Origin of the sequence: Pseudoxanthomonas sp. SE1 (assembly GCF_029542205.1) — a bacterium.
In the GTDB taxonomy this organism is placed as follows: Bacteria; Pseudomonadota; Gammaproteobacteria; order Xanthomonadales; family Xanthomonadaceae; genus Pseudoxanthomonas_A.
The window spans coordinates 56,382-112,151 of the sequence record NZ_CP113783.1 but is presented as its reverse complement, the minus strand read 5'-3'; the positions used below and the strand labels follow the sequence as shown (position 1 = coordinate 112,151).

Here is a 55,770-nt window from a genome sequence, read left to right as displayed (position 1 = left end):
TATCGAACCTCATGTCCTGGGCTAGATGCGCAAACTCGTTCCGGATCTTTGCCACAAGCGCCAAACGCTTTCTCTCAGAGTCGTCGATTAAGCCGAGAAGGAAGGCCATTTTTACGCGGCTCATGAATGAGCCCAGCTCTTGTCCTGGGGCGAACGGATCCAGTCCGGAGGGCCGCTCCGGCACGAGCGCCGCCTCTAAAAGCTGTCGCAGTGTGTCATCCAGGACTGCTGCAGCCACAATCGATGCAGCCCTGTCGCTGGCGCCTGCAAATTCTGCATCAAGGACTTCAAGTGGGCTCATAGTTGGACGTGCGGGTTAGCGCATGAATTAAGCCGACCCGCGAAGCGGGTTAGGCTTGAATGAATTGTTGGGTCGCGCCTTCATGTATCGAATCCCAGGCCTTTGCTTTGGCCGTCAATGAAGTCGACGACCCAGAAGCGATCATGTTGGCCGAAACCGAGCTGGCAACTGACTCGTTTGGTAGAGTTGTGCATTGAGTAGCGCAACGACTCAATCTTTAAGGTAGCCAATTCGTGTTGATACTGCGGCCACTTGCGCAGGTATTCCGATTTTGCATCTTCAACGGCTCTCAGCAACCAGCTGTCGTCAATGAGGGTGGATTGGCAATAAGCGACCAGTTCCACCGCGGGCTCTGGCGACGCACGTTCATATGCTAGGTAGAACTTCAGGTCGCCGTATTTTCCACACCAAGACTCATCATCTTCTGACCAGCACGCGAGGCCAAGCGCGCCGAGATCGACTTCCTGCACAGGTTCAGCGCCGGTGCTCCTGAAAAAATCGAAGATGCCCATGTGCCACCTAACGCCCAGTAGACCCCAATTACCGGGGCGGTAGCTCGGATGTTCACGGCCTACAGCGGAGGCGTCAAGGTAGGGGATGCATAACCGCACAAACACATATCGGATGCAGGCCAGAATGCATAGTGCGCAAGCATCTCGTGCATGCTTCGCACTTGGTTCATCAACCCAACTTGGGATGATGGCTGAGGTCAATCCCCCACCACAATCTCCACCGCCGTCCCACTCACCCGCACTCCCTCGCTTACATCCACCGGCACCTCCACCCGCAACACACTCGGGCGTCCGAGATCATGCCCCTGGTGAATGGTGAACCTGCGATCGTTGGGCAACCGCTCCTGTGACGCCAGATACGCACCCAGCGCGGCGGCGGCCGCGCCGGTGGCCGGATCTTCCACCACGCCGCCCGGCGGGAAGGGATTGCGCGCATCCAGCGTGTGCACGTTCTCGCGCCACACCAGATTGATGGTGGTCCAGCCGCGTGCTGCCATCAACGCGGCGAGGGCATCGAAGTCGTAATGCAGCTCGGCCAGGCGCGCGCGCGATGCGGCGGCGATCACCGGATGCCATGCACCCGCATACGCCAGCCCGGGCGGCAAAGCGGAATCGAGTTCGTCGTGGCGCCAACCCAGCGCCGCAAGCAACGCGTCCAGATCGGCGGACGACAACGCATCGATGCGCGGCGCGACGCTGGTCAGCGTGGCGACGAATCCGGCATCGACCATCACCCGCACGCGTCCCGCCTGCGTGTGCAGCACGACATCGCCGGGACCGTGTGCGTGCGCCTGCGCGACCATCGCCGCGATGGTGGCGTGCCCGCAGAAGCTCACTTCGGCCAGCGGACTGAAGTAGCGCACATCGAGATCCCCGTCCGCGCGCGGCAGCAGGAACGCAGTTTCCGAATAGCCCACCTCGGCGGCGATGCGCTGCATGGCGGCAGCGTCGAGGCCACGCGCGTCCAGCACCACGCCGGCGGGATTGCCGCCCTGCGGATCGGTGGTGAAGGCGCTGTAGCGCAGCACGGTGGACGTCATGGTGTTTCCTCGCCGAGCGCGACCGCCTTCGGCGCCTCCAGCGGCACCACCAGGTAGCGCAGGAAGAACTGGGTCAGCGGGCCCACGCCGAACGCGAACAGCACGGTGCCGACACCGGCGACGCCACCGAGCAACATGCCGATGACCAGCACGGTGACTTCGATCAGCGTGCGGATACTGCGGATCGACCAGCCGGTACGGCGCGCGAGTCCCGTCATCAATCCGTCGCGCGGACCCGGCCCCAACTGCGCGCCGATGTACATCGCGGTGGCGAGGGCGCACAGCACCACGCCGGCCAGCAGGTAGGCGCAGCGCAGGGGCAGGCCTTCCGGCGTGCCGAGCAAGGCGAGGTTGAGGTCCGCGAACGGACCCAGCAGCAGGGTATTGGCGACCGTGCCCAGCCCGGGCATCTGGCGCAGGGGAACCCAGGCCAGCAACACGGCGACGGCGGTCACCACCATCACCATGCCGAAGGACAGCGGCACGTGCTGCGATACGCCCAGATGGAAGACATCCCAGGGCGAGGCGCCGACGGCCCCTTCGATCATCAGCGCGATGGCCAGGCCATACAGCCACAGGCCCACGCCCAGCCGCAGCAGGCGTTCGGGCAGGCGGCCGGCTTTCAGTTGCGCGAGCGGTCCGAGATTGGCGAGTCCGGGGGGAGAGGTGAGCGGTTTCATGAGGCCACCATCGTTGCAATTGGCTCTTTCTGATAGAGCCAATCCTGCGATAGTGGCCCCATGGACAGATCACTGGCACCCGACCACCTCGCCACCCTCGTGGGTGACTTCCCCCGTACCCCGGCCTACCGGGGCCTGCGCAAGGCGCTGGAGGAACTGATCGGCGATGGCCGCATCCCGCTGGGCACCCGCCTGCCCAGCGAACGCGCCGTCACCCAGGCGCTGGGCGTGTCCCGCAATACCGTCACCCGGGCCTACGCGGACCTGGTCGCGGCCGGGTTCGCCACCGCCCGCCAAGGGGCCGGCACGTATGCGACCGTGCCGCTCGACCGCCGGCGCGCGCACGACCATGCCCTGCACGCCCTCGGTACGGCGGCGTCGACGGAAGGGGTGATCGATCTCAACTGCGCCGCCGGTGCGGCCACGCCCGGCGTCGCCGCGGCGTACGAGCGCGCCATGGCCGCACTGCCGGCCTACCTGGCCAGCGACGGCTACCTGCCCTCGGGCCTGCCGGTGCTGCGCGCGCTCATCGCGGCATCGTACGTGCGGCGCGGACTGCCCACCGCGCCGGAGCAGATCGTGATCACCTCGGGGGCGCTGTCGGCCATCGCCATCATCGCGCGCGCACTGTCGCGACCCGGCGACCGCATCATGATCGAGTCGCCGGTGTACTCGAACGCGATCGAAGCGCTGCGCCTGGGCGGTGCCCGGCTGGTGAGTGCCCCGATGGCCGATCCGCTCGGCGAGGAAGGCTGGGACCTGGCGGCCATCGAGGCCACGCTCAGGCAGACATCGCCACGCGCGGCCTACCTGATTCCGGATTTCCAGAACCCCACCGGCTTCCTGATGCGCGACGGCCAGCGTGCCCGCTACGCCGCCGCGCTGCAGGCGACGCGGACCACCGCGATCATCGACGAGACGCTGCAATCGACCTGCCTGTCGGACGATCCCATGCCCGCTCCGTTCGCCGCGCACGCGACGGATGCCTTCACCATCGGCAGCGCATCGAAGCTGTGCTGGGGCGGCCTGCGCGTGGGCTGGATCCGCGCGCCACGGCCGGCGGTCGACCGCATCATCGCCGCACGCGTGCAGATGGACTTGGGCAGTTCCCTGTTCGACCAGTTGGTGGTCGCGGAAATGCTGGAGGCGGACGGCGCGCTCGCCACGCGGCGTACGCAGCTGCGGCAACGGCGCGACGCGCTGGCGCAGGCACTGCATGAGCACCTGCCGGGCTGGTGTTTCCGCCTGCCCGACGGCGGCCTGACGTTATGGGTGAAGATGCCGCATGGCAGCGCCACGCAGCTGGCCGCCGACGTGGAGCGCAAGGGCGTCTATCTGGCGCCGGGCCCGGTCTTCAGCGTGGAAGGTGGCGCCGACACCTGGTTGCGGATTCCGTACGCCAAGCCGGAAGCGCAGCTGGTGCAGGCGGTCCGGATCATCGCCGATGCGTGGTCGGAGAGCGCCCGCGATACCGGGCACCGCCGCAACGCCACGCGGCGCCTGATCGCGTGAAGAGCGCGGCTGCATTGCCGGGCAGGATTCGCGATTTCTGATCGCTAGCCTGCGTCGTCGTGGCGCGTCATGCGACGCTCCAGCCACGCGAGCACCGACAGCACCGCAAGGGTGAGCAGCGTGGCCAGCAGGGCCAGCCAACCATGGCCGAAGCCGACCGCCACGCCGATCACGGCCACCATCAACAGCGATGCCGCCGTGGTGATGCCGGCGACCACGCGACCGCGATGCGCGATCATGGTGCCGGCGCCGATGAAGGCGACACCGGCGATCACCGCTTCCACCAGCCGGAACGGATCGATCTGCACGCGACCGTCATGGTCGTGCTGCGCCTGCGCCAGCATCATGTCGCCCATGCCGGTGAGCATGGCCGCCGCACCGGCCACCAGCGTGTGCGTGCGGAAGCCGGCCGGCCGGTCCTTCATCTCGCGCTCCAGGCCGATGACACCGCCCAGCAGCATCGCGAACGCGATGCGGGCGACCACCGCTGCCTGCGCCTCCCATCCGTCGAACATGGCGTGATCCTCCAGCGGCGATGCTTGCATCGGTGCGGTCAACGCGGTGCGAAGGCTTAGTGGGTGGCAGGGATCGGCGCGCCCGTCAGGAGCTCGCGCCAGCCTTGGTGAGCGGGCAACCATCCCGAAGGCGGCTCAGCGGCGATCCCGTTGATCTGCATCAGTCGACGCAGCGTCGCGAACTCGCCTTCTCGGAACAGATGGTCGATGTAGTCCTCGGGCATCTTCTGTTCCGGTACGGAAGGATCGCTCAGACGACGCAGGCTCTCGTAGACCCATGCAAAACGCCGCAGGCGCTCGCGGGCGGCAGCACGCTCTGCATCGGTATCCGCCCACTCGACCAGGCGCGGCAGACCGAGCATCTGCGAGATCAGGATCGTCTCATCGTCGGCTAGCAACGTGTAGACACGCCGGCATGCCGAACGCGCGGCGGACGGAAGAGAGCCCACCTGGGCGGTGCAGCGATCCCGTATGGGGACGAGCGTCGGCACCGCGATGGCGGCGATACGCGCCATCACCACGAAGTCCGCCATGTCGCGTGGCGTGGCATCGCGACCGAGGTGGGCATCCTCGCCGATCGCGGCGGCGAGCGTGGGATCGAGGACGGGCGCCGGCACCCTTCGCAGTTCGGACATCATCAGCGTGCCCAGCTCGTTTATGCGCGAGTGGTAGCGCGTACCTGCAGACGCAGCTTGCCAGTAGCGTTCGGCCGCCACCGTGTCGTTCCGCCCGATAGCATCCTGGTAGGCGGTGAGCAGGATCTCGGCATTGCCGGGATCGGCCACCATCAGGCGCCGCAGCAGCATGATCCGGTCGCAGTCGGCTCCGGTCACCGGGCAAGCATTCAACAGCGCCCAATCCACCAGCACATCGTCGCCGCGCGAGCCATCGTAGGCCGCTTGTATCCAGGCACGTGCTTGTGGACCGAAGAAAGCAGCGTCCGTCGGGATGCGTTCTGCACGCTCTTCGTCGGGCCACAGCCAGCCCGCCACCAACAGATCGCGCGGCACCCCCCGCGCGGCGACGGCTCTAAGATGGGCTTCGACGTTCGTTCGCCACGCTGCGTGCCAAGCCTTGCTGGTCGCCGCCAGACGTGGATCCGACTCGACGCGGCTGGACACCTCGGTGGGCGCGCCTTCCTGCGCCATTACCAGCGAGGGCATCCACGACGCCACCACCAGCACCCACCATAAGCCCGCGTGCACTGCCTTGCGCATGATCCACCCCTGCCGGGAACCGACAGCGACGTTCGCACGCGAGTGCCTCGCGCATCAAGCGTGGCGACTAGGACACCAGCAGGTGCGCAATCCACGCCCACATCGGCAGCGTCACCAGCGACAGCAGGATGCCGTAGCCCACCAGTGCGGCGGCCAGGCGCGGGGCCAGCTGGTGCGAGATCGCGAGTGCGGCAGCGGTGATCATGGTGGGCATGGCCGACTCCAGCACGTTGGCCTGCAGCATCTCGCCGGTCATGCCGAAGGCGAGCGACAACGGCAGCGCGAGCGCCGGCATGACGATGAGCCGCAGCAGCAGGCCCACCGCCAGCGGCTTCACTTCATCGCGCGGCAGCTTCAGCTGGATGGTCAGGCCGACCGCCAGCATCACCAGCGGCAATAGCGCGTCGGCGAGCTTCTGCAATGCGGATGCGATCCAGGCCGGCGGCTGTTCCGGCATCAGGGTCAGGCCGAACAGCAGCGCCCACACCGGCGGAAACTTCACGATGCGCAGGCCGATCTCGCGTGCGGTCGGTGGCGCATCGCCGCCGTAGCGCGCCAGCACGTACAGGCCGAAGGTGGACAGAAGGACGAAGGTGCCGAACTGGTCGTAGACCACCGCGTAAGGCAGCGCGTGCTCGCCCAGCAGCGCACGCACCATCGGATAGCCGATGAAGCTGCTGTTGCACAGCGCCACGCACAGCAGCAGCACGGCGTGCTCGTCGCGGCGGAACCTGAAGATGCGCGTCGCCAGCGCCACCAGCGCCACGGTGGCGACGGTCAGCACCCACGGCGTGGCGATCACGCCCAGCAACGACACGTCCACGTGCAGGCGCGGCACATAGGTCAGCACGGCGGCAGGCAGGCAGACGTACAGCACCACGCGGTTGAGCACGTCGGCGGCGTTGTCGGGAAATACGCGCAGGCGCGCGAACACCATGCCGAGCGCCAGCATGGTGAGGATCAGGGCGAAGGCATCGAATGCCATGGACATCGGAGCAGTGCGTGGGGATGGCAGGATCGCACAGGCGCTTGCCGGCGCGCCTGCGCCTTTCGTCGATGCCCATGCATTCCGCAGGCGCCGCATCGCCGCGGGCCGCGCCTGACCGCGATGCGGGCAACCATCACGCTTCCCTCCCGGATGGAAGCAAGTCCATGGCACGCACGATCCCGGTTCCCGTCGGTTCGAACATGGTCAACCCGTTCCTGATCACCGATCGCGCCAGCGACCTGATCGCGTTTCTTGTCGATGTCTTTGGCGCGGAAGAAGTCCCCGAAGCGCGCACGCTGGATGCCGACGGCCTGATCCTGCACGCCGAACTGCGCATCGGCGACGCGTTACTGACCCTTGCCGACCGCAAGCCGGACTGGCCGTTCACGCCGGCGCTGACACGCGTCTACGTGGCGGATGCGGCCGCGACCCTGGTGCATGCCGTGCAACGCGGTGCGCAGGTGGTGACGCGACCGACGCCGTTCTTCGGCGACACCCTGGCGCGCTTCCAGGATCCTTCCGGCAACCTGTGGTGGGTCCAGCAGCACGACCCGCTCGCGGTCGCCTCGTGGGACGACGGAGCGGGCCCGCTGGAAGATGCGCACGACCAAGGGTGGGCCTGTTCGAATCCGGATCTGGACGAGATCCACGCCACCCTGATGGTCGCCATGGCCGGCCTGCGCGATCCGCGTACCGCGCCGGGCTGATCCCGCCGCGACATGCCGGCACGCGCCGTCCGCAGCCCTGCGTGGCTCTGGGCTTATCATGTCGGCATGAACGCACCCGCATTCCCCACCGCGTCCGGCCCGATCACGCTGGCAGGCCCCGAGGGCCCGCTGGAAGCCCATGTCGACTGGCCCGAGGACGGCGAACCGGTGAAGCCGGTCACCGCCGTGATCTGTCATCCGCTGCCCACCGAGGGCGGCACGATGCACAACAAGGTCGTGGTGATGACGGCACGCAGCCTGCGCGAACTCGGCGCGGTGACGGTGCGTTTCAACTTCCGCGGCACCGGCGCATCCGCCGGCTTGTTCGACCACGGCGATGGCGAAGTGGATGACCTGCGCGCCGTCGTGCAGTGGATACGCGAGCAGCGGCCCGGCACGCAGCTGTGGCTGGCCGGTTTCAGCTTCGGTGCCTATGTCTCGCTGCGTGCCACCGACGCACTGCAGCCCGATGCGCTGGTGTCGATCGCGCCGCCCGCCGGCCGCTGGGATTTCAAGGCGATCACGCCGCCGGCCTGCCCGTGGCTGGTGATCCAGGGTGAAGAGGACGAAGTCGTCGAACCGCAGGCGGTGTACGACTGGATCGATTCGCTGAAGCAGCCGCCGGAACTGATCCGCATGCCGGAAACCAGCCACTTCTTCCACCGCAAGCTGATGGACCTGCGCGGCGCCATCAAGCACGCCATGAAAGCCTACGTGCCGGCGTGATGGCGGACGACGTACGGGACACGGCGCCCACGCCGTCGCAGGTCTACGCGCGCGGCGCCTCGGAAGGCCAATGGCAGGACGATCCGGCGCAGCATCCGGCGCTGGCCGAACTCGACCGCATCCATGCGGCGTTGCTGGCGGAGCCGGCATCGTCCGGTCTGTTCGGCAGGCTGTTCGGCAAGCCACCGGAAACCGTCAAGGGGCTGTACTACTGGGGCGAAGTCGGTCGCGGCAAGACCTTCCTGGTGGACCTGTTCTACGACAACCTGCCGCTGCCCACCTATTCGGTCTCGCAGAACAAGGCGCACGGGGAAGGCGGGGGCAAGTACCGCACCCACTTCCACCGCTTCATGCGCGGCGTGCACGAGCGCCTGCGCCTGCATGCCGGCGAAAGCGACCCGCTGGCGAAGATCGTGCGCGAGGTGCGCGGCAAGCTGCGCGTGCTGGTGCTGGACGAGTTCTTCGTCACCGACATCGGCGACGCGATGCTGCTGGCGCGGCTGCTGGAACGCATGTTCGCCGAAGGCATCGCGCTGGTGACCACGTCCAACACCGCACCGCAGAACCTGTACCGGGACGGGCTGCAGCGCGCGGGCTTCCTGCCGGCCATCGACCTGCTGCAGCAGCACTGCGTGGTGCTGCGTTCCGACGGCCAGGAAGACTACCGTCTGCGCGCGCTGACGCGTTCGCCGGTATATCGCACGCCGCTGGATGGCGCGGCCGACGACTGGCTGGCGATGCGCTGGCGCGAACTGAGCGGCGGCGAAGCGGCGCACGGAGGCAACATCGAGATCGACAGCCGCAAGATCCCGGTGCGCGGGCGCGGCAAGAGCATCGCCTGGTTCGACTTCGTCGCGCTGTGCGAAGGTCCGCGCGGCACCACGGACTACATCGAGATCGCGCACGAGTTCAATACGCTGCTGCTCGGCGACATCCCGCGCTTCGACGCGCTGAATGAAGATGCCGCGCGCCGCTTCGTCAACCTGGTCGACGAGCTGTACGACCGCCACGTCAACCTGGTCTGCACCGCGGCGCAAGCGCCCACGGCGTTGTACACCGGCACGCGGCTGCAGGGCGCGTTCGAGCGCACCGCTTCGCGCCTGATCGAGATGCAGAGCGCCGAATACCTGGCCACCCCGCACAAGGCCTGAACACATGGACGCCGTGCCCGCTGCGATCGACGACGTGCTGCGCCGGACGATCGACGGCGGCGGCCACGTCTGCGTGCTGACCGGCGCCGGCATGTCGGCCGAGAGCGGCATCCCCACCTTCCGCGGCACGCACGACAGCCTGTGGTCGCGGTTCGATCCGATGCGGCTGGCGACTGTCGAGGCGTGGCGCGAGGATCCTGCGCTGGTCTGGGGCTGGTACCGCTGGCGGATGCACTTGGTCCGCGAGGCGGAGCCGAATGCCGGTCATCGCGCCCTGGCGGAACTGGCGCAACGCTTGTCGCTATCGCTGGTCACCCAGAACGTGGATGACCTGCACGAGCGCGCCGGCAGCATCGTCGACGCGCATGTGCATGGCAGCCTGTTCGCGTTGCGCTGCTTCGCCTGCGAACGCCTGCATGATGGTGCGCTGGACGACTACGTGGACGACGCGCAGCGTGTCGAACCGATGCGGTGCATGGCCTGCGGCGGGCACATCCGCCCGGGCGTGGTGTGGTTCGGCGAAGCGCTTCCGCATGACGCCTGGGCGACGGCGGTCGATGCGGCTACACGTTGTGCGCTGATGCTGGTCGTGGGTACATCGGGTCTGGTGTACCCGGCCGCCGGACTGCCCGCGTTGGCTCGCCGCCATGGCGCGACTGTGGTGGAGATCAATCCGGAACCGACGGCTTTGTCGGCGGAGGCGGACCACGTCTGGCGGGCGACCGCAGCGCAGGCGTTGCCGTTGCTGGTGCGCTAGGCATTGCCCCTTTCCTTCTCCCCGCTAGCGGGAGAAGGTGCCCGGAGAGCCTGCCCCGTACTGGATACGGGGGCGGATGCGGAGTGCTTTTGGCGCAGATGCTTCCGCCAAGTCGTACCCCCCTGTTGATCGAACGCGGAGTGATGTGGGGAACTGCAGGGCCGCGACTCCGTTTGCCCCTCACCCGCCTTCGGCACCCTCTCCCCGTTTCACGGGGCGAGGGAACTTTCTCTCAGGACTCCTACAGCCGTTTGCGCACGAACGTGTCCACGGCCTCCGTGTAAGCCGACGGCGCACCCAGCAGGTGATTCACCTCGCCATGCGAGAGGTCTTCGGGCAGCACCTCCATCGCGACCCCCAGCGTCCTCGCCTTCTCCACCATCGCGCGGCCCTGCGGACAGGCGTCCTTGCGGCGCGAGGAACAGACGAACAGCATCGGCACCGCGTCTCGGGTGAGCTGGTGCCAGGGCGACGCGGCGATCCACTCATCGCGATCCTTGCCGAACGCGCGGTCGTAGATGCCGGGCAGCGGCGGTTTCTGCATGGTCAACGGCACATCCAGCGCGCCACTGTCCAGCGACACCACGCCACGCGGCCTCGCTGCGCCAGCCTCGCGCCAGAGCGTGGACGAGGCGCCGACCAGCGCGGCCAGATGCGCGCCGGCGGAATGCCCCATCAACAGCACGCGCGAGGGATCGGCGTTCCAGTCCGGCGCATGTTCCTGCACGACCGCCAGTGCGCGTGCCACGTCGCGCGCCTGCTCCAGCGGCGCGGTGTCCGGCCGCATGCGGTAGTTGGTGGATACGAGGATGTACCCCTTCGGCAACCAGTAGGCCGCCTTGTTCTCCACCACGCCGGGATTGTCCTTGTTGCCGTTCTCCCATCCGCCGCCATGCACGAACAGGATCACCGGCGCGTTGCGCGTTTGCGCAGGCAGGTAGACATCGAAGCGCTGGCGCGGATCCGCGCCATAGGCGATATCGCGCAGCGCGCGCGCTCCTTCCGGGAGCGAGGGCACACGCGCGGCAGGCTGGCGCGAGGCTTCACGCGCCTGTTGCAGGCGTTCGCGGAAGGTCTGCGCCGCAAGCGGCGGCAGCGCAGCGAACAGGACGCATCCCAACAGGCCCGCGCGGAACAGCATCGTCTTCATGGCATCACCTCGATGGGGAGATCAGCCCGCGCGCAACCACAATTGCGCGCGCAGGCCGTGGGGCGTGTTCGACAGCAACCGCAGTTCGCCGCCGTGCTGGCGGGCCACGCGGTCGACGATGGGCAGGCCCAGCCCGCTGCCGCCCTGCGCCTGGTCGTGGACGAAGGGCTGCCGCGCGCGCTCGGCCGCGTCGGCGGAGAGACCGGGGCCGCCGTCGGCGACCTCGACCACCCATGCCGCGCCTTCGGCCCACAGCTGCAACGACAATGGCAACGCGCCATGCCGCTCGGCGTTGACCAGCAGGTTCTCCACCGCGCGCAACAGCGCCATCGGCTTGCCGGACAGCAACGCATGGTCCGGCAGGTCGACACGCCATCCTTTCGATGCCGCGGCGACCGCGTGGCGGCAGATCGCGGCCAGGTCGACGGTCTCGCTGCCTTCGTCGCGGCCATCGCGTGCGAAAGCGATGAACTGGCCGAGGATGGCATCCATCTCGGCGATGTCGCGATGCATGCTGCGGGTCAGGTCCGGATCGGTGTCGGGCACCATCTCAAGTGCGAACTGCAGGCGGGTGAGTGGTGTGCGCAGGTCGTGCGAGATGCCGGCGAGCAACAGTGCGCGTTCTTCCGCCGCCGCACGGACGTCCCGGCTGGCATCGCCCAGCGCCTGCGCCAGGTCCGCCACCTCGCGCGGGCCACGCGCATGCACCGGCGGTGGCGCATCGCCTCGCACGATGGCCGGCGCCGCGGCCGCGAGCTGGCGCAGCGGCTGCACCAGCCGGCGCGCGAAATGCGCGGCGGCCAGCCAGACCAGCGCCACACATCCCACCAGCATGAACACCGAGAAGCGGCGCATGCCGGTGCCGGGTCGGTCGTAGGCGAACGACACCCACAGCGGCTCGCGCGTGGCCGGCTTCAGCCAGATCACCCGCAGCCCGCGCCCGGCATCCATCCGCAGTTCGCGGCCGGCGCCCAGCGTGCCTGCCGCCTGCGCGCGCAGTTCGCGCAGCAACGGGGCGAAGCGCGGTCTTGCGTCGGCGGGCGGCGTGCTGCGCACCTCCAGCCCGGCATCGCGCAGCTGCTGCACGGTGCGCGCATGCGGCTGGTGCTGATCAAGCGCTTCCACCACTTCAGCGAAGCCCTGCATCGCGCGCAGCAACTGGTCGGCCGCCGGCCGCGTGGCCAGTTCGCGCCCAAGCAGGAGCGCCAGCACGCCCGCGCCGACCAGCACCAGGGCGATGACCAGCGCCAGTTGGCCGAATACGCTGCGCGGCAGCGGCGACTTCATGGCGTCGCTTCCGGCGGTACGAACACATAGCCCACGCCCCACACCGTCTGGATCAGGCGCGGCTGGCGCGGGTCGTCTTCCAGCAGCCGGCGCAGGCGCGCGATGGTCACGTCCATGCTGCGCTCGAAGGCCTCATGCTCGCGGCCGCGCGCCAGGCTCATCAGGCGGTCGCGGCTGAGCGGCTGGCGCGGATGCCGCAGCAGCACCGACAGCACGGCGAACTCGCCGCTGGTGAGCCGCAGCAATGCGCCACCGCGGGTCAGCTCGCGACGGCCCAGGTCGAGTCGGAACGGCCCGAAGACCATGTCGCCACCCTCGGGCTGCGGTGCACCCGGCGTCGGGCGCGTACGCCGCAGCACCGACCGGATGCGGGCCAGCAGCTCGCGCGGATTCACCGGCTTGGGCACGTAATCGTCGGCGCCGATCTCCAGGCCGACGATGCGGTCGATCTCGTCGCCCTTGGCCGTCAGCATGACGATGGGCGTGACGTCGCCCTGCCCGCGCAGGCGGCGACAGATCTCCAGGCCATTCTCGCCGGGCAGCATCAGGTCCAGCACGATCAGGTCGAAGTGGCCACGATCCAGCGCCTGCCGCATCTGTGCGCCATCGCCCACGCCACGCACGTCGAAGCCCTGCGACTCCAGGTAGCGCACCAGCAGCTCGCGCAGCCGCACGTCGTCGTCCACCAGCAGGATGCGCGCTGAAGTTTCGTCCATGCGGCCACTATCGCCCGCCGCCGCGATGCCCGGCAAACCCTGCCGGCAGCCCGTTTGTAAGCAGATGTTTCCAGCGCCGCCGGCAGACACATCTGCTGTCAACCACGACACACCTGCCGCCGTTGCCCGCCCTACCGTGGTCCTGCCGCCGCTTCCCTGCGCGGCCCCACCCCCCGACGAGGATTCCGCCATGAGCAAGACCCCGTTCCTGATCGCCACTGCCTTCGCCCTGTGTGCCACCACCCTGTTCGTCGACCATGCCGAAGCCCGCGAGCGCAGCCGCGCCGTGCAGCGCACCGCCCAGGGCGGCAGTGTTGCCACGGAGCGCAGCAACGCGCGCTTCGACAGCCAGCGCCAGCGTTCCTGGCAGGCCGATGGCCAGGGCAACGGCTCTGCCGCGCGCAGCGGCAGCGTGGCCGGGGCCAACGGCGGCAGCGCCGGTTACGACCGCAGCGCCTACCGCAATGCCAATGGCAGCGCGGGCCGCCAGGGCAGCGCCTATGCCAACGGTCCGAACGGCGGCACCGCCAGCACCAGCGGCGGCATCAGCCGCGACGCGGACGGCAACGTCAGCGGTGCGCGCAGCACCACCGCCACCGGCGCGAACGGCAACAGTTACAACGGCAGCACGACCGTGTCCGGCGGCACGGTGACGCACACCGGCACCTGCACCAACGCCAGCGGCGAGACCATCGCCTGCCCGCGCGGCAACTGATCGGCCGGCTGCACCCGCTTTCCCGCAGGCGCGGCGGCATGGCACTCCCCCCTGCCGCACGGATGCATTCCCGCACCGCCGCGCCTGCACCTTTTCCTTACTTCACCCGGAGATTCCCGATGTCCCGTTCCATCCTGCTCCCCCTCGCCACCACGTTGTCCATCTTTGCGCTGGTGGCTGCCCCGGCCGGCGCACAGCAGCGCACGCTGACCGAAGAACAGAAAGCCACGCTGCAGGAACGGTTGAAAGCCGCCGATGCCAATGGCGATGGCCTGATCGACAAGGCGGAAGCCGAGGCGAAACTGCCGCGGATCGCCAAACGTTTCGACACCCTCGACGCCAACAACGACGGCAAGCTCTCGCCCGATGAAATGCGCGCCGCCGGCCAGAAGATGGCCGGGCGTCGCGCACGCTGAGGCCGCGTGATGGACGGCACGCGCGTGTTCGCAGGCCTGCCTCTGCTGGTGCTGGTCGCCGTCGCCGCCGTGGAAGCCGCATGGCTGGTGCGGCGCGGCGTGCGCTACGACTGGAAAGGCTATTGGGCTTCGCTCGGCGATGCCGCCGGCCGCGCGCTGCTCGGCCTGGTGGTCCAGGGTGGCGTGGTGGCGGTGTTGCTGTTCGCGATCTGGGAGCTCCGCCTGACCACGATCGCGATGGACCGGCCCTGGCACTGGGTGGCGCTCTTCGTCGGCCAGGAGTTCTGCTACTACTGGATGCACCGCGCCGACCACCGCGTGCGCTGGTTCTGGCTGAACCATTCGGTCCACCACTCGGCCACGCAGTACAACCTCTCCACCGCCTACCGGTTGGGCTGGACCGGCAAGCTGACCGGTGCCGCGGTGTTCTTCGGGCCACTGGTGTGGCTGGGCTTCCCGGTGCCCTATGTGATCGGTGCGCTGGCGGTGAACCTGCTGTACCAGTACTGGCTGCATACCGAGCTGGTGCCGCGGCTGGCGCGCCCCATCGAGTTCGTCTTCAACACGCCCGCGCACCACCGCGTGCACCACGCCAGCAATCCCGAGTACCTGGACTGCAACTACGGTGGCGTGCTGATCGTGTTCGACCGCCTGTTCGGCACCTGCCGCGAGGAAATGCCCGGCGTGCCGATCCGTTACGGGCTGGTGGACCCGGTGCACAGCTACAACCCGGTGAAGATCGCCCTCCACGCGTGGATGAAGCTGGGCCGCGACCTGCGCCGGGCGCGCGGTCTGCGGCAGGTGGGCATGACCCTGTTCGGCCCGCCCGGGTATGTCCCCGGCGGCGCGGACGAAGGCCGCCCGCGCCGCTGAGAGTGGCCCGCGCCGACGCGGCCGGCGACAATACGCGCCCCCGGCGGCCCCACGCCGCCCGCACGCCGAGCCCCATGACCGCCTTCGTTTCGCCCGACCGCATCCGCGGCCTGTTCGCCCAGGCCATGTCCGACATGTACCGCACCGAGGTGCCGCTGTACGGCGACCTGATCGAACTGGTCGGCGAGATCAACGCCGAGACGCTGCACCGCGATCCCGCACTGGCCAACCGGCTGCAACGCACGGGCGAAACCGACCGCCTGGACTTGGAGCGCCATGGCGCGATCCGGGTCGGCACGCCGGCGGAACTGGCGATGCTCGGCCGCGTGTTCGCGCTGATGGGCATGCACCCGGTGGGCTACTACGACCTGACCGTGGCCGGCGTGCCGGTGCACGCCACCGCGTTCCGCCCCCTGACCGAAGAAGCACTGGCCGCGAATCCGTTCCGCATCTTCACCTCGCTGCTGCGGCTGGAATTGATCGCGGACGCCGCATTGCGTGCCGAGGCGGAAGCGATCCTGGCGCGACGCGACATTTTCACCGCCAACGCACGCGCTTTCGTGGCGCAGGCCGAACGCGACGGCGGGCTGGACGACGCTGATGCGCAGCGCTTCGTTGCCGAAGTGCTGGAGACCTTCCGCTGGCATGGCGACGCCACCGTCTCGTTGCAGACCTACCAGGCCCTGCACGGCCTGCACCGGCTGGTCGCCGACGTGGTCAGTTTCCGCGGCCCGCACATCAACCACCTCACCCCCCGCACGCTGGACATCGACGCGGCGCAGATGGCCATGTTGGAGCGCGGCATCCAGGCGAAGGCGTTGATCGAGGGTCCGCCCCGCCGCGCCGTGCCCATCCTGTTGCGGCAGACCAGTTTCAAGGCGCTGGAAGAAGAAGTCGCCTTCCCCGACGCCTCCGGCACGCTGGTGCCCGGCAGCCACAGCGCGCGCTTCGGCGAGATCGAACAGCGCGGCCTGGCGCTGACGCCGGCCGGGCGCGAACTCTACGACCGACTGCTGGCGCAGGTGCGCCAGGCCGGTGGCGCTGGCAACACGTCGGCGGACTATCCGCAGCGGCTGGCGGCGGCATTCGCGGAATTTCCGGACGACGAAGACGCGCTGCGTCGCAATGGCCTGGGCTATTTCCGTTACCGCCTGACCGATAGTGGCGCCGCGCTACCGGCATCCGAGCGCGCAGCGATGACGCCCGATGCGCTGGTCGATGCCGGTCATGCCGTCGTCGATCCCATCGTCTACGAGGATTTCCTGCCGGTCAGCGCAGCGGGCATCTTCCAGTCCAACCTCGGCGGCGGCGAACAGCGCGCGTATGACGCGCACGCCAACCAGGAGGCCTTCGAAGCGGCGCTGGGCAAGACGATCCACGACCCGTTCGCGCTGTATGCACAGGCGCAGGACGCGTCGATCACAGCGCTGCACGCGTGACATAGGGCGGGCCAAGGCCCGCCATTGCCACCCGGACCTCGCGCCGCGGATGAGCGGCGATGCCGTCGGGTTTCCACGGCGCCCGACGCATGCGACGGTGGGCCAAGGCCCACCCTACGAGCTGACGCATGTTTCCCCGCTCCCCGTGGAACGGGGAGAGGGTGCCGAAGGCGGGTGAGGGGCGAGCGGAGTCCGGGCACCCAATGCGCCAGATCGGGACAGCAGTCTTGATGCCCAGGAGCTTCACGCACGAGTTATCACCGCGCCTGCCCCTCATCCGCCCTCCGGGCTCCTTCTCCCCGCCAGCGGGGAGAAGGATTCAACTCGTGAAACCCGCATCGCCTCGACATCGGCTGTTCCACACAACATTTGGTGTTGACGCCTCCATGCACCCCCACTATCTTGTGGCCGTCGGTTCCGGGGGTGGCTAGCCTCCGGATGAAAAGGGAAGCCGGTGCGGCCTTCGGGCCCACTCCGGCACTGCCCCGCAGCGGTAATTGGGAACGACCCCGCCACACAGCACTGAGGCCAGGCCTCGGGAAGCGGCGGATTAGGAGGAAGGCACCGCCTTCCAGGCCCATGAGTCCGAAGACCTGCCGACAGCCGCGCGATGCACACCGCGCGGTGCCGGCCGCGGATTCTCCGGGGGGAGATGGCTGGCGAAGCAGGGCGTCCGCAGTCCGTCTGCGCGATCTCGGCCCCTGCGACGCCGCTTCCCCACTGTGATTCCCCATCCGGCCTTCCGCGACCCCGCGAGGGACGGGCCGCCGCGTGCATTACGCATGGAGGAATCCCGTGACCCAGATCGACAGCGCCGTCGCCGACGCCGGCACCACCCCGTCCCAGAAGGACGCCTTTTCGCTGACCCCGCCGCCCACCGCCACCGCGATGAGCGTGACCAAGCGCAATGGCGGCCGCGAGCCGGTGGATCTCAACAAGATCGTGCGCGCGGTGCAGCGCAACTGCGAAGGCCTGCACGCCATCGACCCGATGCGCGTGGCCACCCGCACCATCTCCGGCCTGTACGACGGCGCCAGCACGCGCGAACTGGACGAACTGTCCATCCGCACCGCCGCGCTGCTGACCGGCGAGGAGCCCGAATACAGCCGCCTGGCCGCGCGCCTGCTGGCCGGCTACATCACCAAGGAAGTCACCGGCCAGGAAATCCATGCGTTCTCGCAGTCGGTCACCCGCGGCCACGAGGTAGGCCTGATCAACGACCGCCTGCTGAACTTCGTGCAGACCAATGCGCGCAAGCTCAACGATGCGCTGGACGCCTCGCTCGACCTGCACTTCGACTACTTCGGCCTGCGCACGCTGTACGACCGTTACCTGCTGCGGCATCCGCACACGCGCAAGGTGATCGAAACGCCGCAGCAGTTCTTCCTGCGCATCGCCTGCGCGCTGAGCGAGGACGTGCCCGAAGCGCTGGCGCTGTACCGCCGCATGGGCAACCTGGACTACCTGCCCAGCTCGCCGACGCTGTTCAACAGCGGCACCACCCACGAGCAACTATCCTCATGCTTCCTGCTGGATTCGCCGCAGGACACGCTGGAATCCATCTACGCCAAGTACGGCGACATCGCGCAGCTGAGCAAGTTCAGCGGCGGCATCGGCGTGAGCTACACGCGCGTGCGTTCGCGCGGCTCGCTGATCAAGTCGACCAACGGCCACAGCAACGGCATCGTGCCGTGGCTGAAGACACTGGATTCCTCGGTGGCCGCGGTCAACCAGGGCGGCAAGCGCAAGGGCGCGGCCTGCGTGTACCTGGAAACCTGGCATGCCGACATCGAGGACTTCCTTGAACTGCGCGATAACACCGGCGACGAAGCCCGCCGTGCGCACAACCTCAACCTGGCCAACTGGGTGCCGGACCTCTTCATGAAGCGGGTGGAGGCCGACCAGGAATGGTCGCTGTTCGATCCGCGCGTGGTGCCGGAGCTGACCGACCTGTACGGCGCCGCGTTCGAGCTGGCGTATACGCAGGCCGAGACGCAGGGCAAGGCGATGAAGACCCTCTCTGCCCGCAAGTTGTACGGCCGCATGATGCGGACGCTGGCCGAGACCGGCAACGGCTGGATGACGTTCAAGGACAAGTGCAACGCGGCCAGCAACCAGACGCTGCGCGCCGGCAACGTCATCCACCTGTCGAACCTGTGCACCGAGATCCTCGAGGTCACCTCGGCCGAGGAGACGGCGGTGTGCAACTTGGGCTCGATCAACCTCGCCCGCCACTTCGACGAGGATGGGTATTTCGATTTCGACAAGCTGGCCGAAACCGTCCGCCTGGCCGTGCGCCAGCTGGACCGCGTGATCGACCTGAACTTCTATCCCATCGAAACCGCGCGCCGCGGCAACCTGCGCTGGCGCCCCGTGGGCCTGGGCTGCATGGGCCTGCAGGACGTGTTCTTCAAACTGCGCCTGCCGTTCGACAGCGCCGAAGCACGTGCGCTGTCGGCGAAGATCGCCGAGACCATCTACTTCCACGCGCTGGAGACCTCGGTGGAACTGGCGCAGGAGCGCGGCCGCCATCCGTCCTTCGCCGACACCCGTGCGGCGAACGGTGAACTGCAGTTCGATGCGTGGAACGTGGTGCCCGAGAACGCCGAGCGCTGGGACGCCCTGCGCGCGCGCATCAAGGAACACGGCCTGCGCAACTCGCTGCTGATCGCCATCGCGCCGACCGCGACCATCGCCTCGATCGCCGGCTGCTACGAGTGCGTGGAGCCGCAGGTGTCCAACCTGTTCAAGCGCGAGACGCTGTCGGGCGACTTCCTGCAGGTCAACCGCTACCTGGTGGACGAGCTGAAGAAGCTGGGCCTGTGGACGGCAGAGACCCGCGACGCGATCAAGCTGTCCGAAGGCTCGGTGCAGGGCCTGGCGCAGGTGCCGGACACGCTGCAGCAGATCTACCGCACGGCCTGGGAGATCCCGATGCGTTCGCTGATCGACATGGCTGCCGGCCGCGGCGCCTTCATCGACCAGTCGGCCTCGCTGAACCTGTTCATGGAAAGCCCGAACATCGGCGCGATGTCGTCCATGTACATGTACGCGTGGAAGCAGGGCATCAAGACCACCTACTACCTGCGCTCGCGCCCGGCCACCCGCATCGCCAAGACCACGGTCAGCAGCGTCGCGGCCACCGAGCCCAAGCGCGAGTACACGCCGACCGAAGCCATCGCCTGCTCGCTGGAGAACCCGGAAGCGTGCGAAGCCTGTCAGTAATCCGCTCCCCCTGCGTCGGCCGTGACCGACCACCTTGGAACAGGAACATGGAGGTTCCCGGCGCATGGAGGCGCCACCTTTCGAATCGAGCCCCTCTCCCACCGGGAGAGGGGTTGGGGTGAGGGTACGGCGACATCAGGATGCCTGACCGTCGTTGCCTTCGCCGCACCCTCATCCGCCCTACGGGCACCTTCTCCCGAGGGGAGAAGGAGAACCACGAGAACACCGCACCATGTCCGCACACCCCAAGCAGATGCTGCTAGATCCCGGTTTCGAACTGACCCTGCGCCCGATGCGCTACCCGCAGTTCTATGACATGTACCGCGATGCCATCAAGAACACGTGGACGGTGGAAGAGATCAACTTCCAGATCGACATCACCGACCTGCATTCGAAGATGACCCCGGCCGACCGCCACCTGATCCACCGGCTGGTCGCGTTCTTCGCCACCGGCGATTCCATCGTGTCGAACAACCTGGTGCTGAACCTGTACCAGCACCTCAATGCGCCCGAAGCGCGCATGTACCTGTCAAGGCAGCTCTACGAGGAAGCGCTGCACGTGCAGTTCTACCTGACCCTGCTGGACAACTACCTGCCCGACCCGTCGGAGCGCTTCAAGGCGTTCGCGGCGGTAGAGAACATCCCGGCGATCAAGAAGAAAGCCGACTTCTGCTTCAAGTGGATCGATTCCATCCAGGACATGAAGCGGATCGAGACCCGCGACCAGCGCCGGCAGTTCCTGCTCAACCAGATCTGCTTCGCCGCGTGCATAGAAGGCCTGTTCTTCTTCGCCGCGTTCGCCTACGTGTACTACTTCCGCTCGCGCGGCCTGCTGCCGGGCCTGGCCAGCGGCACCAACTGGGTGTTCCGCGACGAGAGCTGCCACATGGAGTTCGCCTTCGAGTGCGTGCGCACCGTGCGCGAGGAGGAACCAGACCTGTTCGACGACCGCATGCAGCAGAAGGTCTACGACATGCTGGAGGAAGCCATCGAGTGCGAGGTGCAGTTCGCCGAGGATGTGCTGTCCGGTGGTGTCGCAGGCATCTCGACGCGCGACATGCGCCAGTACCTGCAGCACTGCGCGGACCAGCACTTCGCCAAGCTCGGCATGCCCAAGCGCTACGACGTGCGCAACCCGCTGCCCTTCATGGAGTTGCAGGACGTGCAGGAGCTGACCAACTTCTTCGAGCGCCGCGTGTCCGCCTACCAGCTGGGCGTGCAGGGCGAAGTCGGCTTCGACCACGCGTTCTAGCGTTGGCGTTTTGTAGGAGCGACGTGAGTCGCGACCGCGCAATGAAAGCCCCATGGCGCCGCACCGTCCCGGGAATGTCGGCGACAGACCCAGCGCCATCGCGAATCCATCGGGCATCCGGGCCATTCGTTCTTGCGGTCGCGACTCACGTCGCTCCTACACCGGCACAACATCCGGCGCGCTATGCTGCCGCCGGGAGCATGCGAACCGGAGCACCACCATGACTGAACTGGCCAACGCCGAAGCGCGCCCCACCGAAGCGCGCCTGCTGCACATGGTCTTCCCCGACCACACCAACCATCTGGGCACGCTGTTCGGCGGCCAGGCATTGGCATGGATGGACATGTCGGCCTTCATCGCCGCTTCCCGATACGCACGCACCACGGTGGTCACCGCGCGCTCGGAACAGGTGGACTTCAACCAGCCCATCCACAAGGGCGACCTGGTGGAAGTGGTCGCGCGCGTAGTGAAGGTCGGCCGCAGCTCGATGAACGTCGACGTGGAAGTCATCACCGAGAACCTGCTGACCGGCGAACGCAAGCTGTGCACGCGCGGCCACTTCGTGATGATCGCCCTGGATCCGCTGGGCCGGCCGACGCAGGCACCACCCTTGCCGGCCACCACGTAGGGCGGGCCCCGGCCCGCCACCACGGCGACGATCCCGTGATCAGGCTGCCCGCGCCTGATCGCCTCGCAGTGCGCGGGCCGCTTCCACCATCCGCTCCAGCGCCGTGCGGACCTCCGGCCAGCCGCGCGTCTTCAGGCCGCAATCGGGATTGACCCAGATCTGCTCCGGTGCCAGCACGGCACGCGCCTTCTGCAGCAGGTCGACCATCTCGCCGCCGGTGGGAATCCGCGGGGAATGGATGTCGTACACGCCCGGGCCGATTTCGTTGGGATAGCGGAACTTCACGAACGCGTCCAGCAGTTCCATGCGCGAGCGCGAGGTCTCGATGGAGATGACGTCGGCATCCATCGCGGCCACGGCCTGCATGATGTCGTTGAACTCGGAGTAGCACATGTGCGTATGCACCTGGGTGTCGTCGGCGACGCCCGCCGCCGTGATGCGGAAGCACTCCACGGCCCATGCCAGGTACCCGTGCCAATCGGCGCGCCGCAACGGCAGGCCTTCGCGCAGCGCGGGCTCGTCAATCTGGATGACGCGGATGCCGGCGGCTTCCAGGTCCAGCACCTCATCCCGCAGCGCCAGCGCGATCTGCCGGCAGGTCTGCGCGCGCGTCTGGTCGTCGCGCACGAACGACCACTGCAGCACCGTCACCGGCCCGGTCAGCATGCCCTTCATCGGCCGGTCGGTCAGCGACTGCGCGTACTGCGACCAGCGCACCGTCATCGGCGCCGGACGCGAGACATCGCCATAGATCACCGGTGGCTTCACGCAGCGTGAGCCGTAGCTCTGCACCCAGCCATTCTTCGTGAAGGCGAAGCCATCCAGCTGTTCGCCGAAGTACTCCACCATGTCGTTGCGTTCGAACTCGCCATGCACCAGCACGTCGAGGCCGACGTCCTCCTGGAAACGCACGCAGCGTTCGGTTTCCTCGCGCAGGAAGGCGTCGTAGTCCGCATCCGCCAGCTTGCCGCTCCTGTTCCGTGCGCGTGCCTCGCGCACTTCGTGGGTCTGCGGGAACGAGCCGATGGTGGTGGTCGGGAAACCGGGCAAGCCGAGCAGCGCCGCCTGTGCGGCGCGGCGCTGCGGATAGGGCGAGTCCCGGTGGGTGTCGGTGGCCTCCGCAGAGGCCAGGCGCGCGGCCACCTCCGGACGATGCACGCGTGCGGATTGCCGGCGCGATGCGATGCGGTCGCGGGCGATGGCCAAGCCCGGCTCCGCCGCGCGCGGATCGCGCAGCGCATCGGCCAGCAGGCGCAGTTCCTCCACTTTCTGGCGCGCGAAGGCCAGCCACGACTTCAGGTCGGAAGGCAGCGCCTTTTCGCCCGCCAGATCGACCGGCACATGCAGCAGCGAGCACGACGGCGACAGCCACAGCGCGTTATCGCCGACGTGACCGAGCGCGTACCTGGCCAGGATCAGCGCGTTGTCCAGGTTCGTGCGCCAGATGTTGCGTCCGTCCACCAGGCCGGCCGACAGCACGCGGCCTTTCGGAAGATGCTTCAGCACGTCGTCGAGTTGTTCCTTGCCGCGCACCAGGTCGACATGCAGGCCATCCACCGGCAATGCGCAGGCCAACAGCAGGTTGTCGCCCAGGCGGCCGAAGTAGGTGGCCAGCAACAATGCAGGCCGCCCGTTCTTCGCCAACGTCGCATAGGCCTTCAGGTATGCGTCGCGCGTGGCGTCGTCCAGGTCCAGCACCAGGCAGGGCTCGTCGATCTGCACCCAGTCCGCGCCCGCGTCATGCAGCTTCGCCAGCAGCTCGGCGTAGACCGGCAGCAGGCGATCCAGCAGCGCGAGGCGGTCGCTGCCATCCACACATTTTGAAAGCAGCAGGAAGCTCACCGGGCCCAGCAGCACCGGCCGTGCGGCGTGGCCTGCGGCGACGGCTTCACGATATTCCGACAGCGGCTTGTCGCCGCGCAGGCGGAAGGTCTGGCCGGCGTGCAGTTCCGGCACGAGGTAGTGGTAGTTGGTGTCGAACCACTTGGTCATCTCCAGCGCGCGCAGATCGGTGCCGTCCTTCTGCACGCCACGCGCCAGCGCGAAGTAGCCCGCCAGCGGATCGGCATCGGCCAGCGCGCGGTAGGCGTCGGGGATGGCGTCGAACAGGAACGCGGTGTCCAGCACCTGGTCGTACAGCGAGAAGTCGTTGCACGGCACGACATCGGCGCCGGCATCGCGCTGCAGCTGCCAGTGGCGGTGGCGCAGGTCGCGTGCGGTCTGTTGCAGGTCGGCGGCGCTGGTGTCGCCGCGCCAGTAGTTTTCCAGGGCGGATTTCAGTTCGCGCTTCGCGCCGATGCGCGGGAAGCCGAGCGTGGTAACGGTGGTCATGGTGCGTGTCCTCATGCGGTGGCGGATGAGGAACGAAGGAACCGCGCGCCGGACCGGAGCCCGCCACGCCAGCGACCTTCGCCCCCGCGGGCGAGCCGGAGTGCCGAAGTCGGGCGCAGGAGGACGCATCCGGGCAGGCGCGCGCGGACACGGGCTCCGGCCACCTCCCCTCGGAAGCTCCAGGTCAGGCGGAAGACGGTCGTGTCTTCCGGCCAGGGCAGGTCTTCGGGCTCTTGGACGGGCGCGTGGCGCGCTGGCCTACTTCCCGCCGCTTCCCGGTCCGCGAGGACCAGTGCTGTTGGCGAGGTTCGTTTCCAAATACCGCTGCGGGGCAGCGCCGGAATAGGCCCATGGAACAGACCGCACCGGCTTCCCTTTCAATTCCATCGCTTCATTGGGATGAAGAGATGTAAACCTTGGCGATGCGAACGTTACGCGGGCGGCGGGCGGGACGTCAAGCGGCGCGATCCTGCACCCGCGACATTCCGCTAGAGTCCGGCGATGAGCACGGCAGACAAACTGAAGTGGCTTCTTCTGGCGGTGGCCGCACTGCTTGGGATCACATGGGTGGTGAGCCTCTTCCTGCTGTCACACGCCCGGCATCACGACTACGTCAGCGATTGCGCGCCCGAGGAGCGACTTGCCCGCGTGGAACTGGTCGGAGGCTACGACGACCGCCCGAACGAGCGCGGATCGCCTTACTACCTGCGCTTGTCGCTCACGGGGAGGGATGGGCGTGTGCCGATCCAGCCCCGACTGACGTCTTCCGCGAGCGGAAGGACGCTCGAGCTGTCGGGGATGGAACGCGTCCAGGTACAGGAGGCATACGAAGGCGGAACACGCGCCGTCTGGGTGGCCCCACACCTCTCGATTCCCTATGAGGACCATGTCTTCACGGCCATGCTGAGCTCTTCCGCGGAACAGCCCGCTGTTGCGCTTGCGTGCCGGCTGAAGCGTGCGCCGGTGGAAGAGTGGCGGATTCCTCTGCTCGACATGCTCATGAGTGTCTGAAGCGGCGCGGCCACGCAACGCGGAGTCGGGGTTTCATGCGTTCGTTCGTCCTCGTGAATCAAGTGCTTCGTGGACGCCCGCCTGCAATGCCTATCGAAACTCCGCCCGCTTCGCCCGATCGCCGCCGCTGGCTGGCCTCTCTGGCCACGATTCCACTGGCGGCCTGCGCCTGGCCTGTGGTCAGCCATGCCACCGCCTGCGACGACGCCGCCAACTGGATTCCCCCCGACGCATTCCTCGCCGACCTGCCGCGCCTGATGCAGGCGTTGCGCGTGCCGGCGATCGGCATGGCCGTGGTGGAACGGGGCGACGTAGTGTGGTCGCGCAACCTCGGCATGGCGAACGCGGAGACGCGGACACCGGTGGCGGACGACACGCTGTTCGAGGACGCCTCGCTCAGCAAACCGGTGTTCGCCTACGCGGTGCTGCAACTGGCGGATCAGGGCGTGATCGATCTCGACGCGCCGCTGGTGCGTTACCGGCGGATGGATTACCTGGCCGACCATCCGTGGGTGGATCTGGTCACCGCGCGCGACGTGCTGCGCCATTCCACCGGACTGCCGAACTGGCGCAAGGATCCGGCGAACGAAACATTGGTGCCGGCGGTGAAGCCGGGCACGCGCATCGATTACTCCGGTGAAGCGATCTTCTGGCTGCAACTGGTGGTCGAGCAGATCACTGGCGAGAGCCTGGACGAATCGATGCAGCGCCTGCTGTTCGGCCCGGCCGGCATGCGCGATAGCAGCTACACGTGGAGCAAGGATCTCGCCGCGCGTTCCGTCTACGGCCATCGTGCCGTCGAGGACGAGGCACCCGGCATGCCGCCGCAGATGCTGCGCGACACCTGGAACGCCGCGCAGACCGTCGCCGACCGCCGGGGCAAGCCGCTGTCCGCGTGGCGCTACGAGGACGCCGAGCGTGCGCTGCCGGACGTGCAGGCGATCACGCCCAAGGGGCTGGTGAACTGGCCCGGCGATATCCTGGCCAATGCCGCGGCTAGCCTGCGCACGACACCGCAGGACTACGCGCGCTTCATGGCGCTGATGGTGCGTACGCAACGCGAACCATGGCAGATCGCCGAGGCGACACGGACCGCGATGCTGACGAAGCAGATCGACGTGCCCGGCCGCTGGACGGACAAGGGCCTGGGCTGGAACCTGGAGGCCACGCCGCGCGGCACGGTGTTCTACCACTCCGGCAGCAACGGCGGGATCTTCAAGAACTTCGCGCTCGGTGACGCCCGTGGCCAGCGCGCGCTGGTGGCGCTGACCAACGGCGGCAGCGGCAACGTGCTGTACCGACGCGTGGTGCGCGCCGCCACCGGTCACGACCTGCTGGCGTTTGACCTGTGACTACAGGCCCAGGAACTCGAACGGCTCCGCCGGCCTGAAGTCCTTCACCGCGTTGCCGGCGAACACATTGCGCTGGTCCGGGCCCAGGTCGAGCCGCAGCACCTTGCCGGTGTCTTTCGAGAAATCCACTTCCTTCAGGTCCACCCAGAAGGTGTTCGGCGTCAATGCGGATTCGAAGAAGTACAGCTTGCGCTTGTGGTCGGCCACCGTGCGCCAGCGCGTGGACGAAATATTCGGCTCCTCCGGCGTGTTGATGCCGAACGGCACCGATGCGTTGCGGATCACGCTGAAGACACTGGCCAGCGCCTTCACCGGGTCCTCGCTCTTCGGGATCACGTTGACATAGAACGACGCGCGCGCGAAGCGGTCCGCGGCGCGGTTGGTGCCCGGCAGCATCACCGTGCCGCCGATCTGCTTCCAGTACGCGTTCAGCGCCAGCTGTTGCTCGAACACCGGCGAGTTCGTCATCACCTGGTACTGGCGGCCGTGGTGGATCACCTGCTTGCCGTCGATGTACTCGATGATGGCGCTGTCGCCGCTGGCGTCCGACAGGGACAGGTGCAGCGTGGCCAGCCGGTCCTCGCCGGGCACCTTGTCGGTCACCAGGGTGAAGGGCTCCTCGCGCAGCGCCTCGACGGCTTCCTTCACGCTGCCGTAGTTGTCCAGTGCGTACTGCGCCCACGCGGCGATGCTCAGGCCCGGGCCGCGTCCGTCGTAAGCCGGGTACTCGGATTCCACCAGCCACAGCACGTTGGCCATCAGCCCGGCCTCGTTCATGCCGTCGGTGGTGGAGACCTCGTAGCCGGTGGCGATCACGCTGCCGTACTTCGACGTCCACGTGATCGAGTTGGGCCCGGCCTGCCCGCTGCGCTGCATGCCGCGCGGGAAGATCCACAGGTTCGTCGCCACGTCGTTCTTCCAGTCCATCGAACGGGCGGTGATGACGTCGCTGTCCGCCCCCAGATAGACCAGTCGGGTACAGGCGGCGGCGGGGCCGGAGGCAAAGGCGGGCAACAGCGATGCGGCAAGGGCAAGCGGCAGGACGAAGCGACGATCCATGACGATCTCCGTGGGCGTGGGATGGCGGCAGTCGACAGCGGCGGCGGGCTCGCCCTTTATGCCAGCGAGTGTGTTAAACAGCGATCCTCCCCCGCCCCGGAGATGCTGCCATGACATTCCCTCGCCTGTTGCGCCGTTCGTCTTTCCAGGCCTGCCTGCTGACAGGCGCCGTCTTCGCGCTGTCTTCCTGCGTCAGCACACCGGGACCGCAGGTGGCCGGCAGCGGCCGTTGCAGCGATGCCGCCCTCGGCTGGGCGACGGGTCAACCTGCGGACGAGGCCACGCTCAAGCGCCTGTCGCGCGAGAGCGGTGCCGGGCTGGTCAACCCCATCGGCCCGAAGACGGTCGTGAAGCACGACACGCGCGACGACCGTCTGCGCGTCTACATCGACGCCGACAACCGCATCACCGCGGTCCGTTGCGAGTAAGCCAGCCGCTCATGCGCCGCGACCACATCCTCACGCTCTCCTGCCCGGACACCACCGGCATCGTCTATCGCGTCACCGGCCTGCTGTTCGACGCGGGCTGCAACATCCTGGACGCGCAGCAGTTCGGCGACGACGAATCCGGCCGCTTCTTCCTGCGCGTGCATTTCGACCTGCCGGAGGCCATCACCGCCGACGCCCTGCGTACGCGCTTCGCGCCGCTGGCCGACGCGTTCGCGATGGAGTGGCAGATCCACGACGCCCGCCGCAAGGCACGGCTGATGGTGCTGGTGAGCAAGCAGGGGCATTGCCTCAACGACCTTCTGTTCCGCGTGCACAGCCGGCAGCTGCCGGTTGAGATCGCCTGCGTCGCGTCCAACCACGACGACTTCGCGGCACTGGCGCAATCCTACGGCGTGGCGTTCCACCACCTGCCGGTCTCCGCGGCGCATCGGGATGAGCAGGAGCAGCGCATCATCGACCTGGTCGAACGCGAGCGGATCGACCTGGTCGTGCTGGCCCGCTACATGCAGATCCTCTCGCCCACGCTGTGCGATGCACTGGCCGGCCGCGCCATCAATATCCACCACAGCTTCCTGCCCAGCTTCAAGGGCGCCCGGCCGTACCACCAGGCGCACCAGCGCGGGGTCAAGATCATCGGCGCCACCGCCCATTACGTGACCCGCGACCTCGACGAAGGCCCGATCATCGAACAGGACGTCGCGCGCGTGGACCACGCGATGACGCCGAAGGAACTGGTCCGCATGGGCAGCGACATCGAATCGCTGGTGCTCGCCCGCGCCGTGCGCCGCCACGTGGAGCACCGCATCCTGCTCAACGGCCATCGCACGGTGGTGTTCCGCTAGGCCGTTGCCTGATGCAGATGTAGGAGCGACGTGAGTCGCGACCGCACGCCCTGCAACGCCAGGCACGCGTCCATCATGCGAGGCATGACCCATCCAGGCGGGTTGATTCCCGCGGTCGCGACTCACGTCGCTCCTACAGAATCCAGAATCAGAAGGACGCGAACCACATCCGCAACGGATGCTGCGGGTCGGCCAGCAGCCGGATCGCCAGTGCGATCGACACCGTCACCAGCAGCGGCTTGATGATGCGGGCGCCCTGCTTCATCGCGAAGCGCGAGCCCAGCTGCGCGCCGAGGAACTGTCCCGCGCCCATCACCAGCCCCACCTTCCACAGCACCGCGCCGAACGCGAGGAACACCGCGAACGCCCCGAGGTTGGAGCCGAAGTTGAGGAACTTGGTATGCGCCGTCGCCTTGAGGATGCCGAACCCCGCCAGCGCCACGAAGCCCAGCATCAGGAACGACCCCGTGCCCGGACCGAACACGCCGTCGTAGAAACCGATCACCGGCACGAAGGTCAGCCCGAACACGAGCGGGTGCATGCGCTGGTGCCGGTCCACGTGGCCGATGTCAGGCTTCAGTCCGAAATAGATGGCGATGCCCACCAGCAGGAACGGCAGCGCCAGCTTCAGCCACTCCACCGGGATGATCGTCGCCAGCAGCGCGCCACCCACCGCGCCCAGCGCAGCGGTGAGCGCCATCGGCAGCTGTCCTTTCAGGTCGACGTGCCCGTGCCGCGCGTAGGCCCAGCTGGCCGAGGCCGAGCCGAACAGCGACTGCAGTTTGTTGGTGCCCAGCACGTGCAGCGGCGGAATGCCGGCCAGCAGCATCGCCGGGATGGTGACCATGCCGCCGCCACCGGCGATGGCGTCGATGAAGCCCGCCAGCATCGCGGCGAGGAACAGCAGCAGGAGTACCTGCAGGGCGAGATCGGGCATGGGGGTTCCGCAGCGGACGATGATGCGCGTCCGCCCGGGGACCAGCACGTGCGACGCTCGCGCATTCTAGAAGCTGCGCTGCCGTTGTAGGAGGGGCTTCAGCCCCGACGCTTTGCCGAGCGCCTCCGGTCTGGACTGGCTTTCAACAGCAGAATGTCGGGTCAGCCCCTCCTGCATGCCATTGCGGTTAGCATCGGGCATCCCTCCAGGAGCCGACCCGATGCGTACAGCTCGTCTTTTCGCCGTTTCCCTGCTCGCTCTCGCGTGCGCACTTCCCGCCGCCGCGCAGGACGCCGCACCCGCGCAACGAGCGGAAGTCGCCGCCGCCGGCAAGGCCGTGCAGCAGCAGGTCGTGGACTGGCGCCGGCACTTCCACCAGCATCCGGAGCTGTCCAACCGCGAGGAGCAGACATCCAAGCGCGTCGCGGAAGAATTGCGCAAGCTCGGCCTGCAACCGCGCACCGGCATCGCGCACCACGGCGTCACCGCTGTCATCAAGGGCGGCAGGCCAGGCCCGCGCATCGCGTTGCGGGCGGACATGGATGCGTTGCCGGTCACCGAGCGCAACAGCCTGCCCTTCGCATCGAAGGCCACCGCGACCTATCGCGGCGAAACCGTCGGCGTCATGCATGCCTGCGGCCACGACGCCCACACCGGCATCCTGCTGGGCGTGGCGAAGGCGCTGGTGGCGATGAAGGACACGCTGCCCGGCGAAGTGCTGCTGGTGTTCCAGCCTTCCGAGGAGGGCGCGCCGGCCGGCGAGGAAGGCGGTGCGTCGCTGATGCTGAAGGAAGGCCTGTTCAAGGACTTCAAGCCGGACGCCATGTTCGGCCTGCACGTGTTCTCGTCGATTCCCGTCGGCCAGATCGGCGTGCGCCAGGGCCCGCTGATGGCGGCGTCGGACAGCTTCAACCTGAAGGTCGTCGGCCGGCAGACGCACGGCTCGCGGCCATGGGGCGGCGTGGATCCGATCGTGGCGATGGCCGATGTCATCGGCACCACGCAGACGATCGTCAGCCGTCGCACCGACATCTCCAGACAACCGGCGGTGGTCAGCTTCGGCGCCATCAAGGGCGGCATCCGCTACAACATCATCCCCGACGACGTGGAAGTGGTCGGTACCATCCGCACCTTCGACGAAGGCATGCGGCAGAAGATCTTCGCCGACCTGAAGAACGTCGCCAGCCACGTGTCCGCCGCGCATGGCGCGAAGGTGGAAGCCAACGTGCCCGACCGCGACGGCAACCCCGCCACCATCAACGACCCGGCGCTCACCGCCCGCATGACGCCCAGCCTGCAGGCCGTGGTCGGCGCGGACAACGTGATCACGCCGCCGCTGCAGATGGGCGCAGAGGACTTCTCGTTCTACGCGCTGGAAGTACCGTCGATGTTCTTCTTCGTCGGCAGCACTGCGAAAGGCACCGACCCGGTGACCGCGCCCAGCAACCACTCCCCGGAGTTCATGCTCGACGAAGCCTCGCTCGACGTTGGCGTGCGCGCGCTGCTGCAGGTGACACTGGATTACCTGGAGAAGCCGAAGGGCTGAGGTTCCATGGCATCTCCCTCTCCCCGCTTGCGGGGAGAGCAACAGTCCTGACTCAGGCGTAGCGGGAAGCGGAAGTTTCCCGCGGACATCCTGTGTTCGATCAGCCTGCGGTCGCTGCGCCGCAGAAGGGTCGGCGCGAAGAGCGCCCCTCATCCGGCCTTCGGCCACCTTCTCCCCGCAAGCGGGGAGAAGGACACATGCGCGTCGTCTTCTTTGAGGCCAAGCACGGCGGGACAGCTCCCCTCTCCCCGCAAGCGGGGAGAAGGAAGCCCGCATCACAGATGCTCGCCATCCACGTACAGCCACCGTCCGTCGAGGCGGACGAAACGGCTGCGCTCGTGCAGCCGCACGGCGCTGCCACCGCCGGCACGATAGCGGGCGACAAACTCCACCTCGGCGGTATCCGGCCCGGTGACGCGATGCCGCTTCACCGACAGGCCCAGCCACGTGGTGCGCGGCGCACCGGGTGCGTCCAGGCCCAGCTCGGCCGGACAGGTGTCGGGATGCCAGGTGGCGCGCAGGTAGTCGCCATCACCGATGACGAAGGCGCTGTAGCGCGAACGCATCAGCGCTTCGGCATCCGGCGCGATACCGCCGGCGTGGTAGTGGCCGCAGCAGGCCGCGTAATCGCGTCCGGTGCCGCAGGGGCAGGTGGTCATGCTTGTGCCCTTTGTAGGAGCGACGTGAGTCGCGACCGCACACCTTCCGATGGCAGGGAAGCGGGCATCACGGGATAGATCAGGCGAATGGACGCCGACGTCATCCGGTCGCGACTCACGTCGCTCCTACAACGTTGCTTTGTCTCACCGCCGCCCGTTGCCCGTCTCGATGAACCGCAGGAATTCGGCACGGGTGCGCGCATCTTCACGGAAGGTGCCCAGCATCTTGCTGGTCACCATGCTGACGCCGCGCTTGTGCACGCCGCGCGTGGTCATGCATTCGTGCGCGCCGTCGACCACGACCGCCACGCCACGCGGCTGCAGCACGTCCTGGATGCACTGCGCGATCTGCGCGGTCATCTTCTCCTGCACCTGGAAGCGGCGCGCATACACATCCACCACGCGCGCCAGCTTGCTGATGCCCACCACCTTGCCGTCCGGCAGGTAACCTACGTGCGCCTTGCCGATGATCGGCGCCATGTGGTGCTCGCAATGGCTCTCGAACTCGATGTCGCGCAGCACGATCATTTCATCGTAGCCCGCCACTTCCTCGAACGTGCGCGCCAGGTACTCGCGCGGATCCATCTGGTAGCCGCTGAACCAGTCGCGGTAAGCCTTGGCCACGCGCTTGGGCGTGTCCAGCAGGCCTTCGCGCGCGGGATCTTCGCCCGCCCACTCGAGCAGCACGCGCACGGCATCCTCGGCCTGCGCCTGGGTGACCTTGCCGGGATTGTCGTCGGACTGGCTCATCGCATGGATTCCTGCGGGGGGCGTGGAGGATAACCCATCATGCCGGACATGGCCCGGGCGGCCCGGGGCGGGGCCGCGTCCAGTACTACGTCGCGGGGCAACGTCCGGATGCGCGCCTCCACGGCGCACGGCGCACCCTGCCGGCGTCCGTTGCCGGAACAGGCTTGAGGGCACGTGCCCGGTAACCACGCAATGGCGCCGCGCAGGGTGCGTCGCATGCGCTTCACCGACACATGCGCAGTCGGCTATGTGAACACCATGCATGCGTCGCCGTCACGTTGTGTTTTCGCGCCTGCGCCTAGAACGGTTACTCCTTTCACAGCCACGGAGTACCGCCATGGCACGTTCCCGCACCGTCAACACCGCACAGGTCCACGAACTGCTGCTGCAGGCCATCGAAACCGAGCGCGGCGGCATCCAGATCTACACCACGGCGATCAAGGCCGCCGTGAACAAGGACCTGAAGAAGGAATGGGGCGAGTACCTCGACGAAACACGCACGCATGAAGAAGTGCTTACGCGCGTGTTCGAGCAACTCGGCATGGATACCGAAGAGAAGTCGCCAGGCCGCAGCGTGGTCGCGCACCAGGGTGCTTCGCTGGTGAAGGCCATCGAGATGGCCATGAAGAGCGATACCCCGGAAGCCGCCGAACTGGTCGCCGCCGAGTGCGTCGTGCTGGCCGAGACAAAGGATCACCAGAACTGGGAACTGATCGGCAAGGTCGTGGAACAGGGCGGCGAACTGGCCAAGGTGCTGGAGCCCGCGTACAAGGCGGTGGAAAGCGACGAAGACCACCACCTGTACCACACGATGGGCTGGTGCCGGGAACTGTGGATCCAGTCGCTGGGCATGCCCGCCGTGCTGCCGCCCCCGGAAGAGGTCAAGAAGGTCGAGACCGCCATCGGTGCGTCGCGCGCCGAGCAGGGCCGCGACGGGATGCTCGGGCGCAAGCACTGAATTTCCACCGCCTGCATGCGCGGCCTTCGCCCACCTTCTCCCCGCACAACGGGGAGAAGGACGGGCGCGCCGTATTGCCGCCCGCCTGGCTACCCGGTCAGGGCTTTCGGCCGATGAAGGTGATCTCGCCCGAGGTTTCGAGCACCGCCAGTTCGATTTCCCCCAACGTGGCGTAGCCTGCGGAGCGGCGCGCGATGGCGAAGTCGTGCTCGCTCAGCGACTGGCGCGCCAGCTCATCGCGGAAGAGTTCACCATGCCGCAGCAGGATCACCGGCCTGCCCTCCACCATCTGGTCGAAGCGGCGGCTGCGCGCGGACAGTTTGCCCACGCTCCAGTTCAGGCCCAGCAACGTCGCCGCCAGGATCAGCCCGCCCAGCAACGAGGTATCCCCACCGATCAGCGAGTTCTGCACCGCCGTTCCCAGCAGCACCACTACCAGCAGATCGAACGGTGTGAACTGGCCCACGGTGCGCTTGCCGGTCAGGCGCACCATCAGCAACACCACCACGTAGACGGCGACGGCACGCAACACGAATTCCCACCACGGCATGCCCAGATCGAACAGGCTGCGCGCCACGCTCTCCATCGTCATCACCTCGTCGTGTGTCAGGGCTTACCCGCCGGCCGCTCATCGCCGTCGGGCGTGTAGGCAGGCGGGGAGTAGAAGTTGACCGTCTTCAGCGGCGTACGGCCGGTGGCGCGGATCTCGTGGCGTTCGCCGCGTTCGATCAGCAGCAGGCTGCCGGGCTTCAGCACGCGGCGCACGTCTTCCACGATGGCCACGCCCTGGCCCTCGGCAACGAACAGCCACTGGTCAGCGCCGCGATGGCGATTGTCCGGCCCACCTTCCCTGCCGCCGGGCCTGATGACCATCTGCGCCGCCTGCACGCCGTTGGCCTCGAAGATCGGCAGGAAGCCGACGCCCATGCGCAGATGCCTGGATTTCATGGCTCGCTTTTCCCGGTTGCATGGACCGCATGCAGCATCGGTCGCTGCGCGTGCAGGCCCCGTCAAAAAGAAAACGGCGGGGATTGCTCCCCGCCGCCGGCATTCCCTTGCTGCCTCACCTCAGTGAGGCTTGGATTCCGGGATGTTCACTTTGTCGATGCCGTGGATCACGCCATTCCTGGCCATGATGTCGGGCCGCACCACATGGGCGCCGCCGATGCTCAACTGTCCGTCGGCGACCGTGATCGGGGCGCCCTGGCCCTGCACGGTACGCGCGGACTTCCACTTGCCGACATCGGCCGTGGTCTTGCGGCCCGTGACCAGGTGGTAGTTCACCAGCGCGGTGAGCTCGTCCTTGTTGGACGGCTCCAGCAGCCGGTCCAGCGTACCGGCGGGCAACGCCGAGAACGCATCGTCGGTCGGCGCGAACAGGGTGTACTGGTCGCTGCCATTGAGCGATGCCGTCAGGCCTGCCTTGTCGATGGCGTTGGCGAACGTGGCGAATGTGTTGTTGCTCCTCAGCGTGCCTACCAGGTTCTGTTGCACGAGGCCTTCTTTCTGCTGCATTTCCATGGGAATTTCCTGCGGGATGGACCCCGTCACGGGTCTCGTGGACGGCCAAGGCCGTGACCCGGCGCGATGCCGGGTACAGCTCAATGCGGAGAATGGGGAGAGGTATTGCGCGGCTGAGCAGCCGATACGGTATTGCACCGTAGCTCGGCCACGTTGCGCTCCGTGCCGTTACCGTGGCGTGACGCCCGCCCATCCGAAACCGCGCCGCGCAGGGCGGCGCCGTGTTAGCGTGGCTTCACGCGGAATTCCGATGCTGGTTAGCTTCCGCGCCCGCAGTGTGCCGGCTCGCACAATGTCCGGAGCCGCCATGAACGCCAAGCCGCATCGCGTCGTCTCGAACGCATCTGGTTTCCAGCGCGTCGCGCACCTGTTGAATGACCGCGCGGTGGAATGCGCCGAGAACGAAGGCTGGCCCGTTCCTGCCGAGGCACCCGAACCCACGCTGGTGATCGTGCAGACCAGCGTGGCGCAGCGCGTCGCGGTGTTCTTCGGGCAACACCTCAAGCGCGAGATCCATTTCTGGTCCGGGCACAAGGAGGCGCAACACCGGACCAGGCCGCGACGCGCGCTTCCGTCGCTGCTGCTGCACGCGCAATCCGCTTCACCGTGATCGCGCCACCCGGATGAGGCCACGGCCGCATCCGGCACCGCAGATCCCGATACCTCGCTTTGCCCCGGGCGCGTTGCGCATGCCGGGGCTGCATGGCTGGACAGTATTGCGGATGGAATGGCATGGTCGCCCTGCCCGCGACCGACGCGATTCCCGCCGCCATCGCGCCACCCTGCACGGAGGCTCCATGAAGACGAAGTCCCTCGCCCTGTTGGCCATGCTCGCCCTGCACGCCGCGCCGACGTTCGCCGCATCACCGCTGATCGGCCGCTGGGCACTCGATGTCGCAACACTGCCGATGCCGCCCGAAGCCCGCCCGCGCAGCGTGACGATGGAGTTCAGCCAACCCGGCGACGGCCTGTGGTCGACGCACATCGAGATCGTGGACCCGAACGGCGGCACGATGGATTCGGACGCCACGCTGGCGCTGGACGGCACACCGGGCAGGATCACCGGCAGCTACTGGGCCGACGTGGGCACGGCGAAGATGCCGGCCCCCAACGTGGTGGTGCTGCAGCTGGCCTACCGGGGCACGCCCTCTTCGACACGCATCTACTCGGTGACGGAAGACGGCAGCACGCTGACCGAAACCAAGGCCGCCTTCCACAAGGACGGCACGCCATTCCTGCAGACGACGACGTTCAAGCGGATGCCGTGAGGCATCGCGACCCGCGGATTTCGCTGTCATCGACACGCCGCGCGCGACCGCCACCGCATCACCGCATGCCATCACCGCCCTGGCGCACGCCGCTGGCCGCGGTGCCGGCGATTATGCTGAAGTGACGTCGCGGACATCCGCCGTTGGCTGCCCGAATCCACCTCTGAGCCCGCCCTCTCTCCGCATCACGTGTCCGTCCACACGTCCACCCACCCGCCACGAACACGAGGCGACGCACCGATGACACTGCCGCGCGCGCGCCGGCAGGCACTGCCGCCGTTCTGGCTGCCGGTGCTGGCCGGCCTGCCGCTGGGCGTCTGCCTGCTGGTGATGGCCATGCCGATCCTCGGCCACGGCAATGCCACGCTGGCGCGCACGCTGTACCTGTCGGCGTTCGTGCTGTGGGTGCTGCCGCTGACCGCCCTGCAGCGCTGGCTGTGGCGGCGCGGCACGCCGGTGTGGCGGATCGCGCTGGTGCTGCTGTTGGCCACCTACGCGATGGCGCTGGCCACGCGCCTGCTCAGTGTGGCGCTGCAAGCCTTCATGTCCGGCAGCCTGGCGCGGCTCGCGACGCCGGGCACGCTGGATATCGGCTTGCTGTTCCGTGGCCTGGAAGGTGCCTGGCTGGTGCTGGTGGCGTACTGCGCGGTGCATGCCGTGGTGGCGTATTACGCGGAACTGCGCCGCGAGCAGGCCGAGCACCTGGAAGCGCGCGCACTGGCGCGCGATGCCGAACTGCGCGCGCTGCGCTACCAGCTGCAGCCGCACTTCCTGTTCAACACGCTCAATGCGGTCTCCGCACTGGTCGCCGACGAGCGCGGTATGGAAGCACGGCAGATGCTGGCGCGGCTCGGCGACTTCCTGCGCGCAGTGCTCGATGCACGCGCGGGCCACGAGGTAACGCTGGCCGAAGAAATCGCCATGACCGAAGCCTATCTTGAAGTCGAGAAGGCCAGGCTGGGCCGGCGTCTGCTGCTGTCGTGGCATGTCGGTGACGGCGTGCTGGGCGCGCATGTGCCCGGGCTGCTGCTGCAACCGCTGGTGGAGAACGCGATCCGCCACGGCATCACCCCGCGCAGTGCGCCGGGCCGCCTGGACATCCGCATCGCCCGCGACGGAGCGCATCTGGACATCCGCATCGACAACGACCTGCCCGCGCCGGGCGAAGCACCGCCACGATCGGAGGACGCGCGCACCGCCGTGGGCCTGGACAACGTGCGTGGTCGCATCGCCCGGCTGTATCCGGACCACGCCCGCCTGCACGCCGGCATCGACGCGGGACGCTACGGCGTCCGGCTGATCCTGCCGCTGCGCTCCGCGCCGGAGCCGGCCGCGTGATCCGCGTCTGCGTGGTCGACGACGAACCGCTGGCACGACGTGGCGTGCTGTCGTTGCTGGCCGCGTTCGACGATCTGCAGGTGGTGGGCGAGTACGAAGACGGCAGCGCCGCGCTGGCCGGCCTGCAGGCGCAGCCGCCGGACCTGGTCTTCATGGATGTTCAGATGCCCGGCATGAACGGCCTGGACGTGCTGGCGGCGCTGCCGCCGCAACAGCGACCGCTGGCGATCCTGCTGACCGCGCACGACAGCTTCGCGGTCAGGGCGTTCGCCTTGAACGCCGTCGACTACCTGCTCAAGCCTGTCGACGACGCGCGCTTTGCCGAAGCGATGACCCGCGCGCGCCAGCTGCTGCGCCTGCGCGACCTGGACATGACGCGCACGTCACCCGCCGCCACTCCGACGCGGCACCTGGAGAAATTCTCGGTGCGCATCGGCCATCGCACGCTCTTCATCCGCGCCGCCAGCGTGGCGTGGATCTGCGCCGACGGCGACTATGCCGTGCTGCACGTCGGCGAACGCACGTACATCGTGCGCGAATCCCTGCACCAGCTCGCCGCGCAGCTGGACCCGGCGCGCTTCGTGCGCGTGCACCGCTCCTCCATCGTGCGCCTGGACCAGGTGGCGGAGCTGCAGCCGCTGACCAACCGCGATGCGGTGCTGCGGCTGCACGACGGCACACCGGTGCGCGTCAGCCGCACCTACATCGACGCGCTGCTGTCTGCGCTGCACGCGGGCGGTTGAATCCGCCACACCGGCATCGCCCCACCGGACCGGCGCAGCGCATGCACGCGCAACCGCATGCGCGACGACAACGCAGGACCGCGGTACTAGGGTGAAAGCTCCCATTCCGGAGCCATTCGATGCGCGTCACTTCTTTCCGTCCGTTCGCGCCACTGCACTTCACCGCACGCGTGCTTGCGCTGTCCTGCATGGCGACGCCCGTGGTTGCCGCCGACACCTGCGCTGGGCCATCCGACGATGCCAGGGCCGCCACTGCGCAACGTCTGCTGCAGGCGCTGGTCGACACCAACGGCGTGCCGGGCATGGGCGCCGCCGTGTGGCGCGACGGTCGTGTGGTGTGGACCGGCTGCACGGGACTGCGCGATGTCGACGCCCGCGCGCCGGTACAGCGCGAAACGGTGTTCCGGCTGGCCAGCGTCTCCAAGGTCATCGCTGCCACCGCGGCGGCGAAACTGGCGGAAGAAGGTCGTATCGACATCGATGCGCCCATCGGCGACGCGTTGCCCTGGCTGCCACCGGCGTGGTCGCCGGTGACGGTGCGCCAGCTCGCTTCGCACACTTCCGGCGCACCGCACTACGCCGGCAACGACCTGCAGGTGCTCGGTCGCGTCCGCTATCCCACCGCGCGCGATGCGGTCGGCATCTTCTCCGGTCGCGCGCTGCTGTCGACGCCCGGCACCACTTACCGCTATTCGTCATGGGGCTACACGCTGCTCGGCGCGGTGATCGAAGCGCGTTCGGGCGAGCACTTCCTCGACTACGTCCGACATCACATCACCGACGGGCTGACGATCGGCGCCGACGGCGAAACCGGTGGCGGACACGCTTCGCACCTGTACGACATCGAGCACGGTGCCGCGCGCCGCGTGCCGCGCACCGACATGAGCTACACCTGGCCCGGCGGCGGACTGGCCGCGACGCCGGAAGCGCTGGCCCTGTTCGGCGGCCGCGTGCTGGAACACCGCATCGTCGGTGCAGCGCGCTGGCAGGCGATGCAACAACCCGTGCGACTGGCCAGCGGCGCCCCCGCGCACGACAGCACCTACGACGTCGGCTTCGGCTGGCGCATCGGCCGCGATGCCGACGGCGAACCCATCGCGCACCACGCCGGCATCACCACCGGCGCGCGCAGCATGCTGATGCTGTGGCCGGCGCAGGACACCGCCGCAAGTATGCTGTCCAACGCGAGATGGGTGTCGGCAATGGAGCCCACCGCGCAGTTGCTGGCGGCGCCGTTCCGGCCGCAGCCGGACGGACTGGTCGCGGCGGCCTGCCCCGCTTCGGGTCGCCTGGCCGGCACGCTGAAGGGCGCGCGCTTCGACACCGACGCTTCGTTCCGCATCGAGGACGGCCGCTGCGTCGGCGAACTGGTCGCCACCGAAATCGAACCGCTGCGCGCGTTCTTCGCCAGCGCCTACGCGTGGCCCAATCAACGCCTGCGCATCGTCTCGCTAACCGCCGACGGCTCGCTGTCGCGTGCGGCGCTGGTCACGCCCTACGGCCTGTACGACCTGCGCGCCACCGGCGCAGGGCGCTGGTCGGTCACGTTCAACCCCGACGCGACGCTCGAACTGGCGCTGTGATCCACCCGCGCGCTTCCGGGGTCTGCGCGCGCGTTGCCTCTCCGGCCCCCATCATGAAAAGGAATCACATGATGCATTTTCGCACCCTCGCCTGGCATGTCCTGGCACTCGGCTGTCTGTCCGCCGCCGGTTGCAGCTCGATTGCCAGCCGCACCAACACCCTGTCCGACGAACGCATCCTGTCCGAAACCGGAGGCGTGCTGGGCATGTCCCCCTCGGAACTCACCATCGCGGAACGCCGCACCGAAGGCACCAATACCTACGTCACCCTCAAGGCCCGCAACGGCAGAACCTATGCCTGCACCGTCAACGGCGGCAACCTGCTGTCGTTCGGCATGACCAACCCGTCGGTGTGCCAGCCGCGCTGATGGCGTTACCGCCGCGACCGTCCCCGGTCGCGGCCTTGCCTTACGTGAGGCGGGTCGTCAGGTGTTCGGCGCACCGCAGGCCTGCAGGTCATCCACCGAACGCGCCGCCATGGCGCAGTCGTAATGGCGCTTGGTCACCGTGCCGGTTTCGGCACAGGCCGCCGACTCCTTGGCCAGCAGTTCCTCACCCATCATCGCCTGCAGGTCGGCGCCGTCGAGCCGGTAGATGTGCTCGTAGTAGGCACGGCATTGCGCCACCGTCACTTCGCGCGAATCCGACCCTGCGGTGCCGGTGCAGGCCACCAGCCACAACAGGCCGGTCGCGAAGAGAGTCCTGTTCACGTGCATGAGATTCGCCTCTGTCATTCGTTGGACCGGATCGGTCGGCGGCACAGTAATGCCACATACCTCAGGCACGTTCCATCGTGCGGCCAGCCGGTGGTTGCGTGCGCCGGTCCGGTGTCGCGCGGGCCCTGCAAATGCGGAGCGTCGCAGCAGGACAGTTGCGCTCTCCGCATGCGGTGCGAGGGAGAGGCGCTGGGGACAGCAGGCCCCCTCTTCATGCCCTGGGCGCGCTGCGTCTAACCGGTCTACCTGCCTGCGCCCATCTCAAGATGCGTCAGGTAGAGGCGCAGGTCGAACTCCAGCTGGTGGTAGTCGGGTTCCATGTGCGTGCACAATTGGTAGAAGGCCTTGTTGTGCTCGGCTTCCTTCAGGTGCGCCAGTTCGTGCACCACGATCATCTTCAGGAACTCCGCGGGGGCGTCGCGGAAGACAGTGGCAATGCGGATCTCGCGGCTGGCCTTCAGCCGGCTGCCGTGCACGCGCGAGATCGCGGTGTGGGTTCCCAGCGCGTGCTTCATCACCTGCAGCGTGCTGTCGTAGGCCACCTTGCCCAGCGGCACCGAGCGTCGCAGGTGGCGTTCCTTCAGCGCCTGCACGTAGTCGTACAACTGGCCGTCGCTGCGCACCGTATGCAGTTGGCCGTACTTGTCGGCCAGCATCGGACCCAGGCGCTCCTGCGCGATCAGCGCACGCACGCGCGCCTGCAGGTCGGTGGGGTAGCCGGCGAGGTATTTCAGGGCATCCATCGTGGGCGAGGACGGCAGGTGGCGGGCGGGGACGGCGGGTATGATGGCCCGGAAACCTCCTGCACGACACCACGACATGGCAAAGGGAAATCCGCTACAGGAACAGCTGCTCAAGGCAGGCCTGGTCAAGAAGTCGAAACTGGCCGAGGTCGCGCGCGAGCAGAACAAGGCGCGACACGGCAAGGGACCGGCTACACCCAACGACATCCAGCGCGATGCGGAACGGGCGCGCGTCGAGAAAGCCGAACGCGACCGCGCCATCGAAGCCGAGCGCAAGGCGCAGGCGCGCAGTGCGGAACTGCGTGCACAGGCGCGGCAGATCATCGAAGACCGCAAGGTGCCGCGCACGGGTGAAGTCGAATACCGCTTCACTGTGCACGGTGCCATCCGCACCGTGCTGGTCAACGACGACCTGCGCAGGAAGCTCTCTTCCGGCGCGCTGGTGATCGTGCAGCTGGACGACCGCTACGAACTGCTGCCACGCGTGGCCGCCGACAAGGTGCGCGAACGCGATGCCGGCATGATCGTGCTGGACCATGGCCAGGGCACCGACACCGGGGCCGCCACCTCCGAGGACGATGCGTACTACGCGCAGTTCCAGGTGCCCGACGACCTGATGTGGTGACGGCGTGGGCCGCATCGCTTTGATAAGGAATTCCGCCATGCGCCTGCACCGCCTGCTCACCTGCCTGCCGATCGCGTTGCTGCTGGCGTTGCCGCCGGCACACGCCGCGGATGCTTCCACGGCGGTGGTGGCGCCGGTGGAAGACACCGGCACGTTGGCCGCCGCACCGTACCGCATCGACATTCCCGCCGACTGGAATGGCGAGCTGGTCATGCTGGTGCACGGCTTCGAGCCGGTCGGCGTGCCGCGCGCGTCGCCGTGGCCGGCCAACGAGGCCACGCCGGTGTTCCTGTCGAAGGGATACGCGGTGGCGCAGAGCGGGTTCGCGACGCAGGGCTGGGCAATGCGCGATGGCATCGACGATACGCAGCGCCTGCGCGCGCACTTCGTCGAACGCCATGGCGCGCCGCGCCGCACGTGGCTGGTGGGTTTCTCGATGGGCGGCGGCATCGCGGTGGCCAGTATTGAACAGCAGCCGGCGCAGTACGACGGTGCGCTGTCGCTGTGCGGCGCCAACGTGCCGGGCGCACGGTTGGCGGAAGAGTTGTTCACCACGCTGGTGGCGTTCGACGCGTTCTTCCCCGGAGCCACGGGCGTACCCGACGGTGGGCTGTCCGGCCCTGCCGCGGCGGAGCTCGGGCAGATGGACGTGATGAACGCGGTGACCGGCGCGTTGCCCGGCAACCCGGACGCCGCCGCGTTGCTGGCCAAGCACATGGAGGTACCTGTCGACGCGGTGCCCGGCATCGTCAGCCTGCATGCCCTCGTATTCAACGACATGCGCCGCCGCGCGGGTGGGCTGCCGGTGGACAACACGCGCACGGTGTACACGGGGTTCGGCGACAACGCGGTGTTCAATGCAGCGGTGCCACGCCATGCGGGCGATGCGGCGGCGATGGCCTATGCAGCCACCGCACCGGCACTCACCGGGCAGGTGCGCAAGCCGCTGGTGATCCAGTACAACACCGGTGACCCGACCATCGCGCCGCGTCTGCAGCCCCTTTATGCGGCCCTCGTACGCGCGGGCGGGGACGTCATCGCACCACTAACGCTGCCCGACGCAGGCGAGGGGCATTGCGGGTTTTCCCCGGAGCAGATTGGCGAGGCGTTCCGCACGTTGACGCAGTGGTCGGTCACGGGGAAACGGCCTGGCGGGGAGTGAGGCGTGTCCGGTATCGCCGGCCACGTGGTGGTACTGCCGCAAAAGAAAGGCCCCGCGTTGCGGGGCCTTCTGCTGTCTGAGGCAGTGGCGTGTCAGCGCGATAGGTGGGGTGAGCCTGCGAACCCCAACATCAGGACAACTCAATGGACGCGTTGTTAGGGTTCGCTGCGCTCCCTCAAAACCTATGCGCTTTTCTAAATCTTTCGATCATAGCCAGCCAAGTCCGCATCCAATGACCAGATTCGGACCCGAGTCATTGGATGTAACGTACAGCTTCGCTCCCACTCTTTGATTATAGAGAGATCACCCAAGCTTGTTCCCTCTGTTGTTTTCTCGGGCGACTTATTTCTCATAACGTAATTAGGGAATTCCTTTAGCCAGCTTAGGAATTCAACTCTTTCTGGAAAGTGTGTGGCTTTGTATGGCACGTAACCATTAAAGGCTTTGTTCACATCATCAAAAAGAATGCTGCCGTACTGGCGCCGTCTCCCCGCGTCCGACAGTCGCGAGATGTGATTTCCTGTTTCCCATACAGCGGCCAAGGGTAGCAAGAAATAATCTTCTTCGAGAATTGCTATCTGGAAACTAGCAAGCACCTCGTCCCTTTCCTGATTGAAGCCAGGAACATCTAAGACATTCAAATATACCGAGGTATCGAGAAGGACAATGGCGCTCACTGCTTCATCTCACCCTTCATAGTCTCCAACCACTCAAGTGCGCGCGCTTGTCGATCCTTTGCCTGGGGCTGTTTTACAAAGCGCTCTAGCGTTCCGCTGGTAACTAGCCCGCCAAGCGAGTCTTGTGCGATCAGCTCGGGATAGTCCTCTATGTCCTGTAGTCGCACCACCCGGCTGTTTCCTTGCTTCGGATCGCGATAACAAAAAAGAACATCCGGCAGCGCTGAATCAGGCAAAGCATCCAGTAGCGCAGGATTGTGGGTGGACAGCATTACACGGATCCCGCGCTGCTCCGCAATGCTCTTGATATTGGCTAGAAGATGACGTGCTCGACTTGGATGCACGCCGTTGTCAATCTCTTCAATTACGACGAGACTCCCTTGCGGAGCAGAGAGCATCGCAGCAGCAATAGAAAGTACGCGAAGCGTTCCATCGGATAGCAAAGAAGCATCGTACTCTCGAGCTTCCCCACCAAAAGTCTCCGTAAGCTTAAGCATTACACCACCTCTCGGTTCCTCCAAGAATGAGATCCCGGAAATATCTTGCTCTGGAAGACTTTGGATAAACGACAAGATTGCCTGACGCTGCGCTCTGTATGAATCCTCGTAACCTCGTAGGCCCTCTATTTTCTTGTCGCGATCTGCACCCCACAAGTTATATAGAACAGCAGACAGGTTGCTGCCGTCGCCTTGCAATACGCTATCGGAAGGAAATGCATACTCCCGCATTCGAGCGGGAACAGGATCTAGGAAGAGCATGGCTGACAGCCACTGCTCCATCCGCTTCATGACGGGGGGAATTCGATCACGAGACGCTTTGTGTGCGGTATCGAATGTCGCGGGGCTCGTCAGCTGCGTGAAGATGGCAGCTTGATCGGAGCAGGTCACTCGTGGCTTGTTGCGGCCCTTGGAGAAGTTGTTGTATGCCACCCCAGCATCGGTGCCACGGTCATGCGAGGGCTGATCTAGCGTGTAAAGTGGAACTGTCGCTCCCGGGTGCGTCAGTGTCTCTGCGACGATATGCAGCCCATCAGTGCGTCGAGCAATCGTCATTGAAAGGCGATTCCATTCAACCTCATCGGTCTCAGCCCCCAAGCCGAAAGAGTCGCACTTCTCGAATGAAAGATGTTCGATTGTTCCGCGAACTACTCTATCGCCACTCTGCACGGCGTATTGGATTGCCGATAGTCTCTGCCCTTGAGCCAGCCACGATAAAAGCCTCATGCCTTCGATGGCATTACTTTTTCCCGAAGCATTCGCGCCGATCAAGACAGTAAGCGGCGCCAGGCGCAAACATGCTTGCCGGTAACTCTTGAAGTTTTCCAAGGAAATGGCTGTCAACATGAGGCAACGCTCTCTTTGTTCAGATCATCACGGCAGGTGATCAGAGTAACGGTTTTTGTCGATCCCAACCTCCACCCCAACCACCTGCTCACAAGCCACGCCAACGCCTCGCGGATCACCGCCTCGCTGCCGACCATATGCCACTCCCGCCGCGCGCGGGTTATGCCGTTGTAGGCCAGTTCCCGCGACAGCAAGCGGTTGCCGCGAGCGGGCAGCAGCAGCCAGACCGCGTCGAATTCAGGCCTGTGCCTTGTGCACCGTCATGGCGGACGCCGACTCGTGTGCCGATAGCACCGTCGGATGGTAGGCGCAAGGCTGGGTGGGGTCGTCACCGGGAAACCATGCCGCCAGCGCGATAGGTTGGCCTGAGCGTGCGAACCCCGAAGCCGGGCACGCGCCATTCGTCGGCCCGCGTGGGGCCGCTTCGGTCATCGGGAGGGCACAACCACCATCTGACGGCGCGTGCCAAGGCACGCGCGGGAGCTTCTCAGCGCCAGCTCGCCTTGCGCGAGGGCTGGGGGGGCGTGGGGGTGGGGTCGATGGTGGGCACCAGCATCGACAGCCGCGCCTTGGCGAACTCGCCGCCGCCGGCCACATCCAGCTTGCCCATGCTGTTGGCGTTGATCAGGCCGGTGTCCAGGAACACCTCCTCGCCCACCGTCAACGGATGGCGGGCACTGCACAGCTTCGACGGCACATGCAGGACGCTGATGCCATCACGCTGCCACTTGGTCTCCGGCACCAGCCGGCGGACGATGGAACCGTCGACCCAGACTTCCACCGAATCCGACGATACCGACCGGCACTTGCCGATCCCGACATCAAAAGCCATGCACCCTCCTACAGGGCGGTATGCGTAAGCGTGAACAGGAAACCACGCGCTTCAAGCAGGGCGCGCATCCGCCTTTCGGCCGGTGCGCGATGGAATTGGCGGCCCGCCCACAGACTGAAGCACGGGCGACCGGTGTTGTGGCCGTGGCCAAGCTCGCGCCGCGACACCGCGATATCCAGCGACTCGCATGCCGTGGCCCACATGACCCGCAGATCGCCGGGACCGATGGATTGTTGCGACCCCAGATGGAGAATGAAGACCTGGACTTGCTGATTCGTCATACGCACCTCCTCGGCACGCGCTCAGTCGCGTTCGGTAAGCCGAGAGGGAGAGAAATCGGCCCGCGGGAGGCGGCGGAGGAGACTGCCAGTCAGCCATGACAGGTATACGCCCTTGGGGGCGTGACCGCAAACCCGTGTTCATGCTTTGCGACGTGCGTGCGATGCGATTGCATGGCACTGCGGTGTCACGACGCGATGCGTGGGCGCGCCAACCGCCACCCCAGCCCCGACCACCGGCCCGCATGCCGCGACAGTGCGTCGCGGATCACCGCTTCGTTGCCGGCGATGTGCAGTTCGCGGCGGGCGCGGGTGATGCCGGTGTAGACCAGTTCGCGCGACAGCACGCGGTTGCCGCGTGCGGGCAGCAGCAGCCAGACCGCGTCGAATTCGCTGCCCTGCGCCTTGTGCACGGTCATGGCGAATGCGGACTCGTGCGCGGGCAGCGATGCGGGGTGGAACGCGCGCGGCTGCGCGGGTGTGTCGCCCGGGAACCAGGCCAGCAGCACGCCTTGCGCATCGCGGAAGCACAGCCCGATGTCGCCGTTGAACAGACGGTGGCGATAGCTGTTCTCGGTGACGATGACCAGCTGGCCGTGGAAGTGTCCCTGCCCGGCGCGCTGCAGGCCGGCGCCGCCGTCCACCAGCAGTCGCTCGATCCGGGTATTCAACGTGCGCGCGCCCTGCGGGCCTTCACGCACGGCGGTGAGGATGCGCAGGCGTGCGGACAGCGCCAGTGCGTCGGTGGGCGTGGCGGCTTCACCCAGCGCGCGCCAGTGCGACAGCAGGTCTTCGCGCTGCATGTCGAGCGGATCGGCCAGTTCTTCGTGGAACTGCACGCCGGCCAGCGTGTCGCTGCGCAGCAGCGAGAGCGTGGTGGGGACATCGCCTTCGCGCACGGCAGCGGCCAGCGGTGCCAGCTGCAGGGCTTCGCTCTGGCGCCAGCCGCGCTGCAGGTGCACGCGGATGCCGGCGAAGCGGCCCTGTCGATGATCCCCGCCGGCATGGTGATCAGTGCGCGGAACATCGCCGAGCAGCGGGCGGAGCGCCCCGGCATCCTGCATGTCGATGTCGTTGCCATCCCCTGCCGCGCTCAGGATGGCGGCGAGCACGTCGCCTGCTTCCACCGACGGCAACTGGTCCGGATCGCCCAGCAGCACCAGGCGCGTGCCATCGGCCACGGCGTCCACCAGCTTGGCCATCAGTGGCAGGTCGATCATCGAAGCTTCGTCGACGACCACCACGTCGAATGGCAGGGGATTGTCGGCGTGATGGCGGAAGCGGGGCGAATCCGGAATCGTGCCGAGCAACCGATGCAGGGTGGTGCCCGTGGTGGGCAGCGTTGCGAGCAGGTCGGCGTCCACGCCCTGCGCCGCCAACGTGTGTACCGCATGGCGGACGCTTTCGGCCATGCGCTCGGCGGCGCGGCCGGTAGGCGCGGCCAAGGCGATGCGCGGCGCGGCGCGGCCTGCGTGTTGCGCCTGTGCGGCCAGCAGCACCAGCAGGCGCGCGGTGGTGGTGGTCTTGCCGGTACCGGGACCGCCGGTGACCAGCAGCAGGGCATGGCACAGCGCGAGCGCGGCGGCACGCGCCTGGCGGGCATCGTGCGCGGCCGGCGGAAAGAGCTGCGCGAACAATGGCGCGAGCGCATCGACGCCGGTTGCCGGCACCGGGTGCGCAGCGAGGCGTTGCAGGCCGAGCGCGAGCGCGCGTTCGTACTCGCGATAGCGGCGCAGGTAGAGCAGGTCGTGTTCCAGCACCAGCGGCGCGTGCGGGTCGGCGACCGCATCGGCATCGCCCGGCGTGGCCGCCCAGCGCGAGGCGGCAAGACATGCGCGCCACGCGTCGGCGGATGGCCAGTCGATGGGGGCTTCGGCGTCGAGCAGTGCCTGCGGCTCGCGCAGCGAGAGTCCGGCGTGGCCCTTGGCGACGGCGAGCGACGCCAGCGCGGCGGCGGCGAGCACGATGTCGGGCGTGGCCGCATCCAGCCGGCGCAGGCTCTGGGCGAGGGCGTGGTCCAGAGTGCGCAGGTGGCCGTTGCGGAACAGGGCATCGAGCGGGCTCATGCGGCCGCCTCCCGCCCGTGGCCGGCGAACAGGGCGTCGAGTGCATGCACCAGTTCCGGCGCGAAGCGCTGCGCATGCACACCGAGCGACGCATCGCGCGCCGGTTCGAGCCCGCGGCAGAACACGTAGCGGATGCCGCCAAAATCGCGCGCGTAGTCGTAGCCGTCGCCCAGGCGGAAACGCAGCCAGCGATGGAGTGCGACGGTGTAGACCAGGGCCTGCAGGTCGTACTCGCTGTGCGCCATCGCGGCGGCCAGTGCGGGCGCGTCGTAGCGCGGCAGGCGGTTCGACTTGTAGTCGAGCACGTACCAGCGCCCGTCGCGCACGTAGGTCAGGTCGATCTTGCCGGTCATCAACCCTTCCAGCCGCGTGCGCAGGCCGAAGCCCTGGCGGGCGCGCACCACGCCATGTGCGTGCAGCAGTGCCAGCAACGCCGGTACGGCGGTGGACGCGAGGGCGAAGTGGAATTCGATTTCGGCACGCCGCTCGTATTCGCCCAGCGCGTGCAGTGCGCCACCCTCGGGCAGCGCGACGGTCAGCGTGCGCCCGACCAGCGAGGTGAGCAGGGCGATGCCGTCGGCCAGGTCGTCCTGGGCGTAGCCTTCCCTGCGCAGCGCGGCGAGCAGGGCGACATGTTCTCCTTCCGGCGCCGCATCCCCCGCCTGCCACTGCGCCCATGCGCTGAAGCGGGCGTCTTCGAGCGCCGCATGCAGCACGTTGCCGAAACGGCTGCCGCTGAAGCGCGGGGCGTACGTGTCGGCGGTGATGTCGGGGGATACGTCTGCGTCATCGGGCGGCTGCACCGGTTCGTCCGCGGCCGCGCCATCGGCCTCGGTGGAGGCGGCATCGACGGCGTGGCCCGCATCGGCATGCGCAAGCTGAGTGAAGCTGTAGACCCACCAATCGGGCGCGATGGAACGCCGGGCGATGCGGGCGGGCGGCACCGCGCCCTCGGCCACGGGCGGCAACCACGGCAGTTCGGCGGGCGGCGCCGCGGGATCGATGCGGATGCCCGGGTCGTGCGCCAGCAGGGCGTCGGCATCGCGCACCATCGCCCACAGCGGCGACTGCGCGTGCTGGTAGAAGGCGCCCGTTGCCAGCCACAGCGCGTGGCAGGCGCGGGTCAGGCCGACGTACAGCAGGCGCGCGTCTTCGGCGCGCTGCGCCTCGCTCCATTGCGCCCTGGCCGCGCTCCAACCGGAGACTTCGTCCTGCAGCCTCCAGTGCAGCACGCGGCCGTCCGCGTCGGTGACGACCACGCGCTGGCCGGGATCGGGCGCCTTTCCGCCGATGCCGGCATACGGCAGGAACACCAGCGGGTACTCCAGGCCCTTGCTCTTGTGCAGCGTCACCACCTGCACGCGGTGCGCGTCGGATTCCAGCCGCAGCAGCTGCGCGTCGTCATCGGCGCCGGTGCCGGCATCGGCGATGGCAGCGGCCAGCCAGTCGACGAGGCCTGGCAGGCCGAGCGTACGCGCGTCGGCTTCCTGCAGCATTTCGGCCGTCTGCAGGTAGTTGGTGAGCCTGCGCTCACCGTCGAGCAGGCCGAGCAGGCGCGGGGCGTGCTCGGCGCACAGGTCGTTGACCAGCGCCAGCGGGCCGCCGCGTTGCAGGCGTTCGCGCCAGTCCTGCGCGCGCTGTTGCCAGCGGCGCATCGCATCGCCGTCGGTTTCGAGTGCGGCGATGCCGGCGGCATCCACGCCCAGCAGGACGGTGGACAGCGCGGCGCGCAGATGGCCGTCGTCCGCGCCGTGCATCAATGTGCGCAGCAGCGCGTGCAGTTCGCGCGCTTCCAGCGTGGCGAACAGGCTGAGCTTGCCGGCGGCGACAGCGGGAATGCCGACCTCGGCCAGCGCTGCACGGATGCGGGTGGCATCCCGGTGCGTGCGGACCAGCACGGCGATGTCGCCGGGCTGCACGGGTTTGCCTCCGATCGTCGCGTTGCCGGCGCGCGCATCCGTCAGCACGCGGTGGATGGCGGCCACGCAGGCAGCGGTGGCCAGCTCGCGCGAACTACCTGCATCCCAGGGCTTGACCTTGCCGTCAGGTCCGGGCGCCGGCGATGGCGCCTGCCACACGGTCAGGGCGGGCGCGGCCGTGCCATGGCGCTGGAAGTCGTCATCGTGACGTGTGCCACCGGGCGCGACCGGATGGAAACGGATCCGCGCATCGACGAACGCGGCGTCACCGGCCTGTGCGTACAACGCTTCGATGGCGCGCAGCACCGAGGGCCGCGAGCGGAAGTTGTGCGAGAGCGGCGGCGCGGCGACGGCATCGGCCTGCGCGGCAAGATAGGTTTCCACATCGCCGCCACGGAAGCCGTAGATCGCCTGCTTGGGATCCCCGATGACGAACAGCGCCGGCTGCGGACTCCTGCTACCGAACACGCGGTCGAAGATGCGCCACTGGCGCGGATCGGTGTCCTGGAACTCGTCGACCAGCGCGACGCGGTACTGCGCCCGCAGGCGCTGCACCAGGGCGTCCGCATGCGGCGTTTCGAGCGCATCGGCGACGCCCTCGATCAGGTCGTCGTAGGTCTGCACGCGCAGTTGCTGTTTGCGCAGCGCCAGCCTTGCCCGGGCATCGTCGCGCAGGCGATGCAGCAGGGCGACGCGGCGCGCTTCGCGGTAGGCATCGACGCGGTCCTGCGCCTGCAGGTAGGCATCGATGGCATGCGTCAGCGGCGATTCCGGGGTGCGGCCCGCGCCGGCCTTGCTGGTTTTCTGCAGCAGCGCCTCATGGCGCAGCTGCGGCAGCTTGTCGTGCGCGAACGGCATGCCGGCATCGTCCGCGGCCGCCCACGCTTGCAGCGCGTCGAACAGCCCGGTGATCCACTCGACCTTGTAGCTTCCGCCATGCAGCACCTTGCCCTCCACTGCGGCGACCAGGGCATCGCGGAACGCGTTCCCGTGCGCGCGATACGCGGCGGCGAGTGCTTCGCCCGCGGCGCACAAGGCGGGTGCGGGGTCGGCAGGTAGCGGATCGACGTCGTGCGGCTGCAACCGCTGCTCGCGCAGCAGCGCGGGCAGGTCGGCCGCCAGCGCGTCAGGACCGCCTTTCCACAGCGCAAGCAGATCGTCCGCGCCGTCATCGTCCACGCCATGCGCGCGCCACAGGTCCGCGGCGATTTCCTGCCGCAGCGATGCGTCGTTGGCGAGCAATTGCGGGGCATCGAAACCGTGCCCGCTTTCCAGGGCGTGTTCGCGCAGCACCCGTGCGCAGAAGCCGTGGATGGTGAACACCGCCGCCAGGTCCATGCCGTCGGCGGCGTCGCGCAGGCGGCGATGCAATGCAGCGGGGGATTCACCACTCCGCGCGAGATGTGCGTCGAGGAGCGCGCGCGTCAATGCTGCTTCCGGCCCTTCATCGGCAGTGGCGGCGGGCAGCGATGCCGCCAGCAGCAGGCGGGCCCGGATGCGCGCGCGCAGCTCCTGGGTGGCGGCCTCGGTGAAGGTGACGGCCAGGATTTCGCCGATGCGCAGGCCGCCTTCCACCACCAGCCGCACGACCAGCGTGGCCAGGGTGAAGGTCTTGCCGGTACCGGCGGACGCCTCGATGGATTGCACGCCATCGAGCGGCAGCGCGAGATAGGGATCACGTGCAGCGGTCATCCGGCGTCCTCCGCGTCGAAGACGGAGGCCAGCGCACGCAGGGCATCGGGATCGGTGCCGGTGTAGACCTCTCCCTGCGTGACCGCGAGATAGATCGACATCGAAAGATCCGCGAACCGCAACCGCGTTGCGTCATCGGTGAACGGATCACGCCCGCGCAGCGCGAGGCGCAACGCATCTCCGCTGCCTTCGCTCCAGCTGCGTTCGCTTCCGTACCACTTCTTGGCGGCCTCCTTCAGGCCCACTTCCATGTCGGGTGCGGCGGCGAAGAATTCCCAGCCGCTGTAAGGCGCGAACGGCAGCGGTTCGCACAGGCCCTGTTCGCGCAACCAGAGCAGGTGCCGGAGCACCGTGCGCGCCTGGCCAGGAGCGAGCGGTGGACGCAGGTGGGGACCGAACGGATGGCCGGATGCCGGCTTCCTGCCACCCTCGTGGAACTGAACCAGGGGCAGTGCGAGGCCGGCCGCACTGGCGAGCAGCCAGTCCAGACCGTCGCGGATCGCCGCGCTTCCGCCCGGGGCACCAATGCGGACGCGCGCGAGCCCGTGCGGATACATTCCCGCCAGCGTGCCGTGCAATGCGATGCCGTCGATATCCACCTCGATGCGCTGCGTCACCGGCAACTTGCCCCCGGTCCATTCGGCGAAGGCGCGTGCGTACGGCGTGACCTCGCTGCGCAGCGCGGCCAGCGTGCGCCGCCCCAGCGGACCCGAAGGCAGCAGGGCGCGGGCGCGCAGGGCGGCGTGCAGCGTGGCGTCATCGTCGCCCTGCAGCACCCCGGCGAACACGGCCGCCTGCACGTCGCTGCGCGCCAGGCCGCGGCCCGGCAGCAGCAACGGCTCGACGTCGTCGCCCGTCTCGTCGATCCCCTCCAGCCGCAGGCCCAGCCGCTGGCGCAGGAACTGCTCGGCCGGTGCGGTCAGGAAGCGGCGCAGCTGGTCGAGCGGCAGCGCGGAGCCGGCGTCGGCAGGTGGCGGCATCGCGTCGCCCCGAAACCAGCGCGGCAGGGGCGAGCGTCGCCCCGCCAGCTGGCCGGCGGCGGGATGCCATTGCCGGCGGTAGCTGAAGCGGCGCGGATCGTCGTCGCCACCGAACGCCGCCGGCGAGAACGGCTGCAGCGGGTGGTGCACTACCAGCGCCCTGGCGACGGACGCCGGATCGGCATGCTGCTGCGCGGCGGCGTCGATGAGCTCACTGACCAGCACCGACGGTTCGCGCGCGCTGCCGTCGCGCGGATCGGCACCGAGATAACTGAGAAGAAACACGTCCTGCGCGGCGGCGAACAGTTGCAGGAACAGGAAGCGGTCGTCTTCGCGCAGCGAGCGGTCGCCATGCCGGCGCTTGTCGGTGCCGAGTTCGGCCGTGAGCTTGCTCAGCCCGGCGGCGGGATCGCGGCGCGGATAGTCGCCATCGTTCATGCCGAGCACGCAGATCACGCGGAACGGCAGCAGCCGCATCGGCACCATGCGGCCGAAGCTGATGCCGCCGGTCAGCAGGGGCGCGCGCGTATCGGCTTCGGCAAGCGTGGTGGTGAAGTGCGCGCGCACCACGTCGGCGGGCACGGTGTCGGCATAGCCCGCTTTCTCCGCCTGCGCGGCGAAGTCGTCGATGAGCATGCGCAGGCGGTCGAGTGCGCGCTGGCGGGCAGGCAGGGCGGGTTCGCGCGGCAGCAGTGCGGCGAGCAGTCCGAGCAGCCGTTCGCGCCATTGTGCGGGCGTGATCGCGTCGCCCAGCGATTTCTGGTGACGCGCCAGCACGCGCAACAGGCGGACCAGGATGTCGAGCGCGTCGAGCGCGCTGCCTTCCAGTTCCGGCCAGGGCGCGACGCCGGCGATGTCGTCCTGCGCGCCGCTGGCGTGGCCCAGCAGCAGGCGGTCGAGTGCGAACTGCCAGGTGTACGCATCGTCGGCGGGCGCATCGTGCGCGGCACGGTGCTTCGCGTCCAGTCCCCAGCGCGCGCCTGCGGCCTGCAGCCACGCGTGCAGGCGCTCGAAGGCGGGGGCATCGAGACCGGCTGCGTCCGCGATGGGCGCACTGGCGAGCAGATCGAGGATCTCGTGGGTGCCGAAGCGCGAGACCGGCAGGCCGAGCAGGCGCACGAACACGTCGGCCAACGGCTCGCCGGCCAGCGGACTGGTGTCGGCCAGCGCGTACGGCAACCGGTCGCCATCGCCCGGCGCGCCGAACACGGCTTCCAGGTAGGGCACGTACGGGTCGATGTCCGGCGCCAGCACCGCGATCTCGCGCGGCTGCAGCGGCGGATCGAAGCGGTCGTCCTCCAGCAACGCACGCAGCTGGTCGTGCAGCACCTGCAGTTCGCGCAGGCGCGTGTGGCAGGCGTGCACCTGCAGGCTGGGATCGTCTGTGCGCAGGGCCGGCAGCAGCTCGGGCGGCTGCGCGCGGCGATGGAACAGGTCCGACTGCAGTCGCCGCAGCAGGCTGCCCTGGAACGTGCCGCCCCCCGCACCGGGATCGGCATGGCCGCGCACGTCCAGGCTGGGATGCACCAGTTCGTAACCGCCGATCACCGCCATGAAGTCGCGCCCCGCCGCACCCCAGGCCTGCAGCAGGCGGGCGTCGGCGGTCGTGTCGTCCTCGGTGCCCGCGCGCAGGCGTTGCAGGTCGCCCCAGTAGTCCTTCACCGGCGAAGGGACATAGAAATGCAGCGTGCCCACGCGCGCCTGCGTGGCCAGCACGCGCAGCACGTCGGGGGAGACATTGAGCGTGGCGAACGCGAACACGCGGGGCGGCAGTCCCTGCGGCAACGGCTGGCCCGCGCCCTCGAAGCGGTCGAGATAGCGCTGGATGCGCCGCGCGCGGTAGTCGTGGCCGCCGGCAACGTGGCGCCACAGGATCGCCTGCGGGTCGTCCGGATCGGCGCCACTTTCCCAGCGCAGCAACCAGTCGCGACGCCAGGCCTGGTACTTCTCGAACACGTCGGCCAGTTCCCCCGCCAGCGCCCACGGCTTGAGCGGATCGGGCCGGCGCGATGCGGTACCCGCCAGGTAGGCGGCGATCTGCGCCATGGCCGGACGCGCGAGCAGCACGGGGTCGGTCAGCGCGGCGTACAGCCGCCAGTGCAGCGCCGCGGCATCGAGATCATCGCCCTCGCCAGGCACATTGGCGTCCAGCGCACGTGCGACGAACTCGCCGGGGGTGAGGAATTCCAGGTTCGCGGCGATGCCGTGCTCGGTGGCCAGCGTGGCCTGCAGCCAACGCCGCATCGCGACCTGGGGGATCAGCACGGTGTCCGGCGCCAGCAGCGGCACGCCGGGCGCGGGCGTGCTCAGCTCCCGTGCCAGCAGGCCCGCCAGCACCTCCAGCGCATTGGAGTGATAGAGGCGGAAGTCGGGCGTGGCGTCGGTCGTCATCGTCGTCGCCATTGTGCCGGATGCCGGGCATGGCGCCGGAAACGTGGCGGTTTGGGCCACAGCATCCCGCACGACCGTGCGCGCGGGCGGCCGCCGGGTGCCACAATAATCAAACTGCGCGGTACGGTTTATGTTCAGCCGTTGGCCGTGAAGCTACAGCGTTGTTTTTCCGTTAACCCGATACTCCCGGTC

General features: G+C 67.9%; 52 protein-coding genes, 2 pseudogenes and 2 riboswitches (1 of these 56 cut by a window edge). Of the genes and pseudogenes, 26 read left to right on the top strand and 28 right to left on the bottom strand.

All coding sequences use genetic code 11. From position 1 onward, the window contains the following. The 4 genes from OY559_RS00550 to OY559_RS00535 form a co-directional block, all read right to left on the bottom strand. A protein-coding gene (locus tag OY559_RS00550; protein ID WP_277728130.1) for a hypothetical protein crosses the window boundary here: on the bottom strand, positions 1 to 301 show its 5' portion. It extends 146 nt beyond the left edge of the window; 301 of the gene's 447 nt are visible here — the first part of the coding sequence; the start codon lies at positions 299 to 301; the stop codon falls past the left edge of the window. Positions 302 to 381: 80 nt separating this feature from the next. Beyond that, positions 382 to 813, bottom strand: a complete 432-nt coding sequence (locus OY559_RS00545) for a hypothetical protein (protein ID WP_277728129.1) — start codon at positions 811 to 813, stop codon at positions 382 to 384. A gap of 197 nt (positions 814 to 1,010) precedes the next feature. Continuing rightward, on the bottom strand, positions 1,011 to 1,853 hold the full coding sequence (locus tag OY559_RS00540; protein ID WP_277728127.1) for a PhzF family protein: 843 nt from the start codon (positions 1,851 to 1,853) through the stop codon (positions 1,011 to 1,013). Continuing rightward, the gene (locus tag OY559_RS00535; protein ID WP_277728125.1) at positions 1,850 to 2,533 is read right to left on the bottom strand and encodes a membrane protein YczE; all 684 of its coding nucleotides are present in this window, start codon (positions 2,531 to 2,533) and stop codon (positions 1,850 to 1,852) included. The genes OY559_RS00540 and OY559_RS00535 overlap by 4 nt, the downstream gene beginning before the upstream one ends. A gap of 60 nt (positions 2,534 to 2,593) precedes the next feature. On the opposite strand from OY559_RS00535, the gene OY559_RS00530 reads away from it, so the two are divergent. Beyond that, positions 2,594 to 4,045 carry a MocR-like transcription factor YczR gene (locus OY559_RS00530; RefSeq protein ID WP_277728123.1) on the top strand — a complete coding sequence of 484 codons (1,452 nt, stop codon included), beginning with the start codon at positions 2,594 to 2,596 and terminating at the stop codon, positions 4,043 to 4,045. A 44-nt stretch (positions 4,046 to 4,089) separates the two neighbouring features. On the opposite strand, the gene OY559_RS00525 is transcribed toward OY559_RS00530, so the two are convergent. From OY559_RS00525 to OY559_RS00515, 3 genes are all read right to left on the bottom strand, one after another. Next, the gene (locus tag OY559_RS00525) at positions 4,090 to 4,560 is read right to left on the bottom strand and encodes an MgtC/SapB family protein (protein ID WP_277728122.1); all 471 of its coding nucleotides are present in this window, start codon (positions 4,558 to 4,560) and stop codon (positions 4,090 to 4,092) included. A 56-nt stretch (positions 4,561 to 4,616) separates the two neighbouring features. After that, the gene (locus OY559_RS00520; RefSeq protein WP_277728121.1) at positions 4,617 to 5,708 is read right to left on the bottom strand and encodes a hypothetical protein; all 1,092 of its coding nucleotides are present in this window, start codon (positions 5,706 to 5,708) and stop codon (positions 4,617 to 4,619) included. 136 nt (positions 5,709 to 5,844) lie between these two features. Then, positions 5,845 to 6,762 carry an AEC family transporter gene (locus OY559_RS00515; protein WP_277728119.1) on the bottom strand — a complete coding sequence of 306 codons (918 nt, stop codon included), beginning with the start codon at positions 6,760 to 6,762 and terminating at the stop codon, positions 5,845 to 5,847. Positions 6,763 to 6,929: 167 nt separating this feature from the next. Between OY559_RS00515 and OY559_RS00510 the strand changes: the two genes are divergently transcribed. From OY559_RS00510 to OY559_RS00495, 4 genes are all read left to right on the top strand, one after another. Beyond that, positions 6,930 to 7,472 (top strand): VOC family protein, encoded by a 543-nt coding sequence (locus OY559_RS00510; RefSeq protein WP_277728118.1) that lies wholly within the window; start codon positions 6,930 to 6,932, stop codon positions 7,470 to 7,472. A 66-nt stretch (positions 7,473 to 7,538) separates the two neighbouring features. Further along, positions 7,539 to 8,198 (top strand): alpha/beta hydrolase, encoded by a 660-nt coding sequence (locus OY559_RS00505; RefSeq protein WP_277728117.1) that lies wholly within the window; start codon positions 7,539 to 7,541, stop codon positions 8,196 to 8,198. Beyond that, positions 8,198 to 9,349, top strand: a complete 1,152-nt coding sequence (gene zapE, locus OY559_RS00500) for a cell division protein ZapE (RefSeq protein ID WP_277728116.1) — start codon at positions 8,198 to 8,200, stop codon at positions 9,347 to 9,349. Before OY559_RS00505 ends, zapE begins: the two co-directional genes overlap by 1 nt. 4 nt (positions 9,350 to 9,353) lie before the next feature. Further along, positions 9,354 to 10,106: an SIR2 family NAD-dependent protein deacylase gene (locus OY559_RS00495; protein ID WP_277728115.1), complete on the top strand. Its 753-nt coding sequence runs from the start codon at positions 9,354 to 9,356 to the stop codon at positions 10,104 to 10,106. 241 nt (positions 10,107 to 10,347) lie between these two features. Here OY559_RS00495 and OY559_RS00490 read toward each other — a convergent pair whose 3' ends face one another. The 3 genes from OY559_RS00490 to ompR are packed head-to-tail and all read right to left on the bottom strand — an operon-like array spanning position 10,348 to position 13,259. Beyond that, positions 10,348 to 11,256, bottom strand: coding sequence for an alpha/beta hydrolase (locus tag OY559_RS00490; protein ID WP_277728114.1), 909 nt, complete (start codon positions 11,254 to 11,256; stop codon positions 10,348 to 10,350). A gap of 21 nt (positions 11,257 to 11,277) precedes the next feature. After that, a complete protein-coding gene (locus tag OY559_RS00485; RefSeq protein WP_277728112.1) occupies positions 11,278 to 12,543 on the bottom strand; it encodes an ATP-binding protein in 1,266 nt (421 codons plus the stop codon). After that, on the bottom strand, positions 12,540 to 13,259 hold the full coding sequence (gene ompR / locus OY559_RS00480; protein ID WP_277728111.1) for an osmolarity response regulator transcription factor OmpR: 720 nt from the start codon (positions 13,257 to 13,259) through the stop codon (positions 12,540 to 12,542). Before ompR ends, OY559_RS00485 begins: the two co-directional genes overlap by 4 nt. 190 nt (positions 13,260 to 13,449) lie before the next feature. Between ompR and OY559_RS00475 the strand changes: the two genes are divergently transcribed. The 7 genes and pseudogenes from OY559_RS00475 to OY559_RS00445 all read left to right on the top strand — a co-directional run bounded on the left by OY559_RS00475 (position 13,450) and on the right by OY559_RS00445 (position 21,807). Beyond that, positions 13,450 to 13,974: a hypothetical protein gene (locus OY559_RS00475; protein ID WP_277728110.1), complete on the top strand. Its 525-nt coding sequence runs from the start codon at positions 13,450 to 13,452 to the stop codon at positions 13,972 to 13,974. A gap of 254 nt (positions 13,975 to 14,228) precedes the next feature. Beyond that, positions 14,229 to 14,348, top strand: a pseudogene (locus tag OY559_RS00470) (hypothetical protein); the annotation flags it as partial. 51 nt (positions 14,349 to 14,399) lie between these two features. Continuing rightward, positions 14,400 to 15,263 (top strand): sterol desaturase family protein, encoded by an 864-nt coding sequence (locus OY559_RS00465; RefSeq protein ID WP_277728109.1) that lies wholly within the window; start codon positions 14,400 to 14,402, stop codon positions 15,261 to 15,263. Positions 15,264 to 15,337: 74 nt separating this feature from the next. Further along, the gene (locus OY559_RS00460; protein ID WP_277728108.1) at positions 15,338 to 16,702 is read left to right on the top strand and encodes a 2-oxoadipate dioxygenase/decarboxylase HglS; all 1,365 of its coding nucleotides are present in this window, start codon (positions 15,338 to 15,340) and stop codon (positions 16,700 to 16,702) included. 395 nt (positions 16,703 to 17,097) lie between these two features. After that, positions 17,098 to 17,318, top strand: a riboswitch (cobalamin riboswitch). Between the two features lie 272 nt (positions 17,319 to 17,590). Next, positions 17,591 to 19,927 (top strand): ribonucleoside-diphosphate reductase subunit alpha, encoded by a 2,337-nt coding sequence (locus OY559_RS00455; RefSeq protein WP_277729869.1) that lies wholly within the window; start codon positions 17,591 to 17,593, stop codon positions 19,925 to 19,927. Positions 19,928 to 20,159: 232 nt separating this feature from the next. Further along, on the top strand, positions 20,160 to 21,179 hold the full coding sequence (locus tag OY559_RS00450) for a ribonucleotide-diphosphate reductase subunit beta (RefSeq protein ID WP_277728106.1): 1,020 nt from the start codon (positions 20,160 to 20,162) through the stop codon (positions 21,177 to 21,179). Positions 21,180 to 21,399: 220 nt separating this feature from the next. Then, positions 21,400 to 21,807, top strand: a complete 408-nt coding sequence (locus OY559_RS00445; RefSeq protein ID WP_277728105.1) for an acyl-CoA thioesterase — start codon at positions 21,400 to 21,402, stop codon at positions 21,805 to 21,807. 39 nt (positions 21,808 to 21,846) lie between these two features. On the opposite strand, the gene metE is transcribed toward OY559_RS00445, so the two are convergent. After that, positions 21,847 to 24,138: a 5-methyltetrahydropteroyltriglutamate--homocysteine S-methyltransferase gene (gene metE / locus OY559_RS00440; RefSeq protein WP_277728104.1), complete on the bottom strand. Its 2,292-nt coding sequence runs from the start codon at positions 24,136 to 24,138 to the stop codon at positions 21,847 to 21,849. Between the two features lie 198 nt (positions 24,139 to 24,336). Beyond that, a riboswitch (cobalamin riboswitch) is annotated at positions 24,337 to 24,572 on the bottom strand. 67 nt (positions 24,573 to 24,639) lie between these two features. Here metE and OY559_RS00435 point away from each other — a divergent pair. Both OY559_RS00435 and OY559_RS00430 read left to right on the top strand, forming a co-directional pair. Beyond that, a complete protein-coding gene (locus tag OY559_RS00435; protein WP_277728102.1) occupies positions 24,640 to 25,149 on the top strand; it encodes a hypothetical protein in 510 nt (169 codons plus the stop codon). A gap of 86 nt (positions 25,150 to 25,235) precedes the next feature. Further along, complete coding sequence (locus OY559_RS00430; protein WP_277728100.1) at positions 25,236 to 26,501, top strand: serine hydrolase domain-containing protein; 1,266 nt, start codon at positions 25,236 to 25,238, stop codon at positions 26,499 to 26,501. On the opposite strand, the gene OY559_RS00425 is transcribed toward OY559_RS00430, so the two are convergent. Further along, complete coding sequence (locus OY559_RS00425; RefSeq protein WP_277728099.1) at positions 26,502 to 27,560, bottom strand: linear amide C-N hydrolase; 1,059 nt, start codon at positions 27,558 to 27,560, stop codon at positions 26,502 to 26,504. It abuts the gene before it with no gap. A 110-nt stretch (positions 27,561 to 27,670) separates the two neighbouring features. On the opposite strand from OY559_RS00425, the gene OY559_RS00420 reads away from it, so the two are divergent. After that, entirely contained in the window at positions 27,671 to 27,988 is a 318-nt protein-coding gene (locus tag OY559_RS00420) for a hypothetical protein (RefSeq protein WP_277728098.1), read from the top strand. An 11-nt stretch (positions 27,989 to 27,999) separates the two neighbouring features. Continuing rightward, entirely contained in the window at positions 28,000 to 28,851 is an 852-nt protein-coding gene (purU, locus tag OY559_RS00415) for a formyltetrahydrofolate deformylase (protein WP_277728097.1), read from the top strand. A gap of 148 nt (positions 28,852 to 28,999) precedes the next feature. Here purU and OY559_RS00410 read toward each other — a convergent pair whose 3' ends face one another. After that, complete coding sequence (locus OY559_RS00410) at positions 29,000 to 29,788, bottom strand: TSUP family transporter (protein ID WP_277728096.1); 789 nt, start codon at positions 29,786 to 29,788, stop codon at positions 29,000 to 29,002. Between the two features lie 220 nt (positions 29,789 to 30,008). Between OY559_RS00410 and OY559_RS00405 the strand changes: the two genes are divergently transcribed. Then, positions 30,009 to 31,334, top strand: a complete 1,326-nt coding sequence (locus OY559_RS00405) for a M20 family metallopeptidase (RefSeq protein ID WP_277728095.1) — start codon at positions 30,009 to 30,011, stop codon at positions 31,332 to 31,334. A 275-nt stretch (positions 31,335 to 31,609) separates the two neighbouring features. Here OY559_RS00405 and OY559_RS00400 read toward each other — a convergent pair whose 3' ends face one another. After that, on the bottom strand, positions 31,610 to 31,993 hold the full coding sequence (locus OY559_RS00400; RefSeq protein ID WP_277728094.1) for a YchJ family protein: 384 nt from the start codon (positions 31,991 to 31,993) through the stop codon (positions 31,610 to 31,612). 144 nt (positions 31,994 to 32,137) lie between these two features. Continuing rightward, entirely contained in the window at positions 32,138 to 32,743 is a 606-nt protein-coding gene (folE, locus tag OY559_RS00395) for a GTP cyclohydrolase I FolE (protein ID WP_142122915.1), read from the bottom strand. A gap of 337 nt (positions 32,744 to 33,080) precedes the next feature. Here folE and OY559_RS00390 point away from each other — a divergent pair, with 337 nt between their 5' ends. Next, a complete protein-coding gene (locus tag OY559_RS00390) occupies positions 33,081 to 33,701 on the top strand; it encodes a ferritin family protein (protein ID WP_277728093.1) in 621 nt (206 codons plus the stop codon). A 97-nt stretch (positions 33,702 to 33,798) separates the two neighbouring features. Here the strand turns inward: OY559_RS00390 and OY559_RS00385 are convergent, their stop codons facing one another. From OY559_RS00385 to OY559_RS00375, 3 genes are all read right to left on the bottom strand, one after another. Beyond that, positions 33,799 to 34,293 (bottom strand): DUF421 domain-containing protein, encoded by a 495-nt coding sequence (locus tag OY559_RS00385; protein WP_277728092.1) that lies wholly within the window; start codon positions 34,291 to 34,293, stop codon positions 33,799 to 33,801. 14 nt (positions 34,294 to 34,307) lie between these two features. After that, positions 34,308 to 34,649, bottom strand: coding sequence for a cupin domain-containing protein (locus tag OY559_RS00380; protein WP_277728091.1), 342 nt, complete (start codon positions 34,647 to 34,649; stop codon positions 34,308 to 34,310). A gap of 120 nt (positions 34,650 to 34,769) precedes the next feature. Then, on the bottom strand, positions 34,770 to 35,222 hold the full coding sequence (locus OY559_RS00375; RefSeq protein ID WP_277728089.1) for a fasciclin domain-containing protein: 453 nt from the start codon (positions 35,220 to 35,222) through the stop codon (positions 34,770 to 34,772). Positions 35,223 to 35,529: 307 nt separating this feature from the next. Here OY559_RS00375 and OY559_RS00370 point away from each other — a divergent pair, with 307 nt between their 5' ends. From OY559_RS00370 to OY559_RS00345, 6 genes are all read left to right on the top strand, one after another. Further along, positions 35,530 to 35,832: a hypothetical protein gene (locus OY559_RS00370; protein ID WP_277728087.1), complete on the top strand. Its 303-nt coding sequence runs from the start codon at positions 35,530 to 35,532 to the stop codon at positions 35,830 to 35,832. A 187-nt stretch (positions 35,833 to 36,019) separates the two neighbouring features. Next, positions 36,020 to 36,490 (top strand): LuxR family transcriptional regulator, encoded by a 471-nt coding sequence (locus OY559_RS00365; protein ID WP_277728086.1) that lies wholly within the window; start codon positions 36,020 to 36,022, stop codon positions 36,488 to 36,490. Between the two features lie 240 nt (positions 36,491 to 36,730). Then, entirely contained in the window at positions 36,731 to 37,828 is a 1,098-nt protein-coding gene (locus OY559_RS00360) for a sensor histidine kinase (RefSeq protein ID WP_277728085.1), read from the top strand. After that, complete coding sequence (locus OY559_RS00355) at positions 37,825 to 38,571, top strand: LytR/AlgR family response regulator transcription factor (RefSeq protein ID WP_277728083.1); 747 nt, start codon at positions 37,825 to 37,827, stop codon at positions 38,569 to 38,571. The genes OY559_RS00360 and OY559_RS00355 overlap by 4 nt, the downstream gene beginning before the upstream one ends. A gap of 119 nt (positions 38,572 to 38,690) precedes the next feature. Then, positions 38,691 to 40,154, top strand: a complete 1,464-nt coding sequence (locus tag OY559_RS00350; RefSeq protein WP_277728082.1) for a serine hydrolase domain-containing protein — start codon at positions 38,691 to 38,693, stop codon at positions 40,152 to 40,154. A 71-nt stretch (positions 40,155 to 40,225) separates the two neighbouring features. Then, the gene (locus OY559_RS00345; RefSeq protein ID WP_277728081.1) at positions 40,226 to 40,522 is read left to right on the top strand and encodes a hypothetical protein; all 297 of its coding nucleotides are present in this window, start codon (positions 40,226 to 40,228) and stop codon (positions 40,520 to 40,522) included. A gap of 57 nt (positions 40,523 to 40,579) precedes the next feature. Here OY559_RS00345 and OY559_RS00340 read toward each other — a convergent pair whose 3' ends face one another. Next, complete coding sequence (locus OY559_RS00340) at positions 40,580 to 40,864, bottom strand: hypothetical protein (RefSeq protein WP_277728079.1); 285 nt, start codon at positions 40,862 to 40,864, stop codon at positions 40,580 to 40,582. Positions 40,865 to 41,112: 248 nt separating this feature from the next. After that, positions 41,113 to 41,613: a M48 metallopeptidase family protein gene (locus OY559_RS00335; RefSeq protein WP_277728077.1), complete on the bottom strand. Its 501-nt coding sequence runs from the start codon at positions 41,611 to 41,613 to the stop codon at positions 41,113 to 41,115. A gap of 76 nt (positions 41,614 to 41,689) precedes the next feature. Between OY559_RS00335 and OY559_RS00330 the strand changes: the two genes are divergently transcribed. Next, entirely contained in the window at positions 41,690 to 42,238 is a 549-nt protein-coding gene (locus OY559_RS00330) for a DUF2058 domain-containing protein (RefSeq protein ID WP_277728076.1), read from the top strand. Between the two features lie 37 nt (positions 42,239 to 42,275). After that, complete coding sequence (locus OY559_RS00325; protein ID WP_277728075.1) at positions 42,276 to 43,400, top strand: alpha/beta hydrolase family protein; 1,125 nt, start codon at positions 42,276 to 42,278, stop codon at positions 43,398 to 43,400. Positions 43,401 to 43,594: 194 nt separating this feature from the next. Here the strand turns inward: OY559_RS00325 and OY559_RS00320 are convergent, their stop codons facing one another. The 8 genes and pseudogenes from OY559_RS00320 to recC form a co-directional block, all read right to left on the bottom strand. Beyond that, the gene (locus OY559_RS00320) at positions 43,595 to 44,077 is read right to left on the bottom strand and encodes a hypothetical protein (RefSeq protein WP_277728074.1); all 483 of its coding nucleotides are present in this window, start codon (positions 44,075 to 44,077) and stop codon (positions 43,595 to 43,597) included. Next, positions 44,074 to 45,420, bottom strand: a complete 1,347-nt coding sequence (locus OY559_RS00315; RefSeq protein ID WP_277728073.1) for an AAA family ATPase — start codon at positions 45,418 to 45,420, stop codon at positions 44,074 to 44,076. Before OY559_RS00315 ends, OY559_RS00320 begins: the two co-directional genes overlap by 4 nt. Further along, positions 45,414 to 45,726 (bottom strand): annotated as a pseudogene (locus OY559_RS00310) (ATP-binding domain-containing protein); the annotation flags it as partial. The gene OY559_RS00315 and the pseudogene OY559_RS00310, both read right to left, overlap by 7 nt. A gap of 181 nt (positions 45,727 to 45,907) precedes the next feature. Next, positions 45,908 to 46,252 (bottom strand): hypothetical protein, encoded by a 345-nt coding sequence (locus tag OY559_RS00305; RefSeq protein WP_277728072.1) that lies wholly within the window; start codon positions 46,250 to 46,252, stop codon positions 45,908 to 45,910. An 8-nt stretch (positions 46,253 to 46,260) separates the two neighbouring features. Continuing rightward, complete coding sequence (locus tag OY559_RS00300; RefSeq protein WP_142122901.1) at positions 46,261 to 46,533, bottom strand: hypothetical protein; 273 nt, start codon at positions 46,531 to 46,533, stop codon at positions 46,261 to 46,263. A 185-nt stretch (positions 46,534 to 46,718) separates the two neighbouring features. Then, complete coding sequence (gene recD / locus OY559_RS00295; RefSeq protein WP_277728071.1) at positions 46,719 to 48,596, bottom strand: exodeoxyribonuclease V subunit alpha; 1,878 nt, start codon at positions 48,594 to 48,596, stop codon at positions 46,719 to 46,721. Continuing rightward, positions 48,593 to 52,207: a UvrD-helicase domain-containing protein gene (locus tag OY559_RS00290; RefSeq protein WP_277728069.1), complete on the bottom strand. Its 3,615-nt coding sequence runs from the start codon at positions 52,205 to 52,207 to the stop codon at positions 48,593 to 48,595. The genes recD and OY559_RS00290 overlap by 4 nt, the downstream gene beginning before the upstream one ends. Then, complete coding sequence (gene recC / locus OY559_RS00285; RefSeq protein ID WP_277728068.1) at positions 52,204 to 55,578, bottom strand: exodeoxyribonuclease V subunit gamma; 3,375 nt, start codon at positions 55,576 to 55,578, stop codon at positions 52,204 to 52,206. Before recC ends, OY559_RS00290 begins: the two co-directional genes overlap by 4 nt. Positions 55,579 to 55,770: the final 192 nt, after the last annotated feature.

Bases quoted from the DNA above. Each gene is read 5' to 3' on its own strand.
- OY559_RS00400 (WP_277728094.1), bottom strand. From the start codon at position 31,993: ATGACCACCTGCCCCTGCGGCACCGGACGCGATTACGCGGCCTGCTGC.
- OY559_RS00465 (WP_277728109.1), top strand. From the start codon at position 14,400: ATGGACGGCACGCGCGTGTTCGCAGGCCTGCCTCTGCTGGTGCTGGTC.
- zapE (WP_277728116.1), top strand. From the start codon at position 8,198: ATGGCGGACGACGTACGGGACACGGCGCCCACGCCGTCGCAGGTCTAC.
- OY559_RS00375 (WP_277728089.1), bottom strand. From the start codon at position 35,222: ATGGAAATGCAGCAGAAAGAAGGCCTCGTGCAACAGAACCTGGTAGGC.
- OY559_RS00515 (WP_277728119.1), bottom strand. From the start codon at position 6,762: ATGGCATTCGATGCCTTCGCCCTGATCCTCACCATGCTGGCGCTCGGC.
- recC (WP_277728068.1), bottom strand. From the start codon at position 55,578: ATGACGACCGACGCCACGCCCGACTTCCGCCTCTATCACTCCAATGCG.
- OY559_RS00420 (WP_277728098.1), top strand. From the start codon at position 27,671: ATGACATTCCCTCGCCTGTTGCGCCGTTCGTCTTTCCAGGCCTGCCTG.
- purU (WP_277728097.1), top strand. From the start codon at position 28,000: ATGCGCCGCGACCACATCCTCACGCTCTCCTGCCCGGACACCACCGGC.
- ompR (WP_277728111.1), bottom strand. From the start codon at position 13,259: ATGGACGAAACTTCAGCGCGCATCCTGCTGGTGGACGACGACGTGCGG.
- OY559_RS00350 (WP_277728082.1), top strand. From the start codon at position 38,691: ATGCGCGTCACTTCTTTCCGTCCGTTCGCGCCACTGCACTTCACCGCA.
- OY559_RS00510 (WP_277728118.1), top strand. From the start codon at position 6,930: ATGGCACGCACGATCCCGGTTCCCGTCGGTTCGAACATGGTCAACCCG.
- OY559_RS00360 (WP_277728085.1), top strand. From the start codon at position 36,731: ATGACACTGCCGCGCGCGCGCCGGCAGGCACTGCCGCCGTTCTGGCTG.
- OY559_RS00540 (WP_277728127.1), bottom strand. From the start codon at position 1,853: ATGACGTCCACCGTGCTGCGCTACAGCGCCTTCACCACCGATCCGCAG.
- OY559_RS00300 (WP_142122901.1), bottom strand. From the start codon at position 46,533: ATGACGAATCAGCAAGTCCAGGTCTTCATTCTCCATCTGGGGTCGCAA.
- OY559_RS00495 (WP_277728115.1), top strand. From the start codon at position 9,354: ATGGACGCCGTGCCCGCTGCGATCGACGACGTGCTGCGCCGGACGATC.
- OY559_RS00450 (WP_277728106.1), top strand. From the start codon at position 20,160: ATGTCCGCACACCCCAAGCAGATGCTGCTAGATCCCGGTTTCGAACTG.
- OY559_RS00410 (WP_277728096.1), bottom strand. From the start codon at position 29,788: ATGCCCGATCTCGCCCTGCAGGTACTCCTGCTGCTGTTCCTCGCCGCG.
- OY559_RS00425 (WP_277728099.1), bottom strand. From the start codon at position 27,560: ATGGATCGTCGCTTCGTCCTGCCGCTTGCCCTTGCCGCATCGCTGTTG.
- OY559_RS00520 (WP_277728121.1), bottom strand. From the start codon at position 5,708: ATGGCGCAGGAAGGCGCGCCCACCGAGGTGTCCAGCCGCGTCGAGTCG.
- OY559_RS00475 (WP_277728110.1), top strand. From the start codon at position 13,450: ATGAGCAAGACCCCGTTCCTGATCGCCACTGCCTTCGCCCTGTGTGCC.
- OY559_RS00345 (WP_277728081.1), top strand. From the start codon at position 40,226: ATGCATTTTCGCACCCTCGCCTGGCATGTCCTGGCACTCGGCTGTCTG.
- OY559_RS00430 (WP_277728100.1), top strand. From the start codon at position 25,236: ATGCCTATCGAAACTCCGCCCGCTTCGCCCGATCGCCGCCGCTGGCTG.
- OY559_RS00335 (WP_277728077.1), bottom strand. From the start codon at position 41,613: ATGGATGCCCTGAAATACCTCGCCGGCTACCCCACCGACCTGCAGGCG.
- OY559_RS00405 (WP_277728095.1), top strand. From the start codon at position 30,009: ATGCGTACAGCTCGTCTTTTCGCCGTTTCCCTGCTCGCTCTCGCGTGC.
- OY559_RS00365 (WP_277728086.1), top strand. From the start codon at position 36,020: ATGAAGACGAAGTCCCTCGCCCTGTTGGCCATGCTCGCCCTGCACGCC.
- folE (WP_142122915.1), bottom strand. From the start codon at position 32,743: ATGAGCCAGTCCGACGACAATCCCGGCAAGGTCACCCAGGCGCAGGCC.
- OY559_RS00380 (WP_277728091.1), bottom strand. From the start codon at position 34,649: ATGAAATCCAGGCATCTGCGCATGGGCGTCGGCTTCCTGCCGATCTTC.
- OY559_RS00535 (WP_277728125.1), bottom strand. From the start codon at position 2,533: ATGAAACCGCTCACCTCTCCCCCCGGACTCGCCAATCTCGGACCGCTC.
- OY559_RS00505 (WP_277728117.1), top strand. From the start codon at position 7,539: ATGAACGCACCCGCATTCCCCACCGCGTCCGGCCCGATCACGCTGGCA.
- OY559_RS00455 (WP_277729869.1), top strand. From the start codon at position 17,591: ATGAGCGTGACCAAGCGCAATGGCGGCCGCGAGCCGGTGGATCTCAAC.
- OY559_RS00290 (WP_277728069.1), bottom strand. From the start codon at position 52,207: ATGACCGCTGCACGTGATCCCTATCTCGCGCTGCCGCTCGATGGCGTG.
- OY559_RS00330 (WP_277728076.1), top strand. From the start codon at position 41,690: ATGGCAAAGGGAAATCCGCTACAGGAACAGCTGCTCAAGGCAGGCCTG.
- OY559_RS00325 (WP_277728075.1), top strand. From the start codon at position 42,276: ATGCGCCTGCACCGCCTGCTCACCTGCCTGCCGATCGCGTTGCTGCTG.
- OY559_RS00370 (WP_277728087.1), top strand. From the start codon at position 35,530: ATGAACGCCAAGCCGCATCGCGTCGTCTCGAACGCATCTGGTTTCCAG.
- OY559_RS00545 (WP_277728129.1), bottom strand. From the start codon at position 813: ATGGGCATCTTCGATTTTTTCAGGAGCACCGGCGCTGAACCTGTGCAG.
- OY559_RS00305 (WP_277728072.1), bottom strand. From the start codon at position 46,252: ATGGCTTTTGATGTCGGGATCGGCAAGTGCCGGTCGGTATCGTCGGAT.
- OY559_RS00390 (WP_277728093.1), top strand. From the start codon at position 33,081: ATGGCACGTTCCCGCACCGTCAACACCGCACAGGTCCACGAACTGCTG.
- OY559_RS00460 (WP_277728108.1), top strand. From the start codon at position 15,338: ATGACCGCCTTCGTTTCGCCCGACCGCATCCGCGGCCTGTTCGCCCAG.
- OY559_RS00315 (WP_277728073.1), bottom strand. From the start codon at position 45,420: ATGTTGACAGCCATTTCCTTGGAAAACTTCAAGAGTTACCGGCAAGCA.
- OY559_RS00385 (WP_277728092.1), bottom strand. From the start codon at position 34,293: ATGACGATGGAGAGCGTGGCGCGCAGCCTGTTCGATCTGGGCATGCCG.
- OY559_RS00525 (WP_277728122.1), bottom strand. From the start codon at position 4,560: ATGTTCGACGGATGGGAGGCGCAGGCAGCGGTGGTCGCCCGCATCGCG.
- OY559_RS00530 (WP_277728123.1), top strand. From the start codon at position 2,594: ATGGACAGATCACTGGCACCCGACCACCTCGCCACCCTCGTGGGTGAC.
- metE (WP_277728104.1), bottom strand. From the start codon at position 24,138: ATGACCACCGTTACCACGCTCGGCTTCCCGCGCATCGGCGCGAAGCGC.
- OY559_RS00435 (WP_277728102.1), top strand. From the start codon at position 24,640: ATGAGCACGGCAGACAAACTGAAGTGGCTTCTTCTGGCGGTGGCCGCA.
- OY559_RS00490 (WP_277728114.1), bottom strand. From the start codon at position 11,256: ATGAAGACGATGCTGTTCCGCGCGGGCCTGTTGGGATGCGTCCTGTTC.
- OY559_RS00485 (WP_277728112.1), bottom strand. From the start codon at position 12,543: ATGAAGTCGCCGCTGCCGCGCAGCGTATTCGGCCAACTGGCGCTGGTC.
- recD (WP_277728071.1), bottom strand. From the start codon at position 48,596: ATGAGCCCGCTCGATGCCCTGTTCCGCAACGGCCACCTGCGCACTCTG.
- OY559_RS00445 (WP_277728105.1), top strand. From the start codon at position 21,400: ATGACTGAACTGGCCAACGCCGAAGCGCGCCCCACCGAAGCGCGCCTG.